33 protein-coding genes and 1 pseudogene are annotated in these 40,480 nt (G+C 73.2%); 20 read left to right on the forward strand and 14 right to left on the reverse strand.

Annotation, left to right across the window (positions count from 1 at the left end):
• Positions 1 to 242 precede the first annotated feature (242 nt).
• Complete coding sequence (locus tag ACFSL4_RS36230) at positions 243 to 1,304, forward strand: hypothetical protein (protein WP_381092284.1); 1,062 nt, start codon at positions 243 to 245, stop codon at positions 1,302 to 1,304.
• Positions 1,305 to 1,443: 139 nt separating this feature from the next.
• Entirely contained in the window at positions 1,444 to 2,016 is a 573-nt protein-coding gene (locus ACFSL4_RS36235) for a GNAT family N-acetyltransferase (protein ID WP_381092286.1), read from the forward strand.
• Between the two features lie 37 nt (positions 2,017 to 2,053).
• Here the strand turns inward: ACFSL4_RS36235 and ACFSL4_RS36240 are convergent, their stop codons facing one another.
• The 3 genes from ACFSL4_RS36240 to ACFSL4_RS36250 are packed head-to-tail and all read right to left on the reverse strand — an operon-like array spanning position 2,054 to position 3,855.
• Complete coding sequence (locus tag ACFSL4_RS36240) at positions 2,054 to 2,512, reverse strand: NUDIX hydrolase (RefSeq protein ID WP_381092288.1); 459 nt, start codon at positions 2,510 to 2,512, stop codon at positions 2,054 to 2,056.
• 9 nt (positions 2,513 to 2,521) lie between these two features.
• On the reverse strand, positions 2,522 to 3,409 hold the full coding sequence (locus ACFSL4_RS36245; RefSeq protein WP_381092290.1) for a pyridoxamine 5'-phosphate oxidase family protein: 888 nt from the start codon (positions 3,407 to 3,409) through the stop codon (positions 2,522 to 2,524).
• A gap of 2 nt (positions 3,410 to 3,411) precedes the next feature.
• Positions 3,412 to 3,855, reverse strand: coding sequence for a VOC family protein (locus ACFSL4_RS36250; RefSeq protein WP_381092291.1), 444 nt, complete (start codon positions 3,853 to 3,855; stop codon positions 3,412 to 3,414).
• Positions 3,856 to 3,993: 138 nt separating this feature from the next.
• Between ACFSL4_RS36250 and ACFSL4_RS36255 the strand changes: the two genes are divergently transcribed.
• Positions 3,994 to 4,533, forward strand: a complete 540-nt coding sequence (locus ACFSL4_RS36255; protein ID WP_381092293.1) for a CGNR zinc finger domain-containing protein — start codon at positions 3,994 to 3,996, stop codon at positions 4,531 to 4,533.
• Positions 4,534 to 4,787: 254 nt separating this feature from the next.
• Positions 4,788 to 8,105, forward strand: coding sequence for a S8 family serine peptidase (locus ACFSL4_RS36260; protein ID WP_381092295.1), 3,318 nt, complete (start codon positions 4,788 to 4,790; stop codon positions 8,103 to 8,105).
• A gap of 87 nt (positions 8,106 to 8,192) precedes the next feature.
• Here ACFSL4_RS36260 and ACFSL4_RS36265 read toward each other — a convergent pair whose 3' ends face one another.
• Positions 8,193 to 8,927, reverse strand: coding sequence for a hypothetical protein (locus ACFSL4_RS36265; protein ID WP_381092297.1), 735 nt, complete (start codon positions 8,925 to 8,927; stop codon positions 8,193 to 8,195).
• 1 nt (position 8,928) lies between these two features.
• Positions 8,929 to 9,462, reverse strand: a complete 534-nt coding sequence (locus tag ACFSL4_RS36270; RefSeq protein WP_381092299.1) for an RNA polymerase sigma factor — start codon at positions 9,460 to 9,462, stop codon at positions 8,929 to 8,931.
• Positions 9,463 to 9,930: 468 nt separating this feature from the next.
• Here ACFSL4_RS36270 and ACFSL4_RS36275 point away from each other — a divergent pair, with 468 nt between their 5' ends.
• On the forward strand, positions 9,931 to 10,947 hold the full coding sequence (locus ACFSL4_RS36275; RefSeq protein WP_381092301.1) for an aspartate-semialdehyde dehydrogenase: 1,017 nt from the start codon (positions 9,931 to 9,933) through the stop codon (positions 10,945 to 10,947).
• Between the two features lie 67 nt (positions 10,948 to 11,014).
• On the opposite strand, the gene ACFSL4_RS36280 is transcribed toward ACFSL4_RS36275, so the two are convergent.
• Positions 11,015 to 11,488, reverse strand: a complete 474-nt coding sequence (locus ACFSL4_RS36280) for a DUF1203 domain-containing protein (protein WP_381092341.1) — start codon at positions 11,486 to 11,488, stop codon at positions 11,015 to 11,017.
• Between the two features lie 337 nt (positions 11,489 to 11,825).
• Here ACFSL4_RS36280 and pepN point away from each other — a divergent pair, with 337 nt between their 5' ends.
• Complete coding sequence (gene pepN / locus ACFSL4_RS36285; protein WP_381092303.1) at positions 11,826 to 14,405, forward strand: aminopeptidase N; 2,580 nt, start codon at positions 11,826 to 11,828, stop codon at positions 14,403 to 14,405.
• Positions 14,406 to 14,555: 150 nt separating this feature from the next.
• Here pepN and ACFSL4_RS36290 read toward each other — a convergent pair whose 3' ends face one another.
• Positions 14,556 to 16,028: an FAD-dependent monooxygenase gene (locus ACFSL4_RS36290; RefSeq protein WP_381092305.1), complete on the reverse strand. Its 1,473-nt coding sequence runs from the start codon at positions 16,026 to 16,028 to the stop codon at positions 14,556 to 14,558.
• A gap of 113 nt (positions 16,029 to 16,141) precedes the next feature.
• On the opposite strand from ACFSL4_RS36290, the gene ACFSL4_RS36295 reads away from it, so the two are divergent.
• Positions 16,142 to 16,711: a TetR/AcrR family transcriptional regulator gene (locus ACFSL4_RS36295; protein ID WP_381092307.1), complete on the forward strand. Its 570-nt coding sequence runs from the start codon at positions 16,142 to 16,144 to the stop codon at positions 16,709 to 16,711.
• Between the two features lie 201 nt (positions 16,712 to 16,912).
• Here ACFSL4_RS36295 and ACFSL4_RS36300 read toward each other — a convergent pair whose 3' ends face one another.
• From ACFSL4_RS36300 to ACFSL4_RS36315, 4 genes are all read right to left on the reverse strand, one after another.
• A complete protein-coding gene (locus tag ACFSL4_RS36300) occupies positions 16,913 to 17,152 on the reverse strand; it encodes a hypothetical protein (protein WP_381092309.1) in 240 nt (79 codons plus the stop codon).
• Between the two features lie 116 nt (positions 17,153 to 17,268).
• Entirely contained in the window at positions 17,269 to 19,404 is a 2,136-nt protein-coding gene (gene malQ / locus ACFSL4_RS36305; RefSeq protein WP_381092311.1) for a 4-alpha-glucanotransferase, read from the reverse strand.
• Positions 19,405 to 19,665, reverse strand: coding sequence for a hypothetical protein (locus tag ACFSL4_RS36310; protein ID WP_381092313.1), 261 nt, complete (start codon positions 19,663 to 19,665; stop codon positions 19,405 to 19,407).
• Between the two features lie 267 nt (positions 19,666 to 19,932).
• Positions 19,933 to 20,469: an HNH endonuclease gene (locus tag ACFSL4_RS36315; protein WP_381092315.1), complete on the reverse strand. Its 537-nt coding sequence runs from the start codon at positions 20,467 to 20,469 to the stop codon at positions 19,933 to 19,935.
• 318 nt (positions 20,470 to 20,787) lie between these two features.
• On the opposite strand from ACFSL4_RS36315, the gene ACFSL4_RS36320 reads away from it, so the two are divergent.
• From ACFSL4_RS36320 to ACFSL4_RS36330, 3 genes are all read left to right on the forward strand, one after another.
• Positions 20,788 to 21,882, forward strand: coding sequence for a mechanosensitive ion channel family protein (locus ACFSL4_RS36320; protein ID WP_381092316.1), 1,095 nt, complete (start codon positions 20,788 to 20,790; stop codon positions 21,880 to 21,882).
• Positions 21,883 to 22,034: 152 nt separating this feature from the next.
• Positions 22,035 to 22,382 (forward strand): Uma2 family endonuclease, encoded by a 348-nt coding sequence (locus ACFSL4_RS36325; protein WP_381092343.1) that lies wholly within the window; start codon positions 22,035 to 22,037, stop codon positions 22,380 to 22,382.
• Positions 22,383 to 22,605: 223 nt separating this feature from the next.
• Positions 22,606 to 23,817 carry an ROK family transcriptional regulator gene (locus ACFSL4_RS36330; protein ID WP_381092318.1) on the forward strand — a complete coding sequence of 404 codons (1,212 nt, stop codon included), beginning with the start codon at positions 22,606 to 22,608 and terminating at the stop codon, positions 23,815 to 23,817.
• Positions 23,818 to 23,894: 77 nt separating this feature from the next.
• Here ACFSL4_RS36330 and ACFSL4_RS36335 read toward each other — a convergent pair.
• A pseudogene (locus ACFSL4_RS36335) lies at positions 23,895 to 25,077 on the reverse strand (RNA-guided endonuclease InsQ/TnpB family protein); the annotation flags it as partial.
• A gap of 138 nt (positions 25,078 to 25,215) precedes the next feature.
• On the opposite strand from ACFSL4_RS36335, the gene ACFSL4_RS36340 reads away from it, so the two are divergent.
• From ACFSL4_RS36340 to ACFSL4_RS36380, 9 genes are all read left to right on the forward strand, one after another.
• Positions 25,216 to 26,481 carry a 6-phospho-beta-glucosidase gene (locus ACFSL4_RS36340; RefSeq protein ID WP_381092320.1) on the forward strand — a complete coding sequence of 422 codons (1,266 nt, stop codon included), beginning with the start codon at positions 25,216 to 25,218 and terminating at the stop codon, positions 26,479 to 26,481.
• Positions 26,472 to 27,446: an N-acetylglucosamine kinase gene (locus ACFSL4_RS36345; RefSeq protein WP_381092322.1), complete on the forward strand. Its 975-nt coding sequence runs from the start codon at positions 26,472 to 26,474 to the stop codon at positions 27,444 to 27,446. Before ACFSL4_RS36340 ends, ACFSL4_RS36345 begins: the two co-directional genes overlap by 10 nt.
• A gap of 303 nt (positions 27,447 to 27,749) precedes the next feature.
• A complete protein-coding gene (locus ACFSL4_RS36350; RefSeq protein ID WP_381092324.1) occupies positions 27,750 to 29,192 on the forward strand; it encodes a hypothetical protein in 1,443 nt (480 codons plus the stop codon).
• A 14-nt stretch (positions 29,193 to 29,206) separates the two neighbouring features.
• A complete protein-coding gene (locus tag ACFSL4_RS36355; RefSeq protein ID WP_381092326.1) occupies positions 29,207 to 30,208 on the forward strand; it encodes a glutamate ABC transporter substrate-binding protein in 1,002 nt (333 codons plus the stop codon).
• 89 nt (positions 30,209 to 30,297) lie between these two features.
• Positions 30,298 to 31,620 carry a coiled-coil domain-containing protein gene (locus ACFSL4_RS36360; RefSeq protein WP_381092328.1) on the forward strand — a complete coding sequence of 441 codons (1,323 nt, stop codon included), beginning with the start codon at positions 30,298 to 30,300 and terminating at the stop codon, positions 31,618 to 31,620.
• Positions 31,617 to 34,211 (forward strand): serine/threonine-protein kinase, encoded by a 2,595-nt coding sequence (locus tag ACFSL4_RS36365; protein ID WP_381092329.1) that lies wholly within the window; start codon positions 31,617 to 31,619, stop codon positions 34,209 to 34,211. The genes ACFSL4_RS36360 and ACFSL4_RS36365 overlap by 4 nt, the downstream gene beginning before the upstream one ends.
• Before the next feature lie 3 nt (positions 34,212 to 34,214).
• Positions 34,215 to 35,558, forward strand: a complete 1,344-nt coding sequence (locus ACFSL4_RS36370; protein ID WP_381092331.1) for a PP2C family protein-serine/threonine phosphatase — start codon at positions 34,215 to 34,217, stop codon at positions 35,556 to 35,558.
• Positions 35,559 to 35,679: 121 nt separating this feature from the next.
• A complete protein-coding gene (locus ACFSL4_RS36375) occupies positions 35,680 to 37,029 on the forward strand; it encodes a vWA domain-containing protein (protein ID WP_381092333.1) in 1,350 nt (449 codons plus the stop codon).
• A 94-nt stretch (positions 37,030 to 37,123) separates the two neighbouring features.
• Positions 37,124 to 38,557: an FHA domain-containing protein gene (locus ACFSL4_RS36380; RefSeq protein WP_381092335.1), complete on the forward strand. Its 1,434-nt coding sequence runs from the start codon at positions 37,124 to 37,126 to the stop codon at positions 38,555 to 38,557.
• 84 nt (positions 38,558 to 38,641) lie between these two features.
• Here ACFSL4_RS36380 and ACFSL4_RS36385 read toward each other — a convergent pair whose 3' ends face one another.
• Positions 38,642 to 39,622: a methyltransferase domain-containing protein gene (locus ACFSL4_RS36385; protein WP_381092337.1), complete on the reverse strand. Its 981-nt coding sequence runs from the start codon at positions 39,620 to 39,622 to the stop codon at positions 38,642 to 38,644.
• Between the two features lie 99 nt (positions 39,623 to 39,721).
• Between ACFSL4_RS36385 and ACFSL4_RS36390 the strand changes: the two genes are divergently transcribed.
• Positions 39,722 to 40,135, forward strand: a complete 414-nt coding sequence (locus tag ACFSL4_RS36390; RefSeq protein ID WP_381092339.1) for a globin — start codon at positions 39,722 to 39,724, stop codon at positions 40,133 to 40,135.
• A gap of 33 nt (positions 40,136 to 40,168) precedes the next feature.
• Here ACFSL4_RS36390 and ACFSL4_RS36395 read toward each other — a convergent pair.
• The coding region (locus ACFSL4_RS36395; protein WP_465269776.1) for a DUF8185 domain-containing protein at positions 40,169 to 40,480 on the reverse strand (312 nt) is incomplete at its 5' end.

Consider the following 40,480-nt stretch of genomic DNA (forward strand, 5'->3'; position numbering starts at 1 on the left):
CGCCGGGGGCGCCCACCCGTGTGCGGCGGGGTGCGGGTGCCGACGGAGGCGGGCGGTTGACGTGTGCCGGGGAGCGAAAGTTACGAAATACGGGTGTCCCACCCGTAACCCGTCCGCGCCGCCGCCCGGACCAGCCTCTTTCGGTGGTCGAACACGCTTACTTCAGCGCCCTGTTGTCCGCATTCGTCGACAGACGTGTAACAGCGGTTAGCGGACGGATCCCGTGCGGGAACTCCGGGGGCATGACCCACAACCCGCCGCTCTCCCCACGGCCTCTGCGCCATCTCACCGACGTGCAGCGCCGGGTGCTGACCACCGCCCAGCTGCGCGCCCACGGTGTGACGGCCGCCGAGACGAACGACCACTGCCGGCCCGGCGGCCCATGGCGGCAACTGCTGCCGGGCGTGTACCTGCTGCACCCGGGGCCCCCGACCGCCGAGGAGCGCCTGCACGCGGTGCTGCTCTATGCGGCGCGCTCCTCGCTCGCCGGCCCGGCGCCCGCGGTGCCGTCCCAGCCGGGCGCCGGGGACCGGCGCGGCCCGCTGCCCTACACGGACGCGATGATCACGGGCCTGGCCGCGCTGACGCTGTACGGTTTCGCCTGCGCGCCCTCGCTGCCGGCACTGGAGACGATCGACGTCCTGGTCCCGCGGCTGCGTCGGCTGCGCAGCACCGGCTGCGCGCGGGTGATCCGCACCCCGTCGCTGCCCGCGCCGCGCCTGGTGACCGGCGTGCCCCTCGCACCCGTGCCGCGCGCCCTGGCCGACGCGGTGGCCCGGTTGCCGGACGCGGGCGCGGTGCGCCGCCTGCTGACCGAGGCGGTACGCGGCGGCCACTGCGAACCGGCGGCAGTGGTGCAGGAGCTGAACCAGACGAAGCTGCTGGGGCGGCCGCACCTGGTGGACGCCGTCGATTCGCTCCTGGCCGAGGGCCGGGCGATCGCGGAGGACCGTCTGTACCGGATGGTGCGGGAGCACGGCCTGCCGGACCCGGTCTGGAACGTGGACCTGCGGCTGCCCGGCGGCCCCTGCCTCGGCGGCCTGGACGCGTACTGGCCCGAGCAGGCGGTCGCGCTGGAACTGGACACCCGCGCGCCGCGGCAGGGCGCCCCGCGGGACGACGAGCCGTGGTCGGAGTACGCCCGCAAGCGGGAACTGCTGGAGCGGCTCGGCATCACGGTCGTCCACCTCACGCCGAAGAAGCTGCGGGACGCCGCAAAGCAGCAGGCGACGGTGGTGCGCACCGCCCTGATGGCGGCGGCGGACCGGGAGCCGGCCGCGTATGTCGTGGTCTTGCCACGGTAGTGGGCGGCCGGGGACGGGCAGGGGCACGGGCAGGGGCACGGGCAGGGGCACGGGACGCGGGTCGGTTCGCCCGGCCCGCCCCGTATCCGGCCCCCGCATATCGGTGGCACCGCTGCGGTCCCGGTGCGACGATGACCGGATGACCGACCCGATCGACGCCACGATCACCACCGCCGACGGACGGCGGTATCACGTCCGGGAGGCCGAGCCGCGGGACGAGCCGGAGGTCCTGGCGCTGTTCGAGGCGGGCTCCGCGTACGTCGAGGCGGCCACCGGCCTGCCCTCCGGGCCCGCCGACCTGCAGAGCCTGTACTACAGCCTGCCGCCGGGGGCCGACTGGCAGGACAAGCGGATCCTCGTATTGACCGAGGGCACCGGCGGCCCGCTGGTCGGCGTCGTCGACGCGGTGCTGCGCTTCCCGGCGCCGGACGCGTGCGCGGTGGGCCTGTTCCTGCTGCACCCGTCGCTGTGGGGGACCCGCACGGGCCCGGCGGTGGCCGCCGCGCTGCTGGAGCGGGCGGCCGCGTCCGGCATCGGCAGGGTGACGGCGACGGTCCCGGTGGGCTGGGAGCGGGGCCGCCGCTTCCTGTCGTCGCTGTCCTTCCACCTCACGGGCCCCGTGGCGCGGGGCCCGGCCACCGCGAACCGGTCGACGGGCCCGGGGGAGGCCGCGGTGGAGAAGGCGGAACTGCTCCTGGCACCGGCGCCCTGAGCGCACCCGCGCGCCCCGTCCGGCGTCGGGCCTCGGGTCAGGGCGACGGGCTCGTCGGGCGCCCGGTGGGTGGTCGTTCGCGCCACAGGGCGAGGGCCGTGTCCATCAGCCGGACCCGCGGCAGTGACGGCACCTCGACCAGCGGGTGCCAGGCCGCCATGTCGGTGGAGCCGCCGGTCTCGTGGCGCAGTTCGCCACCGGTGATCCGGACCTCGTAGACGAGCCGTACCCCGTGGTGGTCGACGGTGCGCCCCAGGCGGCGCGGGAGGCGGCGGCGGACCGAGTCCACGCCGAGCAGGCCGGTGATCTCGACGCGGAAGCCGGTCTCTTCCGCCACCTCCCGCAGGACGGTGTCGTAGGGGTCCTCGCCGTGTTCCATACCACCGCCGGGCAGGGTCCACTCGGGCGTGCCGCGGTCGTCACGGCCGCGGGCGAGCAGGAGTCGTCCGTCGCGAACGCAGACGGCGTAGGCCGCCACCCTCAGCTTCTGGCGCACAGGGAGACGTTAGTACGCCGGGTCCGGATTGGCAGGCGAGTATGCGGGCGCGGACCAGCGCAGCGGCAGCGCCGAGGGGATGTCCGCGGTCTGCCGCACCGTGAAGCGGACCGTGCGGTCGCCGTCCGCGCCGAACTCCGTCCGAGCTTCGCCCGACAGGTGCAGCGTCCGGCCCGTCGTCCAGTCCAGGAACAGCAGGCCCGCGCGGGGGTCGGTCGCGAGGTTGCCGAGGGAGAGGAACATGGAGTTGCCGGGGTAGTCGCGCCAGCTCAGTTCACGTGGTGAGGCGACCCGCACGAATCCGGGGTTGCCGCCGCGGTGCCCGGCGTCGGCGCCGTGGTCGTGGACGGTGGTGAGGAAGAAGGTGTCGGCGGCGCCGATGAACGCGCCCTGCTCGGCGGTCAGTTCGCCGCCCCACCGGGTCTCCCCCGGCGCCCGGTCCGCCACCGTCTCGTACCGCTCCCGCTGCTGCAGGTATTTCGGGCAGTTGGAGAACACCTGGTCCGCCTCGATGGCCAGACCGGGCGCCGCCGGGCGGGACCGGCCGTTGAGACGCATACGGCGGCGGGTGCGCGGGTCGAGTGCGATGGTGCCGACCCGGACGCCCTCGCCGGCCAGCGCCCGCGCGAGGGGGTCGGCCGGCACCGGTCCGGCCGCGACCGTGATCCGGCGGGGACCGGCGGCCCGTACGAAGCCGGGCTCACCGGTCAGCGCTGACGCCCACACGGCGCCGCTCACCGGATCGGCGGCGCCGAGTACGAGCATCGGCTGGAGCTCCAGGAAGGCCGCGGCAACCGGCTTCAGGACGGCGCCGACGGCGCGGCCGACCTGGTCGGCCCGCGCACGGACGCCGACGCGGTCCTGAACGGCGCGCGAGCCCGCGTGGTACACGCCCATGACTAGAAGAAACCGCAGGTCGGGGCGGTGGTGTCCGGCACGGGTGCGTCCTCCGCGCCGCTCGGTGCGCTGATCTCCAGCCGTGTCCCGTCCGGGTCGTGGAAGAAGATGCCGCCGGATGCCGAGCCCTCCCGGTGGGCGACCACCCCCTCGTAGGCGAATGTGACGCCGTACGCGCGCAGGGCCGTCTCGTACCGCCTGATCTGCTCGACCGTGTCCACCTCCAGTGCCAGATGGTGCAGGCCGGCGCGCCCGGTGTCGTACGCCTCGCCCGCCTGCTGCCAGAGCGTGATCAGCGGGCGCGGACCGTCACCGAGGAACGCGTACCTCCGCTCGTCGTCCTTGCCCTCGGCGAGCACGGGGAAGCCGAGGACGTCGCGGTAGAAGGCGAGTGAACGGTCGAGGTCGGTGACGTTCAGGCCGATATGGCCGGTGCGCGGTGACATGGCGGTCCCCTCGGTACACGGCAGCCTCGAGCAGGGCTAACCTCTCAAAGTTAGATTAGGGGTTAGAACCGAGGAGCGTCAACCGCTCACGTACCCTTGAGCGGTTAGTGCAGCCCGGTCCGCCGCCGAGGAGCCCCGATGCCCACCGCCCGTGACCCACGCCCGCTCACCGGGGAACCGCCGGCACTGGACCTCCTCAACACCCGGTGGCATCACGAGGGCACCGTCGAGGACCTGCTCACGGACACCGAAGGGCTCGCGGTGTGGCTGGCGGCGAACGGGCTCGGCGAGTTCACCGCCGACGAGGCCACCCTGCGGCACACGCTCCGGGCGCGCGACGCCCTCAAGGCCGCGGTGGACGGTCCGCCCGGCGAGGGGGCCGCCGCCGTCGACGCGGTACTGGAGCACGGGCGCATCCGACCCACCCTCGGCCTCCAGGGCCCCGGCGAGCGCGTCGAGTTCGAGGATCCCGCCTGGGGCCCGGCCTGGCTGGCCGCCCGCAACTACCTGGAGCTCCTGGCCACCGCGCCCGACCGTATCCGCAGCTGCTCCCACGGCTCCTGCATCCTGCACTTCTTCGACACGTCACGGAACGGCACCCGCCGCTGGTGCTCCATGGCCACCTGCGGCAACCGCGCGAAGGCTTCCCGCCACTATGCGCGCACACGTGAGAGCTGAGGCCCCCGGACTACGCGCGTAGGGGGCGGCCGGAACGCCGGATTGCCCCTTCCCATGCCGCTACGTCCCCGATGGCGCATGGCGGGATTACGCCATGACTCCATCCCGTCCCGGTCAACTCTCCCCAAACATATGTCCCTTGGGTAAAGCTGAGCGATCACCCGGACCCGACATCCGGACGACCGTGGCCAGGACCGATCGATCTTCCGGTCCGGGCCGCACCGCTTTCGTTCCTTTACCTACAAGGGATGCCGATGACCACCGACCCTCACCGCACCCCGGCAACGGGCGCGAGACGCATGGCCCGGACAGCCGCGGCCGCGGGTCTCGTGGCCGCCCTCTCCGCGGCCGGACCGATACCCCTGGCTCACTCCGCCGAACACCGTCCCACCGCCGACCCGGCCGTCAAGTCCGCGGCCGCCAAGCTCGGTTCGGAGGACGCCGACCTGCTCGCCGAGGCCAAGGCCGACGGCGCCAAGAACGTCACCATGATGATCGCGACCGCGCCCGGGCGGACCGAGCAGGTCGCCCAGCAGCTGGACGCGGTCAAGGGCGGCTCCGTGGGCCGCACCTACGACCGGCTCGGCTACGTCCGCGCCACCGTGCCGACGGGGAAGGCGGACGCGGCCATCGCCGCCGCCGCGAAGCTCTCCTCCGTGCACGCCATCGACCTGCGGCAGGAGATCCCGCTCGACGACCCGGCGCCGAGCGCCGACGCCGCGAAGGGCGCCTCCTCCCAGAGCACGGCCGGCTACTCCGGCCCCGGCAAGAACACCCCCGCCGTCAACCCGTACAACCCGTCCTTCGAGACGGGCGCCGTGGAGTTCGTCCGGCGGCACCCGCAGGCGGACGGCCGGGGCGTCACCATCGGCATCCTCGACTCCGGCGTGGACCTCGGCCACCCGGCGCTGCAGAAGACCACCACCGGCGAGCGGAAGATCGTCGACTGGGTGACCGCCACCGACCCGATCGTGGACGGCGACGCCACCTGGCGCCCGATGGTCAGCGCGGTGTCCGGGCCGACCTTCACCTACGGCGGCAAGACCTGGACGGCGCCGTCGGGCTCGTACGCGGTCAGCACCTTCAAGGAGTCCGTGACCGCGGGCGGTGACGCCAAGGGCGACGCGAACCGCGACGGCGACACGACCGACTCCTGGGGCATCCTCTACGACGCGGCGGCCGGAACCGTCCGCGTCGATCTGAACAACAACAACGACTTCACCGACGACGAGCCGATGAAGCCGTACAAGGACGGCTTCCAGATCGGCTACTTCGGGACCGACGACCCGGCGACCGACGTCGTCGAGCGGCAGCCCTTCGTCGTGGAGATACGCAAGGACGTGCCGATGGACCCCTACGGCGGGTCCTGGGTCGGCAAGAAGGCCGACTTCGTCAACATCGGCGTCATCGAGTCCGAGCACGGCACCCACGTGGCGGGCATCACCTCAGCGAACGGCCTGTTCGGCGGGAAGATGAACGGCGCCGCGCCGGGCGCGAAGATCGTCTCCTCCCGCGCCTGCACCTGGAGCGGCGGCTGCACCAACGTCGCGCTCACCGAGGGCATGATCGACCTCGTCGTCAACCGCGGCGTCGACATCGTCAACATGTCCATCGGCGGCCTGCCGGCGCTCAACGACGGCAACAACGCGCGCGCCGAGCTGTACACGCGCCTCATCGACACCTACGGCGTCCAGCTGGTGATCTCCGCGGGCAACTCCGGCCCCGGTGCCAACACCATCGGCGACCCCGGCCTCGCCGACAAGGTGATCTCCGTCGGCGCGGGCATCTCCCGGGCCACCTGGGCAGCCAACTACGGCTCCCAGGTCACGAAGAAGTACGCGATGATGCCCTTCTCCTCGCGCGGCCCGCGCGAGGACGGCGGCTTCACGCCGACACTCGTCGCGCCGGGCGCCGCGATCAACTCCACCCAGACCTGGCTGCCGGGCTCCCCGGTCGCCGAGGCGGGCTACTCGCTGCCGGCCGGCTACTCCATGCTCCAGGGCACCTCGATGGCCTCCCCGCAGGCCGCCGGCGCCTCGGCCCTGCTCCTGTCGGCCGCCAAGCAGAAGGGCATCGGCCTGACGCCCGCGACGCTGCGCACGGCCCTGACCTCGACGGCCCACCACATCAAGGGTGTTCAGGCGTACGAGGAGGGCGCGGGACTCATCGACATCGTGGACGCCTGGGACGCGGTCAAGGACGGCGCCACCGCCCACAACGCTGCGACATCCGACTACGTGGTCAAGGCCCCGGTGGACACCGCGATCGACTACGCGCTGAAGACCCCGGGCTTCGGCACGGGCCTGTACGACCGCGAGGGCGGCCTCAAGGCCGGTGAGCGGAAGACGTACGACGTCACCATCACCCGCACCTCCGGCTCCGACCGGGCGGTGTGGCACACGCTGCGCTTCGAGAACAACGCCGGTGGCACCTTCCGCATCGTCGGCTCCGGCCTGGTGAGGCTGCCGCTGGGCCAGCCGGTCACCGTCAAGGTCCAGGCGGCGCCCTCGTCCGCGGGCGTCAAGAGCGCGATCCTGGAGGTCGACGACCCCTGGACGGAGGGCGTCGACAAGCAGATCCTGACCACCGTCGTGGTCTCGACGCCCGTCGAGTACACCTACTCGGCGTCGGGTTCGGTGCAGCGCAACAGCACCCGGTCGTACTTCGTGACCGTCCCCGAGGGCGCGAAGTCGCTGGAGGTCGCGATGAGCGGGCTGCGGGACAAGAGCCAGACGCGGTTCATCGCGATCCACCCGTACGGCGTTCCGGTCGACACCACCTCGACGCCCTACTGCTACAACAACTACTTCGACGGCAAAGGCTGCAGGCCCGACGTGCGGTCGTACGCGGACCCGCAGGCCGGCGTCTGGGAGATCGAGGTCGAGGCGCGCCGCACGTCGCCGCTGCTCGACAACCCCTACCGGCTGGACGTCGCCGTCCTCGGCGCGGCCTTCGACCCGGAGACCGTGACCGTGCCCGAGGCCAAGGTCGACACCCCGGCCGCCGTCTCCTGGAAGGTGACCAACGCCTACGCGGCCCTCGACGGGGCACTCAAGGGCGGCCCGCTCGGCTCCTCGAAGACGGCCCGGCCGACCATCAAGGACGCCGAGACGCAGACGACCACGGTCGAGGTGCCCGCGGGCGCCGCGTCGCTGGACGTCGCCATCGGCAACGTGTCCGACACCGCCGCCGACCTCGACCTGACGGTCTACGACGCGAACGGCAAGCAGGTCGCGCAGTCCGCGGACGGCGACTCCGAGGAGTCGGTGCACATCGCCTCGCCCGCCGCCGGGACGTACACCATCGAGATCGCGGGCTACTCGGTCCCGTCCGGCTCGACGGCGTACGACTACCGGGACGTGTTCTTCTCCCCGGCGCTCGGCCAGGTCACCGTCGACGAGTCGGCGCCGGTGAAGCTCGGCACGGGTGACTCCGCGACGGTGTCCGGCACGGTCACCGCGGCCGCGGCGGCGCCCGAGGGCCGGGAGTTCTTCGGCCAGGTCCAGCTGGTGAACGCACGCGGCACGGTCGCGGGCGTGGGCAGCGTGAAGATCGAGAAGGTCACGCCGTAGCGGTAGCCGTGGCAGGAGCACCGGCCGGTGTCCGGCCGGTGCGGCCCGGGGCGGGCGTCCGCTGGTGCAGCGGGCGCCCGCCCCGCGTCATGGCGTACAGGTGATCGTGCGGGATGCCGGGAGCGCACCGAGGATGAGGGCGCGCTCGCGGGCGATCTCCGCCTCCCCGGTGACCCAGCGGTCCGCTACCGCCGCACCGGGCCGGACGCCGACCAGGACGTGCTCGCCCTCGCGCGGCCGAGGACCGTCGTCCGGGTCCATGAAGAAGCTGACCTCGTCCTTGCCGCTCGCGGGTTTGTAGAAGCGATCGACGCTCACCGTGACCCGGTACCGGCTGCCGTCGGGCAGGCTCCGGAGGCCGGTCACCCTGCCCTCCACGACCAACCGGGCGCAGGCGAGGTACCCGGCCTCGTCGCGGGACCCCCCCGCGCGGCTGTCGGACGCCTTCGCACCCGTGCTGCTGTCGGCCCCGGCCCCGCCCTGCACGACGAGCCACCCCGTCCCGAGCCCCACGGCGGTGACGACAGCCGTGACGAGGAGGCCGAAACCGAGTGCGCGGACGCCGGGCGGACGCCACCGCCTCCGCGACCGCCCCGGCGCCGACCGGGGCGTCCCGACCGGCGCCGGCCGCGCCGCCGACCGTGCCGCGGGCCGTGCGAGCGTGTCCCCGATGATCCCCAACTGCTCCCGCAGCAGCGCCACATCCGCCCGTGCCGCCCGGTACTCGGCCGTGAAGGCGGCATCGTCGCGCGCCTCGTCCGGCAGCGGCTCGCCGGTGATCGCGGCCAACAGCGCATCGGCGCCGTCGTACTCGGCGGCCACGTCACACCACCTCGTCCTCGTGCAGACGGTCGCGCAGCGCGCGGACCGCCGAGTGGAGCCTGCTCTTGACCGTGCCCTCGGGGATGCCGAGTTCCTCCGCGATCCCCCGGACCGGCAGATCGGCGTAGAAACGCAGCACGAGGACCTGGCGCTGGGGGCCGGGCAGCTCGTCCAGGCCCTGGGCGACCGCGAGCGAGAGCAGACGGGAGTCCTCACCGCAGGGCTGCTCCGTCGGCCGCAGCGCGGCCAGCCGCTCACCGATCCTCTCCTGGCGGCGCCTTGCCCGGTGCCAGTCCATCGCCAGGTTGGAGGCGACGACCGCCGCCCAGGCCGACAGGTCACGCGGTGCCTCACGCCCGCTCGCGGTCCGCTCCAGCAGCCGCAGGCGGACCTGCTGCACCCCGTCCGGCAGGTCCGCCTGCGGCACTCCGCCGAGCGCGAGCACCGCCCGCACCCGCCGCTCCTGGGCCGCGTCCAGGGGGTCGTCCACCGCTTGGTCCGCCCCCGGCCCGCGGCGGGCCTTTCTGCGCAGCACGGCCGCCCCTCCCCTTGTGTGTTTCCCCTACGACGCCGGGGACGGGCAGAACGTTCGCCGGCCGGCGTGTCCTCTCCTGCGGGCGGACCGGCGCCGGCGGGCGGACCGACGGGGGCATGGAGGCTGCGTCATCGACACGTCCGTGGAGGCGTACGTCACACCGGGCCCCAAACCGAGACGAGGGTCACGTACGAGCCGCGCGGAGCGCTCCGCCCGCAGGTGCCCTGAGCTGGACGATCGCCCGGCCCCGGTGCGGCGGATCCGTACGGCTTCCGGTCCGAGGGGCGTTCCGGTCGGACATCTCCGGATCGGGACGAGCGGCCCGCCGGGTCGTCGAGCCGGTGGCCGAGCCCGGGTCCCGTCCCATCCCTCGGGCAAAGGATTGGACACGCGGGCCGGGGTGAGACGCATGATGGAGAGGCCCCGGTCATGCGGGCCGGCACACGCAAGCCAGGTAAAGGAGTCGCCGTGAGGGTCGGAATCGTCGGAGCCACCGGTCAGGTCGGCACGGTCATGCGCAGGATTCTGGCCGAGCGGAACTTCCCGGTCGACGAGCTGCGCCTGTTCGCCTCGGCCCGTTCGGCGGGGACGGTCCTCGACGGGGTGACCGTGGAGGACGCGGCGGCCGCCGACTACACGGGGCTGGACATCGTGCTGTTCTCCGCGGGCGGCGCGACCTCGAAGGCGCTGGCCGAGAAGGTCGCCTCGCAGGGCGCGGTCGTGATCGACAACTCCTCGGCCTGGCGCCGTGACCCGGACGTGCCGCTGGTGGTGTCCGAGGTGAACCCGCACGCGATCGCGAACCGGCCCAAGGGCATCATCGCCAACCCGAACTGCACGACGATGGCCGCGATGCCGGTGCTGAAGCCGCTGCACGCCGAGGCGGGCCTGGAGTCGCTCGTCGTCGCCACCTACCAGGCCGTGTCCGGCTCCGGCCTCGCGGGCGTCGCGGAGCTGCACGGGCAGGCGCAGAAGGTGATCGCCGACGCCGACAAGCTGACGCACGACGGGGAGGCGGTCGACTTCCCGGAGCCGCAGGTCTACAAGCGCCCGATCGCCTTCAACGTGGTGCCCTTCGCCGGCAACCTCGTCGACGACGGCCTGAACGAGACCGACGAGGAGCAGAAGCTCCGCAACGAGTCCCGCAAGATCCTGGAGATCCCCGGGCTGAAGGTCTCCGGCACCTGTGTACGGGTCCCGGTCTTCTCCGGCCACTCCCTCCAGGTCAACGCCCGCTTCGCGCGCCCGCTGACGGTGGAGCGCGCGACGGAGCTGCTGGCCGCCGCCCCGGGCGTGGTCCTCTCCGACATCCCGACCCCGCTCCAGGCGGCCGGCAAGGACCCGTCGTACGTGGGCCGCATCCGCACGGACGAGACGGTGGAGCACGGCCTCGCCCTGTTCGTCTCCAACGACAACCTCCGCAAGGGCGCGGCCCTCAACGCCGTGCAGATCGCGGAGCTGGTGGCCGCGGAGCTCACGGGCTGACCCCGGCGCACACGGCCGACGGGCCTCAGCGGGCGGGGGGTTCAGCGGACGCAGGGGGCTCAGTCGCTCAGTCCCTGCGGACCTCGAACAGGAAGCAGCCGTACTCGACGGCCCGGACGTGGACGAGCGCGACCTCCGGATCCGCGAACGCCTCCGCGAACGCGTCGTCGAGTTCCTCCACGCCCGCCACCAGACGTCCGCCCAGGATGTGCCCGTCGGCCGAGTAGCGGCGGACGGTGCGGCGGCCGCCCGGGAAGGGGTGGCCGTCCCCGTCGGGTCCGGCGCACTCCTCGGGGTGGATGAACACCGGCCCCTGCTCGTCGTAGGCGCCCGGTTCGACACCGGTGCGCGCCGCCCAGCGGCGCAGCGGGGCGTAGGAGACGAGGGCGATGTGCTCCCCGGGGGCGCTGCGGCGCAGGCAGCACCGCAGGGGCGCGCCGCCCTCCTCGTCGATCACGGGAGCCATCGCCCGGCCGGCGTCGTCGCGCTCCCGCAGGACCCGCAGGACGGCCGGGGGGATGGGCCGTGCCGTGTGGGCCATGGCGGACGTCCCGGAGCCCGTCACCGCGTCCGCGGTCATGTCTGCGGTCATGTCTGCGGTCGTCATTGCGGTCGTCCCTGTCGTCGTCTCTGCCGTCGTCTCTGCCGTCGTCTCTGTCGTCGTCTCTGCCGTCATACGCCCAGACTCGCGCCCGGCGGCCACGGCCACCGGCGGGATCCGGACAACGCATTCGGGCCCGGGCGCACCCGGCGGCGGTGGACTGCCGCACCGGCAGCGGGCGCCGAACAGCCCGGACGGCGTCCCGCAGACCTGCTCGTCGCCCGGCGGGCTCCCGTGGAAGGATGGCGCAACCCACACATAACGAGGAGATGACCGCGTGCCTGGCACAAACCTGACTCGCGATGAGGCACAGCAGCGGGCGAAGCTGCTGACCGTTGACTCGTACGAGATCGATCTCGACCTCTCCGGCGCGCAGGAGGGCGGCACCTACCGGTCCGTGACCACGGTGCGCTTCGACTCCGCCGAGACCGGCGCGGAGTCGTTCATCGATCTGGTGGCCCCCTCCGTCCACGAGATCACCCTCAACGGTGATCCGCTCGACCCGGCCGAGGTCTTCAAGGACTCGCGGATCGCCCTCCCGGGGCTACTGGAGGGCCGCAACGTGCTGCGCGTGGTCGCCGACTGCGCTTACACCAACACCGGCGAGGGGCTCCACCGTTTCGTCGACCCGGTCGACCAGCAGGCGTACCTCTACACCCAGTTCGAGGTGCCGGACGCCCGGCGGGTCTTCGCCTCGTTCGAGCAGCCGGACCTCAAGGCGACCTTCCAGTTCACCGTGAAGGCCCCCACCGGCTGGACCGTCATCTCCAACTCGCCCACGCCCGAGCCGAAGGACGACGTCTGGGTCTTCGAGCCGACGCCGCGGATCTCGACGTACGTCACGGCGCTGATCGTGGGCCCTTACCACTCCGTGCACAGCGTGTACGAGAAGGACGGGCGGAGTGTCCCGCTCGGCATCTACTGCCGGCCCTCCCTCGCCGAGTTCCTGGACTCGGACGCGATCTTCGACGTGACCCGGCAGGGCTTCGAGTGGTTCCAGGAGAGGTTCGACTACGCCTACCCGTTCAAGAAGTACGACCAGCTGTTCGTGCCGGAGTTCAACGCGGGCGCGATGGAGAACGCGGGCGCGGTGACCATCCGCGACCAGTACGTCTTCCGCTCCAAGGTGACGGACGCGGCGTACGAGGTGCGCGCGGAGACGATCCTGCACGAGCTGGCCCACATGTGGTTCGGCGACCTGGTGACCATGGAGTGGTGGAACGACCTGTGGCTGAACGAGTCGTTCGCCACCTACACCTCCATCGCCTGCCAGGCGTACCACCCCGAGTCGCGATGGCCGCACTCCTGGACGACCTTCGCCAACTCCATGAAGACGTGGGCGTACCGGCAGGACCAGCTGCCGTCGACCCACCCGATCATGGCCGAGATCCGGGACCTGGACGACGTCCTCGTCAACTTCGACGGCATCACCTACGCCAAGGGCGCCTCGGTCCTCAAGCAGCTCGTCGCGTACGTCGGCATGGACGCGTTCTTCGCGGGCGTGCAGGCCTACTTCAAGCGGCACGCGTACGGCAACACGCGCCTGTCGGATCTGCTGGGCGCCCTGGAGGAGACCTCCGGCCGCGATCTGAAGACCTGGTCGCGGAAGTGGCTGGAGACCGCGGGCATCAACGTGCTGCGCCCGGAGATCGAGACGGACGCGAACGGGGTCATCACCTCCTTCACCATCCGCCAGGAGGCCCCGGCGCTCCCGGCCGGCGCCAAGGGTGAGCCGACCCTCCGCCCGCACCGCATCGCCATCGGCCTCTACGACCTCGACGACGACAGCGGCAAGCTGCTGCGCGACGAGGCCGGCCGGATCGAGCTGGACGTCGACGGTGAGCTGACACCGGTACCGCAGCTGGCCGGCCGCCGTCGCCCGGACGTGATCCTGCTCAACGACGACGACCTGTCGTACGCGAAAGTCCGCCTGGACGAGCGGTCCCTCGCCTTCGTCACCGAGCACCTGGGCGACTTCGAGTCGTCACTGCCGCGCGCCCTGTGCTGGGCCTCGGCCTGGGACATGACCCGCGACGCGGAACTCGCCACCCGCGACTACCTGTCCCTCGTCCTGTCCGGCATCGGCAAGGAGTCGGACATCGGTGTCGTGCAGTCGCTGCACCGCCAGGTCAAGCTGGCGATCGACCTGTACGCCGACCCGTCCGCGCGCGAGGCGCTGCTGACCCGGTGGACGGATGCCACCCTCGCCCATCTGCGCGCCGCCGAGCCCGGCAGCGATCACCAGCTGGCGTGGGCGCGCGCCTTCGCGGCGACCGCCCGCACGCCGGAGCAGCTGGACCTGCTGGAGGCGCTCCTGGACGGTTCGGGGACCGTCGAGGGGCTGGTCGTGGACACCGAGCTGCGCTGGACGTTCCTGGAGCGGCTCGCGGCGGTGGGCCGCTTCGACGAGGCGGAGATCGCGGGCGAGCTGGAGCGCGACAAGACGGCGGCCGGTGAGCGGCACGCGGCGACCGCCCGGGCCGCCCGTCCGGCCCCGGAGGCGAAGGCCGAGGCGTGGGCGTCGGCGGTGGAGTCCGACAAGCTGCCGAACGCGGTGCAGGAGGCCGTGATCGCGGGCTTCGTCCAGACCGACCAGCGCGAACTGCTCGCCCCGTACGCGGACGCGTACTTCGAGGCGGTCAAGGACGTCTGGGACTCCCGTTCCCACGAGATGGCCCAGCAGATCGCGGTCGGGCTCTACCCGTCGATCCAGGTCTCCCGGGAGACCCTGGAGAAGACCGACGCCTGGCTGGCCTCTGCCGACCCCAGCCCGGCGCTGCGGCGCCTGATCTCGGAGTCCCGCGCGGGCATCGAACGCGCCCTGAAGGCACAGGCGGCGGACGCGGCGGCGCAGTAGTCACCGCTACGACGAGGGCGCCCGGTGTCCGGCCGGGCGCCCTTTCACATGCTCGGCTCCTTCCGGGGCCACGGCCCGCCACGGAGCACGCCCGCCGCCTCGTCAGCAACCGACTCGCCGACCTGTTGCGACAGTTGCTCGTCGGTACGGTCACCTCCGGCCCGTCCAGCTGAGCAGCGCCGCCTCCAGTTGCGCGGCGTCGGGTGCCTCGGCGGCCCAGGCGACGTATCCGTCCGGACGCACGAGGACCGTCGTGCGGCGCCCGCCCGCCCGGTGCGCCACCGCCAGCCGGTCCGCGCGGGCGCCCGCCTCGTACTCCCGCGGGGTGACGAGGACGAACCGGCCGCCGCGCAGGGCCTCGTAGAGCCGGCCGGAGGTGAGGGTGACGTCGGGCATGCGCCTGCCGGCCAGCGGGTGGGCCCCGCGCGGGGCGGCGTACGCGAACCCGATGCCGGTGATCTGGCCCACCACGCGCCGCCGGACCGGGCCGACACGGTTGACGACGGCGGCCAGCGCGGCGCGCAGTGCCAGGGTCCAGGGACGCTTTGCCATGGCGAGCCGGACGATCCCGCCGCTGCTGCGCAGCACGGCCCTGCCGACGGGGTGGCGCTCCGACTCGTAGGTGTCGAGGAGGGCCGGGCCGGCGTGGCCGCGCAGGACCACGGCGAGCTTCCAGGAGAGGTTCGCGGCGTCCTGCAGGCCGGTGTTCATCCCCTGGCCGCCCGCCGGGGTGTGCACATGCGCGGCGTCGCCGGCGAGGAAGACACGGCCGACGCGGTACGCGGGCGCCTGGCGCTCGTCGCTGTGGAAGCGGGACATCCAGCGGGCGTCGCGCATGCCGAAGTCGCGGCCGAGCGCGAGCCGGACGATCTCCCTGACCTCGTCCAGGCCGAGCGGTGCGGTGTCGGGGACATCGCGCCCGCGGTGCCAGCCGATGACGCGGTAGTAGCCGTCGCCGAAGGGCGCGACGAAGGCGAACGCGTCGCCGACGGCGTCGGCGGTCAGCACCTGCTCGGGCTCCTCGTCCAGGAGGACGTCGGCGAGGACGACGGAACGGATGACGGACCGCCCGGGGAAGGGCAGCCCGACGGCCCCGCGCACGGTGCTGTGCGGTCCGTCGGTGCCGACGGCGTAGGCCGCGCGCAGTTCGCCCGGCTCACCGTCCGCGCCACGGACCTGGAGCGTCACACCGTCGCCGTCCTGGCTCAGGCCGGTGACCTCGGTCTCGTACACGAACCGCACCCCGGCCTCGGCCGCACGCCGCTCCAGTACCCGCTCCACCTCGTACTGCGGCAGGACGAGAAGATGCTTGAAGCGGGAGGGAAGGGTGTCGAGCCGGATGGAGAGCCCGCTGAAGAGCCGGATGCCGGAGAGCGGCCGCCCCGCAGCCTCCAGTTCGCCGGCGAGCCCGCGGGCGTCGAACTGCTCCAGGGTGCGGGCGTGCAGGACGAAGGCGCGGGAGAGGTTGCTGATCTCGTGCGGGCGCTTCTCGACGAGGGTGACGGGGACACCCGCGGAAGCGAGGTCACCGGCGAGAAGGAGCCCGGTGGGGCCGGCCCCGACGACGAGGACGCCATCGGTGACGCCGTTGCCCGAAGCGGTGGTGCGGGTCTTGCCTGCCATGGCGGCCTTCTGACGCCTACACCTGTAGGCCAACATGCGTTTGCCAACGTCTGTTTGCCAACATAAGTGGACCTCTCTGGACTGTCAACACTTGTTGGCCTACGTTGGTTGGCATGGCTGAGAACCCACCCCGCCGATCCGACGCCACCCGCACCGCGATCCTCGCCGCCGCACGGGAACGCTTCGCCTCCGAGGGCTACGAGCGCGCCACCATCCGCGCGATCGCCAGGGACGCGCGGATCGATCCCTCCATGGTGATGCGCTACTTCGGCTCCAAGGAGGGCCTGTTCGACGCGGTCCTCAACGTCGATCTACGGCTGCCCGAACCCGCGCGACTGCGGCGGCACGACGCGGGCGAGGTCCTGGTGGCGCACTTCCTCTCCCTCTGGGAGGACAACTTGGAGGCGCTCACGGCGATGCTGCGCGTCGGCGTCACCAACGCGGCCGGAGCCGAGCGGCTCCAGGGGGTCTTCCGGGACCAGTTGCTGCCCGTCGCGCGGCGGGTCTGCCCGGACCCCGAGCAAGCGTCGGCCCGGGCCGGGCTCATCGCGTCACAGATACTGGGGATGGCGCTCGCGCGCTACGTGCTGAAGTTCCCGTCGGCCGTCGCACTGGCCCGCGAGGAGATCGTGGCCTGGCTGGCACCGACCGTGCAGCGCTACCTGACGGCGCCGCACCCGTAGAGCGCCGCGCACCCGTGGAGCGCCGCGCACCCGTGGAGCGCCGCGCCCCTGGACCGCCGTGCACCCGTGGGCACGGCGGTCGGCCCTCGCGTACGCAGGAAGGAGATACCCGGGAGGAGATACCCGGGAGGAGATACGTCGAGGGAGCCCGCGCACCGGATGGGTGTGCGGGCTCCCTCGACGAATGTACGGAGAGAGGTGTCAGCCCTGCTTCTGCTGCTTGCGGGACTTGTCCAGGACCATCACGAGACCGCCGATGACCAGGAACATCACGACCGGCAGTGCCACAAAGAGCCCCAGCGTGTCCACCACGCTCAGGCCCTGACCGGGGTCGTCGCCGTCGTCGCGCGTCAGCGCGAGCGCGGGGGACGACATGAGCAGCATCATCAGCGTCGTACCGGCGGCCAGGGCGCCGGCGCGCAGGGCGTTCTTCTTGTCCACGGTGCAAAAGTAGCGAACGCCCAATGAGCCCGCGCGCCCGGGGTGCCCGTACGAGGCAGGGCGACCGGTCGCGGCCCCGTACACACCCCGGCGCATGACCTGGCGCACGACCTGACTCACCGCCGCCCGTCCGCCTCGCCCCTCCCCCTGTCGCCGCCGTCGCCGCCCCCGCCCCGCACCACGCTCACGAGCGCGTGCAGGCGCGGTGAGGCCGCCAGTTCCTCCAGTGTCACCGGGCGCCCCTCCGCATCCGCGATCGGCAGCCGCCAATTGGGGTACTGGTCCCAGGTGCCCGGGAGGTTCTGCGGGCGCCGGTCGCCCACCGCGTCGGGCAGCCAGACCCCGATCAGCCGGGCGGGGGTGCGCACCAGGAAGCGGTGGACGGCCTGGACCTCGGACTCCTCCGACACCGCCGAGCCCCCGCCGCCCGCCCCCTTCAGCAGTCCGAGCCGGGAGAGCAGGGCGAGCCATTCGCGGGTGTCGGCGGCCGCCTCGGCGCGTTCCTGGTCCAGGGAGCGGGTCAGCAGGCCGAGCCGGTCACGGAGTTCGACGTGATCGCCCGCCAGCCGGGCGGCCGTCGGCGGCAGGTCGTGGGTGGTGGCGGTGGCCAGGCAGTCCGCCCGCCAGCGCTCCGGCGGCAGCGGCCGTCCGGTGCCCTCCCAGTCGCGTTCGAACCACAGGACGGATGTGCCGAGCACCCCGCGCTCGTGCAGCGCCTCCCGGACACCGGGCTCCACCGTCCCCAGGTCCTCGCCGATGACCAGCGCCCCGGCGCGCGCCGCCTCCAGGACCAGGACGGCGAGCATCGCCTCGGCGTCGTAGCGGACATAGGTCCCCTCCGTGGGCGGCTGCCCCTGGGGCACCCACCACAGCCGGAACAGGCCCATGACGTGGTCGACGCGCAGGGCGCCCGCGTGCCGGAACAGGGCGCGCAGCAGCCGCCGGTAGGGGGCGTAACCGGAGGCGGCGAGGCGGTCGGGGCGCCAGGGCGGCAGACCCCAGTCCTGGCCGCGCGGGTTGAAGGCGTCCGGCGGGGCGCCCACCGACATCCCGGCCGCGAGGTACTCCTGCTGCGCCCAGGCGTCGGCGCCGCCCGGGTGCACGCCGACCGCGAGGTCGTGGACGAGCCCGACCGCCATCCCGGCGTCGCGCGCGGTGCGTTGCGCGGTGGCGAGCTGGGCGTCGGTCAGCCAGGCCAGCCGGCTGTGGAAGTCGACGCGGTCCATCAGCTCGGCGCGTGCTCGGGCGGTGGCGGACGAACGCGGATCGCGCAGCCGGGACGGCCAGCCGTGCCAGTCGGAGCCGTGCACCTCCGCGAGCGCGCACCAGGTCGCGTGGTCCTCCAGGGCCTCGCCCTCCTCGGCGAGGAAGTCGGCGTACACGGCGCGCCGTCCGGGTCCGAGGGGCACGGCGTGCACGAGTTCCAGCGCCTCGCGCTTGAGCTCCCACACGGCGTCGCGGTCGATCAGCTCGCCCTTGTCCAGCACGGATTCCCGCAGCCGCGCCGCGCGCTGAAGCAGCGTACGGACGCGGCCGTGGTCCTCGGCGTACGCGAACTCGGGGACGTCCTCGATGCGCAGGTGCACGGGGTCCGGGTAGCGGCGCGAGGAGGGACGGTACGGGGACGGGTCCATGGGGGCGCCGGGCACGGCCCCGCCGGACACGGCCGCGTGCAACGGGTTGACCTGCACGAACCCGGCACCGAGCGCCCGTCCGGCCCATGCGGTCAGCTCGGTGAGGTCGCCGAGGTCGCCCATGCCCCAGGAACGGCGGGAGAGGAGGGAGTAGAGCTGGACGAGCAGTCCGTACGAACGGGCGGGCGGCGCGGGCAGCCGGGCGGGGGCCGCGACCAGGTGGGCGTCCGCGGTGCGTCCGTCGGGTGCGGTGACGTGCAGCGCGTGGACGCCGGGCGGGAGGTGCTCGGCCGAGGCGCGCGTCTCACCCTGTTCGGTCACGATCCTCAGACGGGTGCCGTCCGGGAGGCCCCCGAGCGCGTCGGGCGGCCGTCCGCCCCAGCCGACCACGGTCGGCGGCAGCAGCCTCCCGCGCAGTTCCCGCTCGCGTGAGGCGAGGGCGTGGCGTACGGCGTCCGGGGTGCTCGCGTCGACGCCGAGCGCGGCCAGGGCCGCGGTGACCGCGGTGACCGACGCCGCGACCGTGCGGTCCGGGGCCGGGCGGTAGGAGGTGGCGACGCCGTGCAGCGCGGCGAGCCGGGCCAGCGGCGTCCCGTCGCGCGCGGGGTCGGCCGGCATCTAGTACCCCGTACGGTCCGGGTAGCACCCCGTGCGGTCGGGGACGGCGGTGGCCGGCTCACTCGTCAGCGGCGCGGGGTCGGCGAGCGGGGGTTCGCTGGTGAGGGGCTCGGCGTCGGGCAGCGGCGGCTCGCTGGTCAGCGGCGCCTCGGCCCGGACGCCCTCGGCGCTGAGGACGCACAGCGCGGTCCGGGGTTCGGCGGGCGGCGCCGCCTCGCGTTTGGACAGGGCGGGGAGCGGGGGGTATGCCGGTGCGGCCACGGGGGCCTCCTTGTCGTCGTACGACGGTTGCGGGTGAAAGCAGCCCTACCCAGCGGGCGCGGTCGCAGACGTACGAGGACGGACAACGTGCGTTTGGTCACAGACCGTACCAGGGCGAGGCGTCCGCCACGGCCGAGGAGGGCGGAGCCGCGTCACGCATGACGTCCGGTCACGTATGACGTCCGGCCCCGGGAGCGCAGGGGCTCGCGGGGCCGGATCCGAGGTGCGCGCGGGGCGGCGCCCCGGGAAACGCGAAGGCCCGGATCGTCAGGCGGAAATGCCGTCGATCCGGGCCAGGGCGTCGTCCGCGCCGTACGGCCGCAGGTATGGCAGCCAGCGCGGGTCCCTGTGTCCGGTGCCGATGATGCGCCACGCCAGACCGGTGGGCGGCGCGGGTTTGTGACGGAGCCGCCAGCCGATCTCGAAGAGATGGCGGTCGGCCTTGACGTGGTTGCAGCGGCGGCAGGACGCCACCACGTTGTCCCAGACGTGCTGACCACCGCGGCTGCGCGGAATGACGTGGTCGACGCTGGTTGCGACGCCACCGCAGTACATGCACCGGCCGCCGTCACGTGCGAAGAGTGCGCGCCGGGTAAGAGGAACGGGCCCCCGGTAGGGAACCCGCACGAATCGCTTCAGCCGGACCACGCTGGGCGCGGGGACGGTGACGGTTGCGCTGTGCATGTGGGCGCCGGACTCCTCGAGGCAGACGGCCTTGTTCTCGAGGACGAGGACGAGCGCGCGGCGGAGCGGTACGACGCCGAGTGGCTCGTACGACGCGTTGAGGACCAGGACGTGCGGCACGGATATGCCTCCTTGTACGCCGGCGGCGCGTGGCTCGCGCCGGGACGATCTGCAGTCAGTCTCCCCTCATGCCTGGTGGAAGCGCCACCATGTCCCAGTAACGGGCTGGGAGTGTTTTCGACCACACCCGGCGTGCCCCGTGCCGCGCGCCCCCTTGCCTCCCCCGGTACTTCTCCCGGTGTGCACGGGCCGTCCTTCGAACATCGCCGTGATCCCCACACGATGCCCCGTTAGTGTGGTGCCCCTGCCCGTCCGGTGACCTTTCCGTGACCTTGCCGCTCACACCGGAGGCAGCGCCTGCACCAGGAGGTACCTGCCGTGTCCCTGCCCGCCCTACCGGCCTTCGGCGCCGCTCCGTCACCGTCCCCGACCACGACGGAGGACCCGGCGACAGCGACGCTCCAGGACGCCCAGCACACCGCGACCAATGCCGCGAGCTGGGTCGAGCAGAACTGGTCGACGTGGCTCGCGATCGGCCTCAGGGTCGTGCTGATCCTGGTGATCGCGGCGGTGCTGAGGGTGGTGGTGCGGCGGTCGATCACCAAGCTGATCGACCGTATGAGCCGTACCTCCGAGACGGCGGAGGGCACGACGCTCGGCGGTCTGCTGGTGAACGCCGAGCGCCGCCGGCAGCGCTCGCAGGCGATCGGCTCGGTGCTGCGCTCGGTGGCCTCGTTCCTCATCGTGGGCACTGCGGCGCTGATGGTCCTGGCGACCTTCCAGATCAACCTGGCACCGCTGCTGGCCTCCGCCGGTGTCGCGGGTGTGGCGATCGGTTTCGGTGCCCGCAACCTCGTGATGGACTTCCTGTCGGGCGTGTTCATGATCCTCGAGGACCAGTACGGCGTCGGCGACACCGTCGACGCGGGGGTGGCCACCGGCGAGGTGGTCGAGGTGGGTCTGCGCGTGACGAAGCTGCGGGGCGCCGGCGGCGAGGTCTGGTACGTCCGCAACGGCGAGATCAAGCGGATCGGCAACCTGTCCCAGGGCTGGGCGGTGGCGGGTGTCGATGTGACCGTCCGGGCCTCGGAGGACCTGGACCGGGTGAAGACGACCCTCGACGCCGTCGCCGAGCGGATGAGCAAGGACGAGCCCTGGAACGAGCTCCTGTGGGGCCCCGTCGAGGTGCTCGGCCTGGACAGCGTGCTGCTCGACTCGATGGTCGTGCGGGTCTCGGCCAGGACGATGCCCGGCAAGGCGCTCACGGTCGAGCGCGAGCTGCGCTGGCGCATCAAGCGGGCCTTCGACGCGGCGGACATCCGCGTCGTCGGCGGCGCGACGGCCCCGGCGGAGGAGGCCCCGGCCCCGGCCCCGGCGGCGGCCGTCGCGGCCCCGGCGGTGTACTCCGACGCGGCGTGCCCGCAGTCGGAGGCGGCGGCGCCGATACCGCCGGCGCGGCCGGCCGCGAAGTAACAGAGACCGTACGGGGGAGGCAGCGCCCGGGATGCCCGGGGGCCGCCTCGTAACGTCCGGACGGCCTAACGGTTCGGCACACTCGTTCGAGTGAACGGGAACGAACGGGCTTCCGTATCGCACACGGGGACGGCCGGACGCAGGCGCTGGTCATCCCCGACTTCTACGTCCGTCGCCGCAGGGCGACCGAGCTCGACGAGTCGTACCGCAAGACCCACAAGGGCTGGTACCCCATCGACATGATCGCGCTGGTCGGCGAGGTCACGTCCACCAACCACGAGACGGACACCGGCCCCAAGCTGCGCACCCGCGCGGCGACCGGCGTCCCGGTCTACGTCCTGATCAACCGCAACACCGGGACGGCCCACTGCTGCACCGACCCGGTCACGCCCGCCAGCGGCCCCACCAAGGCGTACCACGGCAACGAGTCCAAGGTGCACCTCGGAGAGCCCCTCCCCCTCCCGGCCCCTGCCCCGCCCCGGACACGGCTCCGTCCCTGAACGGCCGAGCCGGAGACCCGCGCAACGAGCCGGTTCCCACCACGGCCCGCCCTTGACGCCCCCGCGTCCCTCGGCCTACCTTCCTGTCACCGCAATAGGAAACTTTCCTAATAGTGGTCGCGAGGGAGCACCCGGACAGGGCCCGCCCCGGGACGATCACCCGGTGGACTTCCCGACGGCCCCGCTGAGAAGCTGGACCGTTGAAAGGCAGGTGGCGACGCATATGGCAGGATCCGCCGGTACGCCGGGCACCCCGCGCGTGCTGCGCGCCATGAACGACCGCGCCGCCCTCGATCTGCTCCTGGAGCACGGTCCGCTCACCCGCACCCGCGTCGGCAAGCTCACCGGCCTGTCGAAGCCCACCGCCTCCCAACTGCTCGCCCGCCTGGAAGCCGCCGGCCTCGTCCTGATGACCGGCACCAGCGAGGGCCGGCCCGGACCCAACGCCCAGCTGTACGTGGTCAATCCGGCCGCGGCCCATGTCGCCGGCCTCGACGTCACCCCCGAGCGCATCCACGCCGCCGTCGCCGACATCACCGGCAGGACGGTGGGCGAGTACGAGCTGCCGACGCCGGGCCGCCGTCCGGCACAGCCGGTGGTGCGGCAGGTCACCGACGCCCTCGACGGCGCGGTGAAGGCCGCCGGGCTCGCCGTCGCGGACGTGCACCGGGTCGTCATCGGCACCCCGGGCGCCTTCGACCCCAACACCGGCCGGCTGCGCTACGCCTCACACCTGCCCGGCTGGCACTCCCCCACACTGCTCGACGATCTCGCCGCCGCCCTCCCGATGCCCGTCGAGTACGAGAACGACGTCAACCTCGTCGCCCTCGCCGAACAGCGCCTCGGCGCCGCCAGGGGTCACGACGACTTCGTCCTGCTGTGGAACGAGGGCGGTCTGGGCGCCGCGCTCGTCCTCGGCGGCCGGCTGCACCGCGGCTGGACCGGCGGTGCGGGCGAGGTCGGCTTCCTGCCGGTGCCCGGCGCTCCCCTGGTCCGCCAGGTGACCAGGGCGAACAGTGGCGGCTACCAGGAGCTGGCCGGTGCGCAGGCCGTTCCCGTACTCGCCCGCGAACTCGGCATCACCGACGTGCCCACCGGCCCGTACGCCGAGGTCGCCGCCACCCTCGTGGGCCTGGGCGCCGACAGCGCCACGGGCCCCCACCGCCGGCTGCTGGAGGCGTACGCGACCCGGCTCGCCACCGGTCTGGCCTCGCTCGTCTCCGTACTCGACCCCGAACTCGTCGTCCTCAGCGGCGCCTGCCTCACCGCCGGGGGCGAGCCGCTGCGGTCCCTGCTCCAAGCCGAACTGGAGGAGCTGGCCGCGTCCCGGCCGCGCCTCGCCGTCGGCGACGTACGTGAACACCCCGTGCTGCGAGGCGCGTTGGAGAGCGCGCTCGCCGCCACCCGCGACGAGGTCTTCGACACCTCGCGCTGAGCCTGCCGACGAGCGCCACGCTCACCGGATTGGCCTCTCCCCTCCCGAAGGCGGGGATGCCCCGACTCCACGCCGCTACGCGGCGCTCCTTCGAAGCTTTCCTGCTTCACCACCGACGGCCCCGTCCGGAAGGTTCTTCCGTTGAGGTCTTACACCGGCTCCACAGGCCGACACCGCCAGCCCGGCGGCCAGAAGATTGCGCGCGGCGTTCGTATCCCGGTCGTGGGTCGCACCGCAGCCGTCACACGTCCAGGTACGGATCTCCAAGGGAAGACGGTCGCGGATCAGGCCGCAGGCCGAGCAGGCTCTGCTGCTGGGATGCCAGCGGCCGACCACCACCAACTCCCGCCCGTACCAGTCACACTTGTACTCCAGCATGCTCCGCAACTCGGTCCACGACGCATCGGAGATGGCGCGGGCGAGCCTGCGGTTCTTGAGCATGTTCCGCACCACCAGGTCCTCGATCACGATCAGTTGGTTCTCCCGAACGAGACGAGTGGTGACCTTGTGCAGGTGATCCCTACGCCGGTCGGCGATGCGGACGTGTACGCGCGCGGCCCTTACCCGGGCCTTCTCCCGGTTCTTGCTGCCTTTCTCCTTCCGCGCCAACTCGCGCTGCGCTCGGTTCAGCCGGGTCCGTTCACGCTTCTCCTGCTTCGGATTAGTGATCTTCTCCCCTGTCGACAGAGTCAGCAGGCTGGTGATCCCCGCATCGATACCGATCTGACCTGTGGACTCTCCGGCCGTCACCGTGTCCTCGCAGAGCAGGGACACGAACCAGCGCCCGGCCGCATCCCGGGAGACGGTCACCGTGGACGGATGGGCATCCAGAGGCAGGGGACGGGACCACACGATGTCCAGCGGTTCGCTCATCTTCGCCAGGAACAGCCGACCGCCGCGCCAGCGGAACCCCGAGCGCGTGTAGGCCGCCGAGGGACGCGACTTCTTACGCGTCTTGAACCGGGGATACTTCGCCCGTTTCTCGAAGAACGCCTGGAACCCGAGCCGAAGATGACGCAGCGCCTGTTGAAGCGGCACCGACGACACCTCCCGCAGGAAGGCAGCCTCTCCACTCGCCTTGAAAACCGTCAGTGCGCGGTCGGTTGCCGGATAGGTGATCTTCTCTCCGCGCAGTATGTATGCCCCCGAACGAAGCTGCAGGGCCCAGTTGTACACGTAACGAACACAGCCGAACGTGCGTGCCAGCTCCGCAGCCTGCTCACCGGTGGGATAGAAGCGGTACTTGAAAGCCCGCTTCACCTGCCGCTTCGTGCTTACGTGCTACTCCCCCTCGCATGTAAGAGAGTTCAGTACGGCGACATCCGACGCGGAACCCCCCGATTCTCAACAGGCCGACCCGCACCTTTTGTGAAGGCCGCGCCGGCAGGAGGGCATCAAGTGAAACTCACCGTGGTCGGCGGAGGGTCGACCTACACACCCGAACTCGTCGACGGATTCGCACGGCTCAGAAACACCCTGCCCGTTCAGGAACTGGTCCTCGTCGATCCGGCCGCCGAACGCCTCGAGCTGGTGGGCGGGCTGGCCCGGCGCATCTTCGCCCGGCAGGGGCACGACGGCCGCGTCGTCACCACCCGCGACCTGGACGCGGGCGTCGAGGGCGCCGACGCCGTGCTGCTCCAGCTGCGCGTCGGCGGGCAGGCGGCGCGCGAGCAGGACGAGACATGGCCGCTGGAATGCGGCTGCGTCGGGCAGGAGACGACCGGCGCGGGCGGCCTCGCCAAGGCGCTGCGCACGGTGCCCGTGGTCCTCGGCATCGCCGAACGCGTCCGCCGCACCAACCCGAAGGCGTGGATCATCGACTTCACCAACCCGGTCGGCATCGTCACCCGCGCCCTCCTCCAGGAGGGGCACCGCGCGGTCGGGCTGTGCAACGTGGCGATCGGCTTCCAGCGCAAGTTCGCCGCCCTGCTCGGTGTCGCCCCCGCCGACGTCCACCTCGATCACGTGGGCCTCAACCACCTCACCTGGGAGACCGGTGTGCGCCTCGGCGGCCCGGAGGGCGAGGACGTCCTGCCCAAGCTGCTCGCCGAGCACGCCGAGGCGATCGCCGGCGACCTGCGCCTGCCGCGCGCCCTCCTCGCCCGGCTGGGCGTCGTCCCGTCCTACTACCTGCGCTACTACTACGCGCACGACCGGGTCGTCCGGGAACTGCGCGGCAAGCCGTCGCGGGCCGCGGAGGTCGCCGCGATGGAGCGGGAGCTGCTCCGCATGTACGGCGACCCGGCGCTCGACGAGAAGCCGGCACTGCTCGCCGAGCGGGGCGGTGCCTACTACTCGGAGGCGGCTGTCGACCTCGCCGCCTCGCTGCTCAGCGGCGCCGGATCGCCCTACCAGGTGGTGAACACGTACAACAAGGGCACGCTGCCCTTCCTGCCGGACGACGCGGTGATCGAGGTCCAGGCCGCCGTGGGAGGCCACGGGCCGACGCCCCTTCCGGTGGCCGGCGTCGACCCGCTGTACGCGGGGCTGATGGCCAACGTGACCGCGTACGAGGAACTGGCCCTGCAGGCCGCCCTGCACGGTGGCCGCGAGCGGGTCTTCAGGGCGCTGCTCGCCCACCCCCTGGTCGGTCAGTACGCGGACGCCGACGCCCTCACCGACCGGCTGATCGCGCACAACCGGGAGCACCTCACGTGGGCCTGACGGGGGGTGTCCTCGCCATCGACGCGGGCAACAGCAAGACCGATGTCGCCGTCCTCACCACCGAAGGCGAGGTCCTCGCCACCGCCCGCGGTGGCGGGTTCCGGCCGCCGGCGGTGGGCGTCGAGACGGCCGTGGACACACTGGAGGAGGTCGTACGGCGGGCCCTCGCCGTGGCGGGGGCCGCCTCGGCCGGGCATGTCTCCGCCTGTCTCGCCAATGCCGACCTGCCCGTGGAGGAGGGGCAGCTGGCGGCCGCGCTGCACGCGCGCGCGTGGGGCACCACCACCGAGGTGCGCAACGACACCTTCGCCGTCCTGCGCGCCGGTGTCGCCGAGCCCCGCGGGGTGGCGGTGGTGTGCGGCGCCGGCATCAACTGCGCCGGCATGCGCCCCGACGGGCGCACCGCCCGCTTCCCCGCGCTCGGGCGCATCTCCGGCGACTGGGGCGGCGGCTGGGGCCTGGCGGAGGAGGCACTGTGGTGGGCGGCCCGCGCGGAGGACGGCCGGGGCGGACCGACGGCCCTGGCGCGCACACTGCCCGCGCATTTCGGGCTCGACTCGATGTACGCGCTCGTCGAGGCGCTCCACCTGGAGCGGATCGAGCACGGCCAGCGCCATGAGCTGACACCGGTGCTGTTCGCCACGGCTCGCCGGGGCGACCCGGTGGCCCGCGCGATCGTCGACCGGCTCGCCGAGGAGGTGGTGGCCATGGCGGTGGTCGCGCTGGGCCGGCTGGACCTGCTCGCCGAGGAGACGCCGGTGCTGCTCGGCGGCGGCATCCTGGCCGCCCGCCATCCTCAGCTGGACGACCGGGTGAGGGAGCTGCTGGCCGCCCGCGCCCCGAAGGCGGTGCCCCGGGTGGTCACGGCGCGGCCGGTCCTGGGCGCGGCGCTCCTCGGCCTCGACCGCGTACGCGCCCCGGCACAGGCCCACACGCGCGTGCGGGCGTACTTCGAACCGGGCTGAAGGTGCCGGTGGCGGCGCGGCCCACCGCCGTGGCGTGGGCTCGCGGCGGGCGCACGGGACGCCCGGAACCTCCCCACTCGTACGGGAACCGAACGGATCCCGAGGACGTATTGATGAACAGGGGGCGGTGCGGGGAGGCTTGCGCCGCACCGATGTCCGGGCGGCGGCACCGCGATCCGCAACAAGATCGCGTGCAGACCTGTGCGGATGCCGGTTCCGGCGGCGATACTTGCCGCCGTGCACCTGCGTCCGCACCCGTGCTCCGGGCGGAGGTGACCGACGGATGACCATGGGGGAGGTCAAGTGACACAGCCGCAGCAGGGCGGAGCGCCACCCGCGCCGGCCCCGGCCCCGGCCCCGGAGGCCACACGCTCCGCGGCGGGCACGGCCCCCGTGCCCCGGGGCCGTCCCGCCGCCCAGCCCCGCCGTACGGCTCTCGCCGAGAGCGCCGACCGGCTGCGCGCGGCCGCCACCACCGAGCCCGGCCGGCTGCGCATCATCGGTGCCGTCCTCGCCGTGCTCGTCGTCGCGTTCGGTGCCGTCACGGCCTGGCAGATGGCCGAGCGGTCCGCCGCCGCCGACGACGTCCTGCACAGCAGCCAGCCGCTCAGCGCGGGCGCGGCCGACATCTACCGCTCCCTCGCCGACGCCAACACCACAGCCTCCAGCGGCTTCCTGTCAGGCGGTCAGGAGCCCGCCGCGACCACCCAGCGGTACGAACGGGACATCCGCACCGCCGCCGCGGGGCTCGTCAGGGCTGCCGCCAGCGCCGAGCCCGGCTCGCCCTCCGCCGCCACCATCGTCAGGCTCAACACGCTGCTTCCCGAGTACAAGGGCCTCATCGAGCGGGCCCGGGCCAACAACCGGCAGGGCTTCCCGGTGGGCGGCGCCTACCTGCGGACCGCCAACGACACGATGCAGCGGGAGATGCTGCCGGCCGCCCAGAAGCTGTACGAGAGCGAGAACCAGCGGCTGCGCGCCGACTACGCGGACGCCACCCCGTACCCCTGGCCCGCCATCGCCCTCGGTGTCCTCTCGCTTGCCGCCCTCGCCTGGGCGCAGCGCCGCCACTACCTGCGCACCAACCGGGTGCTGAACCACGGCCTGGTGGCCGCCACCGCCGCCTGCGCGATCGTCCTGCTGTGGCTGGTCGTCGGCCATGGCTTCGCGCGCGCCGGGCTGGAGTCCTCCTACGCCCACGGGGTCCGCTCGCTGAACGTCCTGCACGACGCGCGCATCGCCTCCCTCAACGCCCGCGGCAACGAGAACCTGACGCTGGTCAGCCGCGGCGCCGAGACGAGGAAGCTGGCCGACGGGACGATCGAGGACGCCTACGACTACGCGTTCCAGCAGGACATGAAGACGCTCTCCGAGGGCCTCGGCAAGGCTGAGGCCCTCGCCGACGACCGGGCCGGCAGGCAGCCCGTCACGGCCGCCACCGGCAATATGAAGGTCTGGCAGCAGCGCCACAGGCAGGCGCGGGCCGCGGACGACGACGGCAACTACCAGGCCGCACTGGACAAGATCATCGGGTCCAAGGCGGACCAGCCCACCGGCGAGTGCTTCGACAGCGTGGACGCGAACCTGGCGAAGGCCCTGGACCATGAGGAGCACGAGTTCCGGCAGGCGGCGGGCGACGGCCTGGACGCGATGACCGGGCTCCCGGTGGGCGCGGCGGTCCTGGCGGTGATGGGCGCGGCGGGCGCGGTGCTGGGCATCGGGCGCAGGCTTTCGGAGTACCGGTGAGAGGGGGAGCGGTGATGGTCGCGCGGCGCCTGAGGACGAGCCTGAAGGGCTGGGGCGGTGTGGGTGCGATGCTCGTCGCCTGCCTGCTCGCCGTGGCCTTCGTGCTGCTGCTGCCAGTGGCCCACCCGAGGGGGGGCGGCCCGCCGGGAATCGGCGGCCCGGGCCTCGCCGAGGGCACCCAGGCGAAGGCCGACTCCTGCGGCGACCACCCGGAGCGGCTGAGCCCGCCGCCGTCCGGCGACGAGAGCGGCCCGGCGGTCACCGCCATCAAGAAGCGCGGCTATCTGTCAGTGGGTGTCGACCAGAACAGCTACCGCTGGGGCTACCGCGACCCCAACACCCCCGGCAGCGACCTGGAGGGCTTCGACATCGACCTCGCCCACGAGATCGCCCGGCAGATCCTCGGCGACGCCAACGCCGTCCGCTTCCACGCCATTCCCACCAACCAGCGCATCCCCGCCGTCAAGAGCGGGCAGGTGGACCTGGTGGTGCGCACCATGACGATCACCTGCGACCGGCTGAAAGAAGTCGCCTTCTCCACCCCCTACTTCACGACCGGCCAGCAGGTCCTGGCCCCCAGGTCGTCCGGCATCACGGGCTACGACCGTTCCCTGGCCGGGCGCAGGATCTGCTCGGCCGAGGGTTCGACGGCCGGCGCCAAGCTGGCGGACGACAAGAGGTCCGGCCGGCTCGCGCCGTCCGCGGACATCTCCACCACCGTCCCCAACCAGCTCGACTGCCTGGTCAAGTTGCAGCTGGGCGAGGTCGACGCGGTCGTGACCGACGGCGCCCTCGCCGCGAGCCAGGCGGCCCAGGACCCGACGGTCGAACTCAAGGGAAAGCCCTTCACGACCGAGTACTACGGGGTGGCGATGAACAAGCAGGCGGGCGATCTGGTGCGCCGGGTCAACCAGGTGCTCGCGGACTACCGCAGGAGCGGCTGGCAGGCCTCGTACGCCAAGTGGCTTTCCTCGACGCTGGGCACGGACCCGGCGTCGTCACGGCCGCCGTCCTGATGACAGGGGCAACCGACCTGATACCACTGGAGTGTCAGCCCGGCGCACCGGACACACGCACCGGGAACCACGAGAGCGAGAGGTGATCGATGGGCGTCACGGGACCCACCGGGCCGGTACTGGACCGGGACGAGGTGGACCGTGCGCTGGCGCGGCTCGGCGCGGAGCACGAGGCCATAGAGACCTCCCTGCTCGCCCTGCAGGACCATGCGGGCCGCCGACTCCTCGAAGGCGCCGAGCTGACGGGCGTCACCAAGGAGCGCTGGACGTCCGCGGAGGCGTCGATCACCCTGCTGTGGGCGTACTTCGACGCCTACACGGACGCCCTGCACACCGCGCGCGCGATCCGCGCCCGCCGGCGCTGGTCCAGCCGCGAGGACCTGGTCGAGCTGACCGAGCTGCTGCGCGGCGCGAGCGTCACGGTCGCGGGCAGCGCCACGGCGACGGCGAACGCGCCGACGCTCCCGGGCGCCGGCAGGCTCAGCGAGCAGTTCACGCTGGTGCAGCTCGTGGAGCGGATGAACGAGCTGTACGCGTCCTCGCTCGACATGGTCGTCGCCGCCGACGCGGTGTGGTCGGCGCTGCCGGCCCGGATCGATCTGCTGGCCGCGGAACTGCAGCGCACCCGCCGGCTCGCGCACTCCGTCGGGGTGCGGCCCGGCGAGCACCCGGCGGGCGACGACCTGGAGCGGATCACCCGCACCCTGACCGCCTTGCGCGAACAGGTGGTCTCCGATCCGCTCGCCTTCTGGGTGCCCGCGCAGGGAAGTTCGGCGCCCGGCGGCGGCCGCCCGGACACCACCGTGTACGACCGTGAGGCGCGCGCCCTGGAGGACGTGCGCCGCGAGATCGACGCCGTGCTCACCGTCCGGCAGGACGCGGAGCAGCGGCTCATCAGGCTGCGCGACGTCCTCAGCCGGGCGGACCGCACGCTCGCCGAGGCGCGCACCGCCCGCGGCGAGGTGCTCGCCAAGATCGCCGCCACGGAGGTGCCGGTCGTCAGCGGCCCGCCGACCGCGCTGCAGGAGCAGCTCGCGACGGCCGCCGAGTACCGCAGACACGCCCAGTGGCACCGCCTCTCACCGCTCCTGGAGTCCCTGGAGCAGAAGGCCGACGACGAACTGCTGCGCGCCCGTGAGTCGTTGACGGCGGTCACGGCGCCCCTGGCGGTCCGCGCGGAACTGCGCGGCCGCCTCGACGCGTACAAGGCCAAGGTGGCCCGGCACGGTCTGGCGGAGGACCCGCTGCTGATCGAGCGGTACGACGCGGCCCGCCGCATGCTGTGGAGCGCCCCCTGCGACCTCAGGGTCGCCGAGCAGGCGGTGCTGCGCTACCAGGGGGCGGCCGCGGAACTGCTCGGCTCCCGCGTGCCCGAGCAGAGCGGGCCGGCCGACAGGAGGGGGGAGCCATGAGCCAGGAAGGGCACAAGTGCCAGCGGCCCGGATGTGACGGGTCGTACGAGGACGTGGGCGGCGGCGAGCTGTACTGCGACACGTGCGGTCTGGCCCCGGTCGTCGCGGCACGGGACGCGGCCGGCCCGGCCTCCACGGGGATCACCTCGGACAGGGACTCGCACGGTTCCGGCGGCGGCAACTCGCGCGCCAGTTCCCGTACGTCGTCGCGGTCGTCCCAGTCCCGGCGCTCGGTGTCGGGCCGACTGTCCGGGAAGACCAACGGCCGCTCGGTGTCCGTGCGCAGCTCCGGCATGTCGTCCTCCGGTTCCGGGCGCAGCCGGCTCGGCCTCGGCCTGGTGCAGGTCCCGGACGTGCCGCGACCGGACCCGCGGGCGATGGTGCTGGAGAGGCCCGAGGTGCCCGAGCGCAAGCGGTTCTGCTCGCGCTCCGACTGCGGCGCCCCGGTGGGGCGGGCGCGCGGCGACCGGCCGGGGCGCACGGAGGGGTTCTGCACCAAGTGCGGTCACCCGTACTCGTTCGTGCCCAAGCTGCGCGCCGGGGACATCGTGCACGGCCAGTACGAGGTCGTGGGCTGCCTCGCGCACGGCGGTCTCGGCTGGATCTATCTGGCGGTGGACCGCGCGGTCTCCGACCGGTGGGTGGTCCTCAAGGGCCTGCTCGACACCGGCGACCAGGACGCGATGGCCGCGGCGATCTCCGAGCGGCGCTTCCTGGCGGAGATCGAGCACGCCAACATCGTGCGCATCTACAACTTCGTGGAGCACCTGGACCAGCGCACCGGCTCCCTCGACGGCTACATCGTGATGGAGTACGTGGGCGGCAAGTCGCTGAAGGAGATCGCCAACTCCCGCCGCACGCCGGACGGCAGGCGGGACCCGCTGCCGGTGGAACAGGCGTGCGCGTACGGCATCGAGGCGCTGGAGGCGCTCGGCCATCTGCACAGCCGCAACCTGCTGTACTGCGACTTCAAGGTGGACAACGCGATCCAGACCGAGGACCAGCTCAAGCTGATCGACATGGGCGCGGTGCGCAGGGCGGACGACGACGAGTCGGCCATCTACGGCACGGTGGGCTACCAGGCGCCGGAGGTCTCCGAGGTGGGCCCGTCGGTGGCGAGCGACCTCTACACGGTCGCCCGCACCCTCGCGGTGCTCACCTTCGACTTCCAGGGCTACACGACCGTCTTCGTGGACTCCCTGCCCGACCCGGACGGCGTCGAGGTCTTCAGCCGGTACGAGTCCTTCTACCGCCTGCTGGTCCGCGCCACCGACCCGGACCCGGCCCGCCGGTTCGCGTCCGCGCAGGAGATGTCGGAGCAGCTGACGGGGGTGCTGCGGGAGGTCGTCGCCCTCCGGACCAACCACCCCCGGCCCGCGGTGTCGACGCTGTTCGGCCCCGAACTCAAGGTCATCGACACGGAGTTGTTCGCGGAGCCGACGGAGGACGTGTCGCGGCTGGGGGCGCGGGTGGTGCGGACGAGAAGGAGGGCCGCCGTCCCGGGCTCCGGCGCGGCATGTGCCGCGGCACCGGGCGGCGCGGCCGTGCGCTCCGACGCGGCCCCCGCGGCACCGATGCCACCGGCCGGCGCGGCGCCCGTGCCACCGGCCGGCGCGGACGCCCGTGCCACCGGTGGGGGCGCCGGGCTCGTCAAGGCACTCGACACCGCCGCCGCCGCGCTGGCCCTGCCGGTGCCCCTGGTCCAGCCCGGCGACTCCAACGCCGGTTTCCTGGCCGGTCTCCTGACCTCCGCTCCCGCGGAGCTGATCACCGCGCTGCGCACGGCGCCGGCGCCCTCCCCGGAGCTGCGGCTGCGCGAGCTGCGGGCCCGGCTGGAGATGGGCGAGACGGACGCCGCGGGGCGGGTCCTCGACGGGCTGGAGGCGGACCACCCCGACGACTGGCGGGTCGTCTGGTACCGCGGTGTCACCGCGCTCGTCACCGGCGACCACGAGGCCGCCGCGCTCTCCTTCGACGCGGTCTACGACGCCTTCCCCGGCGAGCCCGCGCCCAAGCTGGCCCTCGGGCTGTGTGCGGAGGTCCTCGGCCAGCTCGACAACGCGGCCGAGTACTACGGCCTCGTGTGGACCACCGACCCCAGCCACGTCAGCGCGGCCTTCGGCCTGGCCCGGGTCCAGCTCGCCTCCGGCGACCGCCACGGCGCCGTGACGACCCTGGAGTCCGTGCCGGAGGCGTCCATCCACTACACCGCCGCCCGCGTCGCCGCCGTACGGGCCCGGCTGCGGCAGCGTGCGGGCCAGGGCCCGGAACCGGCGTTCCTGGACGACCTCGTGGCCGCCGCAGGGCAGGTCCAGGCGCTGGAGGCGTACGGTCTGGACGCCGTGCGGCGCGAGCAGTTGTCCACAGAGGTCCTCGGCCGCGCCCTGGACTGGGTACTCTCCGGTAGCCAGGGCCCCTCGCCGGGCGCGGCGGCCGGACGGGCGCTGCTCGGCAGCGACCTGGACGAGCGCGGCCTCCGTTTCGGCCTTGAGCGCTCGTACCGGACGCTGGCCAGGCTCGCGCAGCGCAGCGAGGAGAGGATCGACCTGGTGGAACGTGCCAACCGTTACCGCCCCCGGACTTGGGTGTGATCGATGTCGCAGATGCCCCAGCCGACGGCGCTTTCCCGGTGCCCCAGTTGCGAGGAGCCCCTCGAGTCCGGTGACCGCTTCTGCGGCGCCTGCGGGTACGACCTGTCGGTGGTGCCCGCCCGCCCGTCGGACACGCCGACGCTGACCATGAACGGCGCGGCGCCGCCCTCTCCCGACGAGACGGCCGCCGTGGACTGGCCTGCCGCTCCCCCGGCGGGCGGCCCCGGCCCGTCCGCACCGGTGCATCTGCCGGCCGATCTCCAGGGCACCGGCTCCGGCGGCTCCGAACCGCCGGCCGCGCCCGCCGCCCCGGCCGGCCGCGCCGCCCAGGGCGTCCGGTTCCACCGTCCCGCGCAGCCCCAGGACTACAACCTGGCGGCACCCCAGCCGGTCGACCCGCGCTCGGCCGCGCCGGCGACACCCCCGGCCGGCACGAAGGTCTGTGTGGCCTGCCGCACGGGCACCGTCGACGGGGACGGCTACTGCGAGCACTGCGGTCACGCCCAGCCACGGGAACGGGACCACATGGAGCAGGAGTTGGGTGCGGTCGCCGCGGTCAGCGACCGGGGCCTGCGCCACCACCGCAACGAGGACGCCTTCGCGGTCTCCTCGACCGCCCTGCCCGACGGCTCGCCCGCGGTCGTCGCCGTGGTGTGCGACGGCGTCTCCTCGGCGACCCGCCCCGACGATGCCTCCCTCGCCGCCGCCCACGCCGCGAACGAGGCGCTGCTGGAGGCCCTGCCCCGCGGCACGCACCCCCAGCAGGCCATGCACGACGCGATCGTCGCCGCATCGCACGCCGTCAACGCGCTTGCCACGAAGCCCGAGACGGCCCAGGAGCACTCCCCGCACCAGAACGCGCCCGCCTGCACCCTGGTCGGCGCCGTCGTCACCGCCGGCCTGTTCGTCGTCGGCTGGGTCGGCGACAGCCGCGCCTACTGGATCCCGGCGGACCACGCCGCGCCCCCGGCCCGGCTCACCGAGGACGACTCGTGGGCCGCGCAGATGGTCGCCGCGGGCCTGATGAGCGAGGCCGAGGCGTACGCCGACGAACGCGCGCACGCGATCACGGGCTGGCTGGGCGCCGACGCCTACGAACTGGAGCCGCACACCGCTTCCTTCAAGCCGGACCGGCCGGGTGTGGTGGTGGTGTGCACCGACGGGCTGTGGAACTACGCGGAGACCGCCGAGGAGATGGCCGAGGTGGTGCCGCCCGGTGCCGAGCGGCGTCCGCTGCACTCGGCCCGGGTGCTGGTGGGCCACGCCCTGGACGGCGGGGGCCACGACAACGTAACAGTGGCGGTCCTCCCGTTCCCGGCCACGCCGCAGGGGGCAGGATCCGCCTGAGCGGTGTGTCCCCGGACACGCCCGTGGCCGGCGGGGGCCGGCCCCCAGGACCGGAGGGGACCGGTCCGCAACCAGCCATCACCCCAGGGTGCTGGGGTCCTTGAGGGGGATCAGAGAACGCATGGCCAATTTCTCGAAGTCGAACGTGCCGCAGTTCTCGGTGGACGTCTATCAGAACGAGTACCTGCCGGAGGGCGGCCGCGAGGTCAACGCCATCGTGACGGTGACCGCGACCGGCGGCGGCACGATCGGAAGCTCGGTCACCGCGCCCCGGTTCTACGCGCCGGGGCAGGGCCCGAGCGCGGCCGTGGCCGTCATGGTCGACTGCTCGGGGTCGATGGACTATCCGCCGGCCAAGATGCGCAACGCCCGCGACGCGACGGCCGTGGCCGTCGACACGCTGCGCGACGGCGTGCACTTCGTGGTCATCGGCGGCACTCATGTGGCCAAGGAGGTCTACCCGGGCGGCGGACGGCTCGCCGTCGCCGACGCGCACACCCGTGACCAGGCCAAGCAGGCCCTGCGCCGGCTCAGCGCGGGCGGCGGCACGGCGATCGGCACCTGGCTGCGGCTGGCCGACCGGCTGCTGTCCTCGGCCGGCGTCTCGATCCGGCACGGCATCCTGCTGACCGACGGCCGCAACGAACACGAGGCACCCGAGGACCTGCGGGCCGCGCTGGAGTCCTGCGCGGGCCGTTTCACTTGCGACGCGCGCGGAGTGGGCACCGACTGGGAGGTCAAGGAGGTCACCGGGATCGCCTCCGCGCTGCTCGGGACCGCCGACATCGTGGCCGACCCGGCCGGGCTGGCCGCCGACTTCCGGCAGATGATGGAGGCAGCCATGGGCAAGGAGGTCGCGGACGTCTCGCTGCGGCTGTGGACGCCCGTGGGCACGGAGATCGTGTTCGTGAAGCAGGTGGCGCCCACGGTCGAGGACCTGACCGGCCGCCGTGTCGAGGCGGGCCCGCGTGCCGGGGACTACCCCACGGGCTCCTGGGGCGACGAGTCCCGCGACTACCACGTATGCGTCCGCGTCCCGCCCGCGGACATCGGCCAGGAGATGCTGGCCGCCCGGATCTCGCTCGTGATCCCGCAGAACGAGCAGGGCAGCGCCCACAACCTCGGCGCCCGGGGGCTCGTACGGGCGGTGTGGACCGACGACATGGCCGCGTCCACGTCGATCAACCCCCAAGTCGCGCACTACACGGGCCAGGCGGAACTGGCGCATCTCATCCAGCAGGGGCTGGAACTCCGCAAAGCGGGCGATTTCGACGCCGCAACGGCCAAGCTGGGGCGGGCCGTTCAGCTCGCCGGTGCCTCGGGGAACGCGGATACTGCGAAACTGCTTGCGAAGGTGGTGGACGTGGTCGACGCCGCGACAGGTACTGTGCGACTGAAGGCGAAGGTCGCGGAGGCCGACGAGATGACTCTCGAAACACGGTCCACAAAGACTGTTCGTGTAAAGAAGTGACGTAGGAAGTCCCGACAGCAGCGAGCCCGACCCCCCGGGGTTGGAGAACCACGCCGGTCACAGCGACCGGAGAAGGAAAGGGGGAAGCGCCGACATGCCGACCTGCCCGAACGGACACCAGTCGGGTTCCGACGACTGGTGCGAGGTCTGCGGTCACCGTATGGCCGGTGCCGTACCCCCGCCACCACCACCGCCGCCGCCCGGCGCCGGCTACGGCTACCCGCCGCCCGGTTCGCCCCCGCCGCCTCCGGGCGCGGGCGGCGGCCCCGCGGGGCGGCCCCTGTCCGCCGTACCGGACCTTGAGCCGGAGCTCTGCCCGCAGTGCCGCACCCCCCGCGAGGGCGGTGCCCCGTTCTGCGAGGAGTGCCGCTGGAACTTCCTGACCAACACCGCGACCTCCTACACCCCCGCGGCTCCGCGCCCGCCGGCTCCGTCGCCGAACCCGGCGCTGCGCTTCCAGCAGGGAGAGCAGACCGGGCCCGGCCCGGACCCGTACGACTACCACAGCTCCCGGCCGTCGCAGGTGAACCGGCCCGCGGAGCCGATCCCGCCGTCCCCGCCGTTCGGCGGTGAGCCGTCCGGGCCCGCGGGCTTCGGCGGTGAGCAGTCCGGGCCCGCGGGCTTCGGCGGTGACGCCTCGCGTCCGTCCGTCTTCGGGCACGATCCGTCGCGTCCGGCACCACCGCCGTCCGGCCCCCCGTCGGGCGGTCCGGGCGGTCCGGGCGGTCCAGGCGGCCTTGGTGGTCCGGGCGGTTCCGCCGGTCCCGGCGGCCCTGGTGACCCCGGCGACTCTGGTGGTCCCGGCGGCCCGCAGCCCCAGGCTCCGAACGGCCCCTCGGCCTTCCAGCCGAGCGGCCCGCCCCCCACGTACCAGCGGCCCGGCGGCCCGCCGCCCCCGGTCCAGGGCTTTCCGCCGCCCGGGTCGCCGCAGCCCGGCGGGCCGGCCTTCGGCGGCGGTGACGACGACTGGGTGATCTCACCGCCGTCGTCCTCCCCGGCGGGCGGCGCGCCCGGCCGTCCGGCGGGTCCCGGAGCCCCCGGCGGCGGTCAGGGCGGGGGCTACGGTTACCCGCAGCCCGGCGCCACCCAGGCCCCGCCCCGCCCCTACGGGCAGCAGCAGCCGGTGACCTGGACCGCCACCATCGGTCCGGACCGCGAGTACTTCATGGCGATGATGCAGCGCTCCGGCCCCGAGGCCGCGGGCCTGAACCTGCCCGCGTACTCCCCGGAGCAGCAGCGCACGCTGTCCGGCAACCAGGTCACCATCGGCCGCCGCCGCCACTCCACGGGCGACACCCCCGACATCGACCTGTCGGTGCCGCCCGAGGACCCGGGCGTCTCGCACCAGCACGCGGTCCTGGTGCAGCAGCCGGACGGCTCCTGGGCGGTCGTCGACCAGAACTCCACGAACGGCACCACCGTCAACGGCGGCGAGGAGCCCATCCAGCCGTTCGTGCCGGTGCCCCTGCAGGACGGGGACCGGGTGCACGTGGGCGCCTGGACGACGATCACCATCCGCCGGGGCTGAACGGCGCGGCCCCCGGGCGCGTGTGGGATTGCTCACGGGCTCTCGTACGCGTCCGGGGCCGTTCCGTCTCATCCGGCCCGGTCTTCACGACAGCGGCCAGGTGTGCGGCCCGTCCGGCTCGTCCAGCCAGACCCGGGCGCGGTCGCCGCTGAGCGTGATCCCGAACCGCTCGCGGCCGGGCCGCTCCTCGTGCTCCCACAGCGTGTACGCCTCGGAGGGGGTGAGGGTGCCCGCCGTCAGGGCCAGCACGAACCGGAACCCCTCGTCGTTCCGGGCCCGGCGCGGCAGCCCGCCCAGATCCGGCGGTTCCGGCTCGGGCCGGGTTCCGCCGCGCAGCGGTACGAAGTAGGCGGGCGTGGTCAGGAAGTGCCCCTCGGCGTGCCCGGCGTCCCGCACCTCCAGGGCGATCAGCCCGGTCGCGAACGGCGCCAGGATGCGCGCGCCCGGACGGCACTGCGCCGGCCAGGCGCCCGGGATCGAGCTCAGCGCGCAGGTCGCGATGATCCGGTCGAAGGGGGCCCGCTCCGGTACACCGCGCGAGCCGTCGCCCGTGACCACGGCCGGGTGGTGTCCGGCGGCCGCCAGGTGCTGCCGGGCGGACTCGGTGATCTCCGGGTCGATGTCGATCGTGGTGACCCGGCCGTCACCTAGGCGGTGGGCGAGCAGGGCCGCGTTGTAGCCGGTGCCGGCGCCGATCTCCAGGACGGCGTGACCGTCCCGGACCCTCAGCGTGGTCAGCATCTGTGCCATGAGGGACGGCTGGCTGCTGGAGGAGATCAGCTCGCCGTCGCGCACCCGGGTGGCCAGCGGGACGTCGGCGTACGCGCCGCACAGCCACTCCCGCCTGCGGTCCGGGTCGGGATCACCGCACCACCGGCGCTTGTAGCCGCCCCTGGCCACGACGTAGTAGTACGGCACGAAGAGATGACGCGGCACCGCCGCGAACGCCTCGCGCCAGAGGGGATCGGCGGCCCACGCACCGCTTGCGTCGATCTCCCGCACGAGGTCCGCCCGCGCCGACGCGGCGAGGTCCTCCAGATCGTCATCGAGAGCGTGCGCGCCCATGCCTCCACTCTGCTGCGGAAGGCGGCGCGTGGCGAGCATGCCGCGCGCGTCGAACCGGGGATCCGGGGGCTTGCGTCCTGGGTCGCCGCGTCTGAGACCATGGACCCTGTGAATGAGATTCGGCGCGGCACGCTGCAGGAGCAGACCTTCTACGAGCAGGTCGGCGGCGAGGAGACCTTCCGCCGCCTCGTCCACCGTTTCTACGAGGGAGTGGCCGAGGACCCCGTTCTGCGGGCCATGTATCCCGAGGAGGACCTGGGCCCGGCCGAGGAGCGCCTCACCCTGTTCCTGATCCAGTACTGGGGCGGGCCGACGACCTACAGCGAGCGGCGCGGCCACCCCCGCCTGCGGATGCGGCACGCCCCGTTCACCGTGGACCAGGCCGCCCACGACGCCTGGCTCGGCCATATGCGGGTCGCCGTGGACGAGCTCGGCCTGTCCGAGGAGCACGAGCGGACGCTGTGGAACTACCTGACGTACGCCGCCGCGTCGATGTTGAACACCCCCGGGTGAGCCGTCCCGCGGACCACCGGCCCCCGGTGACGCTCAGCGCACGCTGACGCTCAGCGTGCCGAGACCCGTCCGGCGCACGGCGACCGACCCGTACGGGGTGCGCAGCCTGAGCCACGCGCCCGACGAGAACAACTCCGGTGGCGCGTCCCCGCCGGACACCCGCGGCGCGGGGCGCAGGAAGCCGAGCGACTGCGCGGCGTGCGCGGCCCGCATCGGCAGCTCCGTGTCCCCCAGTGTGCGGGACCAGATCTCCCTGCCGATCCCGTCGAGCGCGGTGCGCGTCCGCCGCTCGGCTGCCAGCTCCTGCGTGCGCGAGCGGAACTCGGCAACCGCCGCGGCCATGAA

Source organism: Streptomyces caeni, from assembly GCF_042678285.1.
Lineage (GTDB): Bacteria > Actinomycetota > Actinomycetes > Streptomycetales > Streptomycetaceae > Streptomyces > Streptomyces caeni.

Coding starts and splice junctions, on each gene's coding strand:
- ACFSL4_RS36230 (WP_381092284.1), top strand. CDS start 243: ATGACCCACAACCCGCCGCTCTCCCCACGGCCTCTGCGCCATCTCACC.
- ACFSL4_RS36235 (WP_381092286.1), top strand. CDS start 1,444: ATGACCGACCCGATCGACGCCACGATCACCACCGCCGACGGACGGCGG.
- ACFSL4_RS36245 (WP_381092290.1), bottom strand. CDS start 3,409: ATGGGCGTGTACCACGCGGGCTCGCGCGCCGTTCAGGACCGCGTCGGC.
- ACFSL4_RS36250 (WP_381092291.1), bottom strand. CDS start 3,855: ATGTCACCGCGCACCGGCCATATCGGCCTGAACGTCACCGACCTCGAC.
- ACFSL4_RS36255 (WP_381092293.1), top strand. CDS start 3,994: ATGCCCACCGCCCGTGACCCACGCCCGCTCACCGGGGAACCGCCGGCA.
- ACFSL4_RS36260 (WP_381092295.1), top strand. CDS start 4,788: ATGACCACCGACCCTCACCGCACCCCGGCAACGGGCGCGAGACGCATG.
- ACFSL4_RS36280 (WP_381092341.1), bottom strand. CDS start 11,488: ATGGCCCACACGGCACGGCCCATCCCCCCGGCCGTCCTGCGGGTCCTG.
- ACFSL4_RS36290 (WP_381092305.1), bottom strand. CDS start 16,028: ATGGCAGGCAAGACCCGCACCACCGCTTCGGGCAACGGCGTCACCGAT.
- ACFSL4_RS36295 (WP_381092307.1), top strand. CDS start 16,142: ATGGCTGAGAACCCACCCCGCCGATCCGACGCCACCCGCACCGCGATC.
- malQ (WP_381092311.1), bottom strand. CDS start 19,404: ATGCCGGCCGACCCCGCGCGCGACGGGACGCCGCTGGCCCGGCTCGCC.
- ACFSL4_RS36330 (WP_381092318.1), top strand. CDS start 22,606: ATGGCAGGATCCGCCGGTACGCCGGGCACCCCGCGCGTGCTGCGCGCC.
- ACFSL4_RS36355 (WP_381092326.1), top strand. CDS start 29,207: ATGGTCGCGCGGCGCCTGAGGACGAGCCTGAAGGGCTGGGGCGGTGTG.
- ACFSL4_RS36360 (WP_381092328.1), top strand. CDS start 30,298: ATGGGCGTCACGGGACCCACCGGGCCGGTACTGGACCGGGACGAGGTG.
- ACFSL4_RS36365 (WP_381092329.1), top strand. CDS start 31,617: ATGAGCCAGGAAGGGCACAAGTGCCAGCGGCCCGGATGTGACGGGTCG.
- ACFSL4_RS36370 (WP_381092331.1), top strand. CDS start 34,215: ATGTCGCAGATGCCCCAGCCGACGGCGCTTTCCCGGTGCCCCAGTTGC.
- ACFSL4_RS36375 (WP_381092333.1), top strand. CDS start 35,680: ATGGCCAATTTCTCGAAGTCGAACGTGCCGCAGTTCTCGGTGGACGTC.
- ACFSL4_RS36380 (WP_381092335.1), top strand. CDS start 37,124: ATGCCGACCTGCCCGAACGGACACCAGTCGGGTTCCGACGACTGGTGC.
- ACFSL4_RS36385 (WP_381092337.1), bottom strand. CDS start 39,622: ATGGGCGCGCACGCTCTCGATGACGATCTGGAGGACCTCGCCGCGTCG.
- ACFSL4_RS36390 (WP_381092339.1), top strand. CDS start 39,722: ATGGACCCTGTGAATGAGATTCGGCGCGGCACGCTGCAGGAGCAGACC.